Source organism: Paenibacillus sp. J31R120, assembly GCF_056269225.1.
On record NZ_JBWDNN010000014.1, the window covers coordinates 1 to 57,671 of the forward strand.

The window sequence follows — 57,671 nt, forward strand, 5'->3', positions numbered from 1 at the left end:
TCTTGCGCAGTGGCGCTTGTAAGCATGATCTGAAACTCAGGCTGTGAATGACAGCCGTGGACTGGATTATAATGTGGTTTGGATTTGGGGTTAAAATGACGCAAGCAAGAGTAACGGAGCAAGAAATATTCTGGAGAAGCGATAGCGCTCGCCTTTGTATCCGGATTCCAACCGCTGAGGTTAGTTGAGGGAATTTGGATACAACAGTGATCGGAAGAATGTATCTTGCGCAGTGGCGCTTGTAAGCATGATCTGAAACTCAGGCTGTGAATGACAGCCGTGGACTGGATTATAATGTGGTTTGGATTTGGGGTTAAAATGACGCAAGCAAGAGCAACGGAGCAAGAAATATTCTGGAGAAGCGAAAGCGTTCGCCTTTGTATCCGGATTCCAACCGCTGAGGTTAGTTGAGGGAATTTGGATACAACAGTGATCGGAAGAATGTTTCTTGCGCAGTGGCGGTTGTGAGCTAAGGCTTACCTTTGCGCAGTGGCGGATGAGAGCTAAGAGTTACTTACATACGCAGTGGCAATGGTAAGCTACGGTTTGTAACTATGGATTTTGAAACGCCACACACAATGAGGAATTCCTAATGAAAGCGCCGCATGCAGGAATTTCGACGCCGTATAGCGAATACATAATATCTTAAGCGACCTAAGCATCGTCGCCCTTCAAACATCCATATACGTTGTCCATACGGTAAGGAGCGTGACGAGATGAGCTTTTGCTGCGGAGCCAGCATGATTGGAACGAAAGGAACACTGAAGCATTTTCATACGCATATTCATAATGTGCCGATTACATTTTGTCCGGTGTGCCATCGCGTCGACGTTCATTATTTGGCGCAACAGGAGTTTGATATATTGGCTGAATATGCGCATGGCGATGGCAGCGCAGAGGTGGACTACGACGATTACGTCGACCGTGACGAGCGCGCTTTGCTGGAGAATTGCGTGAACCACGAAAGTGAAGAGCCAATTGATGTTGTACGAAGTCAGATTGATATGTCGCTTGACTTGCTCAGCTTTGCCAAAGCGATTGACGATAAGCTATGGCAAATGGAGCTCAAGAAGCGTTTGATCGTGCTGAACAACAGACGGAACCGTCTGCTAAGGCGCCAATCTTCGGTATAGGATACGGGAAATATTCAGATGCCTCCCTTGCGGAGGCATCTCTCTTTTTGAAACGGGAAAAAAATTAACTTTTTTTAATGATACCCCCGCAAAGTGCGGTGGCAGTCACGAAATGATGTAGTAGCGAGGTGGAGCGGTTGTTGCTGATCCTGTTCAAGCGCTTTTTGCGCAAATCGGTTCCCTCCCAAGCTGTAACATCCGAGCAGAAGCTGGGACCGGAGCAGTACGTAGAGAAAATCCGACAAGGTGATGAAGGGCTTAGAGATCAATTCATTGCTGAGTATTATCCATATATAGCGAAGCTAACAAGCAGATTTTGCAAACGGTATGTTGATCCGAATAGAGATGATGAGTTCAGCGTGGCATTGCTTGCATTCAATGAAGCGATCAATCAGTATGATGCCGAAGCGGGAGCATCGTTCCTCGGATTTGCAAAAACCGTCATCCAACGTCGGCTTATTGACCATGCGCGGAAAGAACAAAGGCATTTGAAAGCTATTCCTTACAGCACCTATGATTCGGAAGGCGACGACGGAGCCGTATACAACGTGCTTGACACGAAGCAGGCGCTGGACGAACATGAGAATAATAGAAATATTAAGGAGAGGCGCGAGGAGATCGAGGAACTTAGTCAGGAGCTTGAGCAGTTTGGCATTACGTTCCCTGAGCTCGTAGAGATATCGCCCAAACATGCCGATTCACGGCAAATGCTCATTGGTATCGCAGCTATGCTGGCACAGAATGGGCCGCTGATGGCTGCTCTGAGGCTGACACAGCGTATGCCGATCAAGGAATTGATGGAGCAAAGCGGTGTCTCTCGCAAAACCCTGGAGCGCAACCGCAAATATATTATTGCCATAGCCACGATCATGTCGGGATCTTATCCCTATATGAATGACTATTTGGACATACGAATGAATGACACAGCAGCAGGCAAGGAGGTGAGCAGATGAAGCGCGGGATCGTAATGAGCGTGCATGCCAAACATGCTGTTGTCATGACTGTGGAAGGCCAGTTTATCCGCGCTCCTCTGCAAGGCTCGCCTCAGATTGGCGAAGAAATTGTATTTGAGGAAGAGCAATCGGAACCTAGGCGAATGAAGTGGAACCGGATATCGATGCGCTATACAGCTATAGCGGCGATGCTTGGCATTATGCTGATCGCAGGGCTCGCTTACGCGTTCTCCGCGACACATCCTGTCGTGGCGTATTTGACGATGGATATCAACCCGAGCGTTGAGATCGGGGTTGACGGCGGCGAGAAGGTTCGCAAGCTTCGCGCATTGAATGAAGACGGCGAACAAATTATTGCAGGCATAGCCTACAAGGGCGTCGATGTAGAGACGGTTGCGGCTGCTATTCTGGAGCAAGCCAGCAATGCACATTATTTGGACGCGCCGCATAAGGATATTTTGATTACAAGCGTTCTGCTGAATGGGAAGAAGCAGCCGGGTTTGGAGTTCGAGTCTTTGCTTACAAGCAAGCTGGATGAGAAATTGCAAAAGTGGCTGGCCGAGCATACAGGTGCGAACCAGGCGGTGACCATTACAACATTGTCCGTGCCTGAATCGCTGCGCGTCGAAGCGGATGCTAACGGCATATCATCAGGCAAGATGGCGGTCTATTTGATGGCAAAATATGAAGGGTATCAGGTAGAGCTTAGCAAGCTGAAGGAAGAGTCTATTGATACCTGGTCGGAGCCAATCGGCGGCATGAAGAGCATAGTGGCTACGGAAGATGAAGCTGAAACCAAGAAAAAGCTGGAGAAGCTTTTGGCCAAGGAGAAAAAGGCTCAGCAGGCGAAAGGCGGGTCTTCCGGAGCTGGCAAAACGACGAAGCCTGCTTCGACGGCTACGCCTAAGCCTTCAGCTAAGCCGTCTTCCAAGCCGACCGTTAAACCATCCGTCAAGCCATCCGAGTCGAGCAAGCCTAATCGGCATGGCTGGTGGCATGATCGGGATGAGGATGACCGTGATGATGACGATGACGACGATTATCGCCCGACCTCAGGCAAATGGAACAACGGCAAAGATCATGATAAATGGAAGAATCACGATTGGAATAAGGATTGGAATAACCAATGGAATAACAGCAAGCACAACGGCTGGTATAACTCCAATGATAATAAGAATAGCAAGGACAAGAAGAGCGAAAAGGACAATAAAAACAGTAGTATTGCCGGGAAAACCGGCAAAACCGGGACTGACGAGAGCAAAAATGGCAACAAAAATAAGGGAGAAAGCGACAAAAACAGCACTAAAAATAATGGCAAAAACAGCAGTAAAACCGATCAAAAAGGGAATAAACAGAACGAGCGTGATAAAGATTCCTCTAAAAAAGGGAGCCGGAACGAGCAAGACAAGGATGAGAATGATGACCGGAGCAGCAGAAACCGCGGCAACTCGGATCGTGACCGGGACAAGGCTGATGATCGAAAGGGTTCTTCCCGTGACGGCCGCCAGCATAGCAGTCGCGACTAGCCGAATGCTGGCAAGCGGACAGACTGTTGCTTGAGCACTAAGTTAGAAGCGGAGGCAGCTCCGCCTGTTTTGCATCTAACAAAAAACGAGTCTTTACGACTATATAGCCTCCTGGTTTCGACAGGATTTCCGATTGACAGCCTTTGTAAAGTAAACCTATGATTAGTGGTAAGTTCATTCGTACAAATCCATAGCTTTGCCGGGGAGGAGTAGTAGATGCAAGCCATTCGAAAGCGTTATTTCCCGGCGCTTGCCGAGTATATCCGGGGTGGTAAGGAAGCATCGCTTCATCATGCATACGAGCTGGGCAAACAACTTCAGGGGTACAATCAGGAAGAAATTATAGCCGTACATGAGGAATGCATACAAGAACTCGCAGCCAATGTGGAATCCAAAGATGCCGTTCAACTCTATCATCGTTCCTTTGTGTTTTTGATGGAGCTGATGGTGGCATGCCGATTCAAGATGGAAGTAAGCGCCGACGGTGAATTGCACGAGCCGTCATCGGCACAAAAGTTTATGGACATGCGGGCGCTCATGCTCCATTCGGACCGTTCGTTCGAGAGGGTTAAAAATAAATACGAAAACGTGCTGCAGCATATGGACAGCGGTATTGCGCTATTTGACAGCGACGGTATCCTGTCTTTTATCAACGTCCAGATGGCCAAGCTGCTGGACATTCCCAGAAAGACGCTGGTCGGCTGCAACATTAGAGAGATTCTGCTGCATCCCAAGCTTGCGATTACCTCCAAACGGACGATCCTTCGGCTATACCGGGAGATGTTCCTGAAGCGAAGCCGCTATTACGAGTTCCAGCATAAGGACGGCAAGCATCTGCTTGCTACCGTCACTTACGGAGACCAGCTCGACGGGGACTTCCTGTTCAGTGTGAAAGACGTGTCGGAATACAAGCAAATCGAACAAAGCGCGCTGCAGAACGACAAGCTTGCCATGTTAGGCAAGATCGCAGCCGCCATCGCCCATGAAATCCGCAATCCGCTAACCAGCATAAGAGGATTCATCCAGTTGCTTCGGCCTTACTTGCTAGAGGTGGGAAAGGAAGAATACGCGCGCATTATTTTGACGGAAATCGACCGCGCCAATGACATCATCTATGAATTTCTAAATTCCTCCAAGCCCTCCGCTCCTATGAAACAAGCCGCATCCATTGATCATCTCATCCGTGAAGTTGTTATGCTGACCGAAAGCGAATCTTTACTTCGTAATTGTGAAATCTCCGTAGAATCCTATCATGCCGAGGCTTACGTTTCGATTGATATCAAGCAAGTGAAGCAAGTGGTACTGAACATCGTGAAAAACGCGCTCGATGCAGTGGAAGAAATGCAATCGGAGCGTAGAGGGAAGATCGACATCTCGCTCAGCAGCGACGGGCAATATGTGAAGATATTGATCAGAGATAACGGCAAAGGAATGGACAAGGCTACAATGAACAGGCTATTCGATCCTTTCTTTACAACGAAACAAGCAGGTACCGGGCTTGGCCTGTCGGTCAGCTACAGGATCATTCGCAATCACGGCGGTACGATCCGGGTGGACAGTCAAGTGGGAAGCGGGACAGAATTTATCGTATATTTGCCATTGGCGGAATAAAGGTTTAGAATCGAATCGGGGTTTCATACCCCGATTTTTTGCTATATTCGAGAAACGAGGGATGGAACAATGGCGATTTCAATTAGAGTAGGAAACAGACAGGCGGGCGAAGCGGCGCCTGATGCTCTCGTGCGTTTTATCATAGAAGATGAATTGAAAGGAACTTCCGAGCTTGTTCATCTACAGATCGACGGACAGCTTCGCGGCGGTTATGCAAAGGGATTGTTCCAGGCGAAGCCTGAGCAAGTAGAATGCATGCCTTCACTTGGATTGGTAGAGTCATCGCATATTCTGTTTGTCGGTTATGAGCCGGGCTCCGGCGCTGACGGCTTGCGTCATGCCGGCGCTGCGGCGGCCAAAGCGCTGAAGAAAGTTCGTGCCTCCAGTGCAGAATTCCTGCTAACCTCTTCAGCTCTGGAACAGGAGCTAGGCGCTATCGGCGCGGAAGCCGCTGCACAGGCGTTGACGGAAGGCATTCAGCTGGCTCTGCATGACAGACAGCCGCTGAAGAAGGAAGAGCAGGTCCGCTTTGGTCTAGGAGAGATTGCGTATCGCTTCGAGGACGGCTTTGCCGGATCGCAGGCTGACAGCGGCATATGGAAGAAAGGCGCGGACAAAGGACAGATTCTTGCTGGCAGCGTCGCGTATGCCCGTGATTTGACCAATCTTCCGGGCAATGATTTGACTCCGGAGCGCCTGGCGTTCCATGCGGAGGAGCTTGCCTCGCAGTACGGTCTGGAGATCGAGGTTATCGACGAGTGGACGGCAGCCGAGCAAGGGATGGGCGGCTTGCTGGGAGTCGGTCAAGGCAGCGTCAATCCGCCAAGAATGATCGTCATCCACTATAAAGGAGCGCCGGAATCCTCTGAGGTATGGGGCTTGATCGGCAAAGGCATTACGTTCGATACAGGCGGCATTTCCTTGAAGAAGGCTGCGGGTATGGAAGAGATGATCTCCGATATGGGAGGCGCTGCGGCCGTGCTGGGTGCGCTGCGCGCCTTGGCGGAGCTGAAGGCGGAAGTGAATGCGCTTGTGGTTGTTCCCACAGCCGAAAACATGCCTTCCGATCGCGCCTTGAAGCCGGGTGATGTTATTCGAATGATGAGCGGGCATACGGTGGAGGTCGTGAATACGGATGCGGAGGGCAGACTTGTCCTGGCTGACGCCCTCACTACGGCTATTCGCCGAGGGGCTACGAAGCTTGTTGACGTTGCGACGCTTACGGGAGCCGTTATGGTTACTTTAGGTTATGAAGCGACAGGGGCTGTAACGAATAATGACGCGTTAATGACGAATGTGCTTCGCGCTTCGGAGCGCGCGGGAGAGCGCGTATGGCAGCTGCCTGCGTATCCGGAATTTTTGAAAGGATTGAAGAGCGATGCGGCTGACCTGAAAAATAGCGGTTCCCAGTACGGCGGAGCGAGCAAAGGCGGCATGTTCATCGGTTACTTCGCGGAAGGACTGCCTTGGGTGCATCTGGACATCGGCGGCACCGCATGGCTGGAAGCAGCTAGAGGCTGGGAACCGAAGGGCGGCACTGGAGTTATGGTGCGTACGCTTGTGGAATTAACGGCAGGAGAGCAAACCTAAGGCATATTTGAATCGGAGGTTCTATGACGTACGAGGAATTGATGCAACAACTGGAGAAGCTGGGCAGCGAGCAGACGAAGGGGACCTTTCTCAGGCACGGCGCCATGGAGCCGTTCTTTGGCGTCAAGGTCGGCGATTTGAAGAAGCTGGTTAAGTACGTGAAGAAGGACCAGAAGCTTGCGGAGCAATTGTACGCTTCGGGCATTTCGGATGCGATGTATCTCGCGGGGTTGTCCATTGATCCTAAGCAGGTATCAAAGGAATTGCTGCAGCAATGGGCGAACGAAGCGTATTGGTCCATGCTGGCGGAATATACGGTTGCCGGAGTTGCAGCGGAAAGCGCCTATGCCAGGGAGCTTGCGCTGGAGTGGATCGATTCGCCGGAAGAGATGAAGGCGGCTTGCGGGTGGAACACCTATGCCGGATATGTGTCTATTACGCCTGACAGCGAGCTGCCGATCGGAGAAATCCGCGAATTGCTGACTAGAGTGCGCAAAGATATTCACAGTGAGAAGAATAGAGCGCGTTATACGATGAATGGCTTCGTAATCGCTGTCGGCACCTATGTCTGGGAGCTTCATGAAGAGGCGATCGACATAGGAAGGGCCATCGGAAAGGTTCATGTGGACGTTGGCAATACCGCTTGCAAAGTGCCTTTGGCTGAGGAATACATTGCTAAATCATCCAGCAGAGGCAAGATTGGCGTGAAGAAAAAAACCTGCATTTGCTAACCAATCACGTCTTATGATGCATGGACTGGGCATTGATGCTTTAAATGCATGAAACCGATGCCAATATGGTTATGGAAGGCAAGCGGTTATTGTACTAAAATATGAAGAGGCCACAAAACTGCAAGTGATGCAGCGGGTAGGCTTCTCTTCCTATGTCTCGGCAAGGAAGGGTCAGGCGGCCATGTATGGAATGGTTCGCCATAGAAAATAATAGGATGGTTATGAATAGAGAGGGTGGAATTTTCTGCAATGAGCATCCATGATGAGCGCAACTCTTCGCCTTGGAAAAGCTACTATGGTCCCAATCTTGGTTATGTTCAGGAGCAATACGAACTGTTCCTGGCCGATCCGAATGCCGTTGAAGCATCGGTTCGCGAAATGTTTCTCGTATGGGGGGCGCCGCCTTCCACAGCAGCTGCGATTTCGTCGGCTGCGCCGGTTTCCACTACTGGAACCGTACAGTCGGGGACACCGCTAGCAGGCGGTCCGCTTGACAGCAATATGCTCAAGAAGGTCGTTGCCGCGCATCAGCTAATGCTGAATATTCGCAGGTACGGCCATTTAGGTGCGGATATTAACCCGCTGGGCATTAGCCAATCGGCTGACACGAAGCTGCTAGACCCTGAGACCTTCGGATTGACGAAAGAGGATCTGCTATCCATTCCTGCGTCCCTGATCTGGGACAACGCGCCGGAGTCCATTGGCAATGGTTGGGATGCCATCGTGCGGCTCAGAGAAATTTACACCCGTTCGGCTGCGTATGAATTTACACATATCCACGATGAGACTGAACGCTCCTGGCTTCACAAGCAAGCGGAGTCCGGTTCGTTCCCTGCTCCTTTGTCTACAAGGGAGAAGGAAGCGCTGCTTGAGCGCCTCATGCAAGTGGAGCAATTCGAGAGCTTCATCCACAAAACGTTCGTCGGCCAGAAGCGCTTTTCTATCGAGGGCGTCGACATGCTCGTTCCGGTGCTGGACGAAATCGTCCGCGCTACGGCGCATGACGGAGCTCAGCATATCCTGATCGGCATGGCGCATCGCGGCCGTCTGAACGTGCTGACGCATGTGCTTGGCAAGCCGTATGAGAAAATCTTCTCCGAATTCCATCACTCCCCTAACAAGGAGCTGGTTCCTTCCGAGGGATCGATGGGCATTAACTATGGATGGTCCGGCGACGTGAAATATCACTTGGGAGCAGACCGCGCCTTCACAGAAGGCGAGACGGTTCGCGCCAAAGTGACACTTGCGAACAACCCGAGTCACTTGGAATTCGTCAACCCTGTTGTAGAGGGCTACACGCGTGCTGCACAGGAAGACCGCAGCAAGCCTGGCTTCCCTGAACAGGATTTGCATAGCGCCGTAACCGTATGCGTACACGGCGACGCAGCGTTCATCGGCGAGGGCATCGTAGCCGAGACGCTTAACTTCAACAATCTTCAAGGCTACCGCAATGGCGGTACGCTTCATATTATTGCAAACAACCGTCTGGGCTTTACGACGAACAGCGTGGACTCCCGTTCCACTCATTACGCAAGCGACCTTGCGAAAGGCTTCGATCTGCCGATCATGCACGTGAACGCAGACGATCCTGAGGCATGTCTTGCGGCTGTGCGTCTGGCATGCGAATATCGCCTGCGCTTCCAGAAAGGCTTCGTTATTGACTTGATCGGCTACCGTCGTTTCGGCCATAACGAGATGGACGATCCGGAAGCAACTCAACCGCTGGTTTACTCCAAGGTTCGCAAACATCCGACAGTAGCAACGCTGTACGCAGAATTGCTGAAGTCGGAGAAAACGATTTCCGAAGAGCTGGCGACTCAGCTTCGCGAGAAGACGCTAAGCGCCCTTCAAGCCGGTTATGACGCCATGAAGGCGAATGAAGGCAAGGCGCATGTGCAAGTTACACAAGAGAACGGCGTAGTTGTACCGGAGGACGTCCGTACGGCTGTACCGATGGAGACGCTTAAGGAAATCAACCTGGAGCTGCTGAACCGTCCGGAAGGCTTCACGGAGTATTCCAAGTTGCAGCGTATTCTGCAACGCCGCGCGACCAGTCTGAATGATGGCGAGAAGCTGGATTGGGCGCATGCCGAAGCATTGGCTTTCGCTACTATTCTGGCGGATGGTACGCCAATCCGTCTGAGCGGTCAGGATTCCGAGCGCGGAACGTTCGCTCATCGTCACATCATGCTGAACGACAATGCAACGGCTCAGAAGTTCACGCCGCTGCATATGTTCCCGCAGGCGAAAGCTTCGTTCGCAGTTCATAACAGCCCGCTCTCTGAGACGGCTGTACTGGCATTTGAATATGGCTACAATGTATTTGCACCGGAATCATTCGTTATCTGGGAAGCACAATTCGGCGACTTCGCGAACGTTGCCCAAGTCATATTCGACCAATTCATGGCTGCCGGCCGTGCGAAGTGGTCGCAGAAATCCGGTCTTGCAATCTTGCTGCCGCATGGCTATGAAGGCCAAGGCCCTGAGCATTCCAGCGCACGTCTGGAGCGCTTCCTGCAATTGTCTGCTGACAACAACTGGACTGTTGCGAACCTGACGACTTCGGCGCAATACTTCCACCTGCTGCGCAAGCAAGCAGCGATGCTGGGCAGCGACAGTGTGCGTCCGCTCGTATTGATGGCACCGAAGAGCTTGCTGCGCAACCCGCGCGTTGCGTCGCATGGCGTTGAATTCAGCGAGGGCTCCTTCAAGCCGGTGCTTCCGCAGTTCAGCCTGACGGAAACAAAAGCGGCCAAAGATAAAGTAAAACGTCTGATTCTTGGAACGGGCAAAGTGATGGTTGATCTGGAGGAAGCGATGTCCTCCGGCAGCGAAGGCGATTATGCTTGGCTGCGTGTAGCACGCGTCGAACAGCTGTATCCATTGCCGCAAGCCGAGCTTGAGCGCATCTTTGGTCAATTCAGCAAGCTTGAAGAGATCGTATGGGTTCAAGAAGAGCCTAAGAACCAAGGTTCCTGGTCCTACATGGAGCCTCGCCTGCGCGATCTGGCGCCGGGCAAGGTGCAGGTCCGCTATATTGGACGTCCGGATCGTGCAAGTACAGCAACCGGTCATCAGGAAATCCACGTTGCAGAACAGAACATGATTATTTCTTCCGCTTTGAATGGTCAACCATTCGAATCGAGTTTGGTAAGGGGGTAGCAACAAATGGCAGATATTATTGTACCTGAACTGGGAGAATCGATTTCCGAAGGAACGATTACAAAATGGTTCGTGAAGGAAGGTGACAACGTCAATCAAGGCGATGTCCTTCTGGAACTTGAGACGGATAAAGTCAACATTGAAATTAGCGCGGACAGCAGCGGTGTTGTATCGAGCATCGCGAAACAAGAAGGCGATGTAGTCCTTGTTGGCGAAGCGATCGGTTCGATCGGCGCGTCCACCGGCGCACCGGCTGCAACACCTGCACCAGTGGCTCCGAAAGCGGCAGAAGCGCCAGCTCCAGCGGCTGCCGCAGCTGCACCTGCAGCAACAGCTGTGTCGACAGCTGCATCGGTGAATGCATCGCCTGCAGCTCGCAAGCTGGCTCGCGAACAAGGCGTCGACCTGACGCAAGTGCAAGGCAAAGACAGCATCGGCCGTATCTATCCGGATGATGTTCGCTCGCATAACGGACAAGCTCCTGCTCCTGCAGCGGCACCTGCGCCTGCAGCTCCGGCTCCAGCGCCAGCTGCGGCAGCAATTGCCGGCGGCAAGCCGGTAGAGCGCAAGCGCATGTCCCGCCGCCGCGCGACGATTGCGAATCGTCTCGTGGAAGCACAGCGCACTGCAGCTATGCTGACAACATTCAACGAAGTGGATATGACGGCGATCCTTGATCTTCGCAAGCGCCGCAAGCAATCCTTCTTCGATAAGAACGAGGTTAACCTGGGCTTCATGTCCTTCTTCACGAAGGCGGTTGTCGGCGCGCTGAAGCAGTTCCCGCTGCTTAACGCGGAGATTGACGGCGAAGATATCGTTGTGAAGAAATTCTACGATATCGGTATTGCCGTATCGGCCAAAGAAGGTCTTGTCGTTCCTGTCGTTCGCGATGCGGATCGTCTGGGTTTTGCTGAGATCGAAAGAAACATCATTGAATTGGCTAAGAAAGCACGTGCTAATACACTATCCATTGGCGATCTGCAAGGCGGCAGCTTTACGATCACGAATGGCGGCGTATTCGGCTCCTTGCTGTCGACGCCAATCTTGAACACACCTCAGGTTGGTATCCTGGGCATGCACAAAATCCAAATTCGTCCGGTTGCTATCGACAATGAGCGTATGGAAAACCGTCCGATGATGTATATCGCACTTTCCTACGACCACCGTATCGTTGACGGCAGCGAAGCTGTCCGCTTCCTTGTAGCGGTGAAGGAAATGCTGGAAGATCCGGAGCAGCTTCTGCTGCAAGGCTAAGCTTTAACGATCTCTACTACAAAGCTATTGGTTATCGTACGACGATAACCAATAGCTTTTTTTGTCATTTTATAGAGAGTGAAGCAGGAAGGAAGCGGGGGTTCGTGGAACATAAACTACCATGGATGATATCGGATGATTCCTTCAAGGGGTGTTACGGACATGACGAAGAGAAGCAACGAAAATTTGCTGCGTGAAAGCAAAGAAAGATATGATGCTCTCGTTCAATATTTGCCGGATGGAATCCTGGTCCATTCCGATTGCCGAATTGTATTCGCGAATGATGCCGCTGTAAGACTGCTAGGCGCAACCGTCGTTGATGAGCTTTTGGGACAACCGATTTTTTTGTTCATTCATCCCGATTACGCGCATCAGCTAGAGGAGAGGATTGAACAATTTCTGAAGGCAGGTCGCCCTCATCGATCAGCATTCAGGAAGTTCGTACGCTTAGATGGCGAAATCGTCAAGACTGAGGTCCATGCTGTACCGATAACATTCGACGGCAAGCCGGCTGTGCAGCTCATCATACGTGATATGTCCGAGTGGATTCGGATGGAGGAGACGCTACACGAGAAGGATGATCTATACAAGACGCTGGTGGAGCATGTGGTCGCCGGTGTGTTTGTTGAGCAGAACGGCGTATTTGTTTATTTGAATCCGTATTTGGTTAAGATGCTGGGCTACCAATCCGAGGAGATGATTGGCCGCAAGCTGGAGGAGTTCGTAGACGAAGGGGAGCTACATACGCTCAGAAACAGCGATTTTTCTGTCCATGATCATGGACAGAAGCAGTTTCCGTTTCGAATCAAAGGCAAGCATAAGGACGGCAGCACGATCTACCTGGAGGGCAACAGCTCGATGATTACATTTGACGGCCAGGAAGCGCTGCTCGGTACGGTACAGGATGTTACGATGAAGCACGAGCGGGAGCAGATGCTCCTGCAAAACGCCAAGCTGTATCAGCGAATTATGATGTGCATGCCGGAGCCGATCGTCATTACGCATAGTGAGAGAGTGCTCTATGTGAACCGCCATGCGATGGAGCTAGTTGGCGTTACAGATGATTCCTGTATTGTAGGCCGAAATCTATTTGAATACATTCACGAGAATGATCGTGAGAATGTGAAAGAAAAGCTGTCTTGGACCATCTCCGTAGATGAGCCGACCTCGTTCGCGGAAGCCAAAATCGTATTGACCAGCGGACGTGTATTGGAGGTTGAGGCATCCAATATTAGCATCGATAATTATATGGGCAAAAGGGTTGTGCTGAGCGTAATCCGCGATTTGACTGAGCGCAAGCGGTCAGAGGAGCGGATGCTCCGCTCGGAGAAGCTGTCGGTGATCGGACAGCTAGCAGCAGGCGTAGCCCATGAAATTCGCAATCCGTTAACCGCGCTGAAGGGCTTCACCCAGTTGCTGCGGACCAAATACCGGGATGAAACGACGTATTTTGGGATCATGGAAGGCGAATTAGACCGTATTAATTTGATCGTTAACGAGTTCATGACGCTGTCGAAGCCCCATCTTTCTCCTTTCCAGCCAGGCCATATGGACGATATTCTACAGAGTGTTGTCTCGATTCTGGATACGCAGGCTATCCTGATGAACGTAGAGATCATCTATCGACCTCTGGGGGAGCTGCCGCTTATGAACTGCAATGAGAATCAATTAAAGCAGGTGTTCGTCAATGTGATCAAAAATGCGGTTGAATCGATGCCAAATGGCGGCAAGGTGGAGATTACAGCTCGCACGGTGGAGACGCATAACGGACAAAGCATCCATATTCAGGTCAAGGATGAGGGGCAGGGGATTCCGCAGGAGCTGATCAGACGGCTGGGTGAACCCTTTGTCACGACCAAGGAAAAGGGAACGGGTCTTGGCCTTATGGTGAGTACACGCATTATTGAAGCGCATCATGGCACATTGCATATCCAGAGCGCGCCGAATAAAGGAACGACTGTAGATATTTCGCTGCCTGTTCTTTGATCCTGAATTCATCTACCGATGATTATAGTAGAGCAAAAAATGATGGAGGAGCGTGAACGATGATGACAACGCAAAAGGGAAAACTGGGGACAAGCACGATTACGCAAATTGGCTTGCTGGTGCATGATATCGAAGCAACTTCGCAGGCCTACGCCGATTTCTTCGGACTGGAGAAGCCCGAATGGTTTTGGACGGATACCGTGGATAAAGCGCAGACGGAGTATAGCGGGAAACAAAGCGAGGCGCGGGCGAAGCTGGCTTTTTTCGATATGGGTTCGCTTCAGCTGGAATTGATTGAACCGGATCGGCATCCCAGCACATGGCGCGAGCATCTCGACGCGCATGGGGAAGGCGTCCATCATATTGCGTTGATCATCGAAGGCATGAAGGAGAAAGTAACGCTCATGGAGGGACAGGGAATGAAGCTGGTCCAGAAGGGTGAATATACAGGCGGACGGTATGCCTATATGGATACGTTCCCGCAGCTAAAGGTGATGCTGGAGCTGCTGGAGAATGATCCTTCGTAAGATCTGAATTTCTAATTTGCTCATACAGAAACGCCATTCCAGGATGAGTCGATCATCGAGGAAATGGCGTTTTTTATGATGGCTTCAGTCTGACATGGCAGACGAATGTTCGCTATACAGCTCAATCGGAAGTGGCCGTATTCATGCTCTCATTATGCTAATGTCCGCAAAGCAGCATACGTATTTTTTAGCATTTGAGGGCCCGCCATGTTGGCAGCTACAGAAAACCACTCGGAATGCGTCAAGATTTTGCCAATTAGATAAAAAGCGATCCCGCCGATCAATTCAAAGGCGAGGAATTCCTTCCACTTCCACGCAGGAACAACATAGACGATAAAAACGTCCTTACTTCCAGCCCCAAAGCGTCCCTTCAACCGTAAACCCTCCTGCCGCAATCCTACAGAGTTCCATACTCATTAGCGTATGCGCGGCAGCTTTTCCAACATTCGCATCAACTTGTTTGCAGAGCTTCCTGCAATATTTCCAGCATGGCATCGATATGAGAGTGCTCCACAATGAGCGCCGGCATGAGGCGAATGGTATGGGCATTAGGCGCATTCACCAGAAGTCCCTTCTCTCTGCACTTCTCAACCAGTGAAGGAGCGTCCGGCACATCAAAGGCGAGCAGAAGGCCCAAGCCCCGAACATTCGTAATCGGCATGGTAGCGGACAAGCGCTTCAGCCCTTCCATCAAGTAGTGGCCTTGCTTATACGCTTGATCGGCAAGGTCAAGACGGAGCAGCTCGCCCAATACCGCCAACCCTGCTGCCATAGCAAGCGGCTGGCCGATATAAGTGCCGCCTTGATCGCCGGGCTGGAACAGATCGTATTGCTCTTTCGTAAGCATGGCCGACAATGGGAAGCCGCCGCCGATTCCTTTGCCCAGCGTGAGAATATCCGGTTGAATGCCATAATGCTGGTAGGCGAACATTTTGCCCGTACGGCCTAGGCCGGTCTGGATTTCGTCGAAAATAAGCAGAATACCGTACATGTCGCATATTTTGCGAAGTCCGTACAGGTAGGCTTCACTAACCGCATGAACTCCGCCTTCTCCTTGCACAAGCTCTACCATAATGGCGCAAGTCTGGTTCGTGACTGCGGCGAAGCAAGCGTCCAGATCATTTATAGGCACATGTACGAATCCGTCCACTTTCGGTGCGAAGAGAGGCTTCCATTGCGCTTTGCCTGTTGCAGACATCATGGCCAGCGTGCGGCCGTGGAAGCTGTTCGTTAACGTGATGACCTCATAAGCGCCGTTGAGGTTCAGTGCTCCATGCTTGCGGGCAAGCTTAACCGCGCTTTCGTTCGCTTCCGCACCCGTGCTGGTGAAAAACACTTTATCCATGCCGCTGACGCTAGTAAGCTGCTCGGCGAATTGGATCTGCGGCTCATTATAAAAGGCAGGGCTGGCATGAACCAGCTTGGATGCCTGCTCGGCAAGCGCTTGTTGCAGGACGACAGGCGAGTGGCCAAGACTATTGACGGCCCAGCCGCCGATAAAGTCCAGATAGCTATTGCCCTCCGTATCGTATAGCATCATGCCTTCGCCGCGCGCCATGACGATATCCGGACGAATGGCTGTATTCAGCACATGCTTTTTGGCCAGGTCAATGGGAGCTGGTATATGGGTAATCGTGTGAGTGTCTTTTTCCAAAGATGAAACATGCATGAGATTGGACATGCTTTCCCTCCGTTCAAACTTAATACTGTATAAATATACATCAAAACGAATTAATATTCAATAAACAATTGAAGGATTTATGCTTTGTAGATCGCCCGTTGTTTTGAAAAATAAAGCTATACTTTTATGGGAATATAGGGTATTATCTTTATACCATAAAAGAGCGCTTAAACTCCTTATATATCAAGGGTTTAGCGCTCTTTTCATCTTAAATGGTCACATTTTGATCACGAAATTCTGATTTTCCACTGTTTTTAGCAAATCTCCGAACTTTTTCGAGGTGTCTTTTTTCACTGTTCTGGTCACATGCAAGTAGACTGATTTTGTTGTTGAATCATCAACATGACCTAGACGATCCATAATGTCATGTAGATTTGCGCCGGCCTCAGCCAGGAGACTTGTATGAGTATGTCTTAGCGAATGGGGGGATAGGTTTTCATTCAGTCCAGCGATTTTTAAAAGTCGTTTCATTCTTGTCTGATAATGCAGGAGTGTCATAGGATAACCTGGATGTTTGTTCTTGTTGGGCATTATGTAACCCTTATTGTAGTAACGGTCACGATGAAGCATCATAAATTCTTTGTTCTTATGAATGTAACTTTTTAATACTGCAGTGATCATAGGATCTACATCAATCACTCGAACAGAAGTTTTAGTTTTAGGGGTATACAGTTCATACTTTAACATGTTGTTATTAGGACTGTAATAAGTCTTGGTAATGCTAATGGTGTTTTCAGCGAAATCTATGTCTGATTCTCTTAAAGGTATAAATTCCCCGATTCTCATTCCCGTGTATGCCAAGGTCAAGAATGTCTCATAATCTCCGTCAAGACCATGTTTGAGGGCGGTATTCAGAAATAGAGTTAATTCTTCCTTTTCTAAATATCCCGGAAGTTCAACTTTGTTTTCAAGATCATCTACAGTCAATACCTCTTTAGGGACTGAGGCGAATTCTGTTGGATCAGTTTTAATAACTTCCAATTCAATGGCACGTCTAAATATCATTTGTGCGACACTGTGTGTTGAAGTAATCGTATTATCGGCGTTTTCGTCTTCTTCTTTCATATTAATTAAAGCCTCTTGATACATGAATGTCGTTATATTATTAATCTGAATAGCATCAAAGTATTTTTTTAACCTCTTTATCGACTTTCTCCTAGAATCGACAGTGTTACCCTTTACACCTGATACTTTTGCATAGTGTCCTAGCCAAACGTCACAGAACTCCCCAAAACTGACTTTGCTATTAACAATGAATGTTCCTGTGGTTAGCTGATGGTAAAGCTCGTTAGCCGCCGCCAGAGCCTCTTTCTTGTTCTTATAACCCCTACGCCTCGCCTGTTTACGTTTGCCCGTCACAGGGTCGCGTGGGAGGTCTAGCACGAAGTAATAAGTACCCGTCTTATCGTCTTTTTTAATTGATGCCATAGTATACCTCCTACTATGATCTAATACGTCCATTATGACGGCATAAGGAGAAATAGAAAAGCCAATACGTGCACTGTAAGATAATAATTTTGGACAAAATAGCTAATTTTTTTCCGGGATATCACTATGATACTCTTCAGAAGTGTGTAATAATGTGAGTACAATACCGAACAAATATACGTAAAAGGAGGGGTATCTAATGAGCAGCAGGGCACTAGATATAGCCCACTACGTTGTCACATATGCTTTAAAGAATTCTAAAACGATCACCCACTTACAATTGCAAAAGGTCCTTTATTATTTAGAAGCCTATTCCTTGCACATATATGGCAAGCCGCTTTTCAATGAGGATATTGAAAAATGGAAACTTGGACCTGTAGTGCCTGAGGTATACCACGAATATAAAGGTTTTGGTCCTCGTAAGATTACATTCGTTCCAACTGAAACAGTATTTGACACTGACAGCTTCGAGATGAAGGTGGTTGAATTCGACCATACTAAACTTAACAAAGAACTGCGAAACGAAATTAGGCCGCTAATAAGAAAGCTCCTAAGGTATGATGGCCTTAAACTGGTTGAATTAACTCATCTCCATTCAATTTGGCTAGAGGATAAGGAAAGGATTCTTCGAGGAGAAAAAGAAATTCAATATGATAAAAATGAAATGGAAAGCTTTTTTGATAAAAACCCTCATTACTTAGAGGAGTTGGGACTTCTAGATGATGGGCGATGAAATTGTAACAATTTTAGGAGAAGGATCTATAGTTGCCTTCTCAAATGAAGATGACATTGATTTGCTTTCCATGAAACTTTTTTTATTCTATGAAAAATATGATCGTCATCAGTATTCAGAAGCAAGCCAATATATATTCGATCTATCTGATGAGAAAATTGAGTTTTTAGATCTAAATCTTGCTGCAGTATTTAATTCTATTTTTAGACTTAACCTGGAAGTTGAATATTTTAATAAGTATAAAAAAAGGCTATCTAAACTAATTGATCATATCAGCCTAGCAAGAAATCAAAAGCAATATGTAGATGCAGCTTTATTCAGATTATTTAGGGAAAGCCAGGTAATGCTTAAAAATACTAAAATTTCGACAGTGAAAATAGAGAATTTAAGGAAGGACATTTTGGGTTTTAAAACCGAAATCGAACAACACCGGGATGAAGTAAGGTCCATAGCTGGAGTGGTCGAGGACACTAAGGAAAAATTCACAGAAATTATTGATGTGAAAAATCAGATTTTTACTCAGTTTGTTACCGTACTTGGAATATTTACAACAATAATATTTGCTGCGTTTGGTGGTTTGGATGTTCTTAGATCATTATTTGGAAACATAGATGCACCTATTGGTAAGGTATTAACCTTTTCGAGTATTGTGATAGCTACAATAATCACTCTAACCTTTGTTCTTATGAGCGGTATTGCTCGTCTTTCAGGGAAATATATTAAGTCGTGTGGCTGTAAAGAACATTGTCATCACAATCATGTTAAAAAGTATCCAGCGTTAGTTGTAAGCTTGATGATGTGCTTCTTAGGTGCATCAGTAGGGACATCTGCTATTTTTGTAGATTATAGAGGAGCCTACAGAGTATTTACGGATAACTGGGATTCAGTTAGAAGAGCCTTTACAGCCGCAGGGGTAGTTGGTGTATTAGCTTTAATTTTAATTGGAGTTTTTCTTTGGTTACTTTACAAAAAGCCAATGGGAAAAAGGTCAATAAATAATGATTTGGATAATCCAGTGATTCCAAATGTTAATCAAACTCAAGAGTCAATCAAAGCTTAAGAAAATTGAAGGCCTGTCAATCATATGATTGACAGGCCTTCAATTGATTTATGGTTAATTATACGTCGTTTAACGTACCTTATTAAGTCAAAGCCTCTATGCGTGGGGGAGTGGGACAATTAGATAGACAAAACGTAAAGAAGATGGATTAGAATTGTAAGTTTTGGTTGTTTCATATATATGGTAAAATAGTAACGTGATATCAAAGTTGAGAGATGTAGAGTTGCCCGAACATAAACTACAAACTTAGGGGGATTGAAGATGGATAACACTACATTAACATTATTAACAGCAATTATCGTTCCAATTGCAACTTCAATAATTACTTATTTGGGAGCACGTCATCAATCAAGTTCAGAAATTAAAAAAATGATAAACTTACAAAATCTCGAAATGGAAAAGCTAAAATCACAACAAGACTCAGAATTAAATAAATTAAAAGAGCTTCATGGTCAAGAAATCGAAAAATTAAAAATTGCAATGGAGACACAAGCTGGACTATATGAAAAGACTACACAAACTGATCTATTAAAAGATGTATTTACACAAGTTATTAACGGAAATACAACTGGTATTGACTCTTTAATAAATCTCAGTAAACGAATACCAGGAAATAATGGTCCAACAAAGCAAAGGAGATAGATTTATTAATGATATGAGATAGAATGTTGTATTGTGAGACTTAGTTATGATGATATGAAAGAAAGTATACCACAAATTGTTGCCATAATTGTGGCTGGAATTACTTCAATCGCTGCTGTGTTTTCTGCAATTTTCACCAAGTTTATCGAAACTAAATCTCAAAGAAGAAACCTTGAATTGGATATCTTATTGAGGAAACGGATCGACTTATATGAAAATTTTATTACAACAGCTTCGAATTATGTCTATGTATCAGGTAGAGTTGGTTTGGAGTATCAAGAATATCTAAAAGCATACAACTCTGCTAGATTAATTGCTTCAAGTAGCACACAAGAAGCTCTGAAAAAGGTATCTGTCTCGACTAATAAGCTAAGGACATTAGAGGGTATTGATAAATCAATACATTCTCAAACTGAATGGAATGATAATTTTGAAAATGCATGTAAGGCAATGAGTAATGATATAAAAAGACTAACTAAAAGAATTAATAATTAAAAAAATAAGTAGATAATGAGGAGAAGCCTTTATGACGATCCCTTCAAAATCTAAAGTTTTTGAGCATTGGATGGAGTGGCTAGACCGCAGAGGATTTGATTGGACAGAGCCTTGTTGTTGGGCGTGTGGTCGTCATTGGGGCCAGAAGTATTGCCTAGAAAATCTCGATGCCAGCAAGAAGGAGATCATCGATAATTGGAACAATGTTCCCCTACAAATATGCCACATCATCCCAAAACAGTTCGGCGGGGAAGATGATCCAATAAATTTGTTTCTAATGTGTAGCGACTGCCATGATCGAGCTCCGAATACAAGATCCAGAGAGGCATTCCTAGAATGGGTTGAGAAACAAGATCATTCATATGATCAAAGTCTGCTCATCATGAGAGAACTCAAGAATTTTGGTCTGGATGTTCGATTAAAGGAAATCGATGCATTGTTAAAAGATGAGCAAAGCTACAAAGAGCTATTTAGTAAAGTCGGATTACATATGAACCAGGCTAGAGGTGGGGCGGAAATAACCCTCTCGAGTATTGTAGCGGTAATAGCTGAGAGGTTGAAAGGAGGACCTTTATGATTGAAGATGAAGCATTTGAATTAAACGCCAGGATCAAAATTAATCGGGCTATAGATGTTGAATTAGTAAGTGTTCAGGCGACAGTCACGTACAGTTTTAAAAAGACCTGTACTGTCGCCTAAACAAGAAATCCATTGATCTCATTTATACGGAGTTTCTTTTACGAAATTTTGTAAAGTCGAGCGAATTGACTAATTTCAGGAATGTACATTTATCATAATATCTCGATTGAAAGGTATGTTAATATTATCATTCGATTCTAGTATTCCTTCGACACAAGCGATTGATGTTCCGATAAACCTTCCATTAGTATCCTTTGCTTCACCGTAATAAGCTGTTGATAGAATTTTTGTTACGGTAACATTCTCTCCACTAACAGTTAAATACATATTTTCTAAAGATATTTCTTGACCAATAACTATAAAGCAAGGATTATCACTTTTGTATATGTTTAAGAATTTAGTTACTTGCCGTTCATTCATTTCTATAAGTTCTCTTTCTTCATCAAAATCCGTAATATAATGCTCGAGGTCTGATAAGTAGCTCCGTTCAGAAAGATTGCAAAGTTGATTTATAGATAAATTCATATCAGGTCTGTCCATAAATTTATATCTATTAGTAATAATCTCATCTTTATAAACTTTTAATTGTTGCCCAACATGAATTCTTGCTTGCTCAGGGCTGAATTCTTCCCATATTTTGAATGCAATTAATACGTTCCTTTCATATAATTTTGTAAAAAAACTGAACTTTGAAATTCCAAATGGTAGATCTTCAATTGATTCAATAATATTAGATTCAATAGTTTGAAAATTTGATACCCCTTCTCTTAACTCTTTGGCGATTCTTTCAATAAGATCATATTCTTCGACTTCTATCCCCTGATCAATCGCCTCATCGATAAGCTTTCTCATTCTTTTAATTATATAGATTTTTGGCGTTATGTATATCATTTTGCTCTCTCTCCTAACGAATCTGTATTTTTTATTATTTATCATAGACATTTGTTCCATGGGATTGATGGCCGGGATAGAATAGTGCTTTGTGCTTAGACCAAGATTTAATTCCTACAAAATACGGCTGCCACATATTGTTGGTTTCTTATTGTAATTATCATATTTTTATTAATCTTTATAAGTTAACTGTACGTTCCACATGATTCAACAGCATGTATTGAGCTTCAGCCCTCATCTTTTGTATCCGTTTGATGTGCCGATCCGCAGCTCCTGTGTTTAGTTCATGTAGAACCTCTATGTAGGCATCAATTTTAACTATTAATTGTTCAGGATTATTTATTGCAGTGTACGTACGGCATATTTTTTCATCCTCGAATCTTATTTGAGGGTAATCATATATCCCTCGGTAATCGTCTAAGATGACGAATTCGGTGTCCCGTTTAATCCTTTTCAGAATACTTTCCTGTATTTCAAGGGGAGAAGAGGAATGGTGACCTATCGGTATGATGCTGGCGATTACGTAAACCACTATAATTATGAAAGCAGCACCAAACGCTTCAAGAATCTCGGATCCGATGTCAAATTCACGTTCATTGAATATCAGTATACAAAACCGCACAACCAAGTAAATGAGAAACATTTTTAAGGGGAAAACCCGAGGTTCCCGGAAAAATATCATTTCCACACTCTCCCATGATTAGATATAAGTTTGTAATCGGCAGGTATGTGGAAATTGTGTATGTCTATAGAATCAAAATATAAGTCTTTCTTCTCAAACTTTAAAAAGCTATAACTAAGGACGAGAAAGCTCAGATCGGATATAATCCAATACTATAGAGAGTGATAATATTTTTCCATTGCTGATTCTAAAAGTACATGAAATCTTAGGGTGAGACTGAAATTATTTTAGTGGGGGGTTCATTTTGCAAAGGATATCTTTATGGGAAAATGCCTATGACTCAATTGAGCATGGTTTGGAACATCTATCAAATGCAGTATTAACAAATGATCATTTTGAGTATAAGAGAGTTGTTCTAGACTTCTGTCACGCATCAGAACTATTACTGAAAGAGATTCTTTACAGAGTCAACCCGATATACGCCTTTGACAAAAATGATTTATTTAAAAAATGCTTAAATCCTTTAGAGCCTACTCTTGATGAGCTGTATTCTTGTAGATCTTTGGAGATTAGTCCTCTATGTGATGCAGTTAAAAAGTATGCTCCAGACTTTAGCCAAGCTAATCTAAATGTATTTTCAAAAGAAGCTTCTCGTTTAAGAAATAAAATTCAGCATTTCTGTTATAAAGCGACTACGGACGAAATAAGAGGTATCTTGTTACGATTGAGTTACCAGTTGTTAGCGCCGGCTTTCAGCTACCTCGTTGTTGAAAATAGATATGATTCATTACAAAAAAGATTATCAGATGCATTTCAAATGGAACATGTGATTGCGTATCAAAAAGACATTCTAAAAAAAGAAGGTATTGAGGACTATACAATTGGTAGTTGCTTTGCATGTGGCTCATATGGTTTGTTTATTATTTATGACAGTTTTGGTTACCCAAAGTCGTTTAATTGTGCGGCATGCTCATTCAGTCAATTGAATATTTCTTTGGAAGAATACCGGGAATGTCCTGAATGTGGAGCAAATTCTTTAATTTATTCAGATGAACTGGATAGTGGTATATGCCTTTGGTATAGGTGTGCAAACCACAAAGATGGTGGTGTAGTAACGGCAATGGAGATGTGTTATACATGTAATGATTACAGAATCGAAGACCAGTGTCATTGTACAGTGGCAGAAGAAGAAAAAGAAGAAAAAGATGAAGAAGAAAATATTAATTGACCTTAAAAAAAGCGACAGTTCAGGGAAATTTCTTGGCTGCCGCTTTTTTTTGCTCTGCTTTTCTACATTTAATATCCACGATGGACACTTTATATAATCTCAGACCTAATTAGAGTTTAGTTATTAAGTTCCTCGGCCAATCTTTGATTCTCATAAGCTAGTCTAAGCAATGTTTTCTCATATTCATCAGAAGATTTAATGTAAGGATGTTTCTTTGAGATTTCGACTACTTGAACAATCAGAGATAAACAGATATTTCCTATCCATCTCAATCTTTCTTTTGTCCTGTTGATATCTTCATTGTCAAAGAAACTGGTTACAAATGCTTCTCTACCTTTTAGGGAAAAGCTATTAACAACTTGGCTTAAGTTGGCATGCGCCATATGGTTACTTAATTGGGTTTTTAGATTTTTAACGTTATCAGAAAACTCTTTATAATTTTCTTCAAGCCAAATGTTTGCAGCTTTTTTTACTTTTTTTAGTTCTTCAGCCGAACCATCCTCTTTAAAATAATCCTTAATAACAGGGTTCTTTAATGAATACATAGCCAATACAGCTGTTTCTAATGCATAACGGATGTTCATTCCAGCCTGCGCATCGTGTCTTCTAACAATAGATAATAAAGCAAGTTTTAAGGAAATATTCATTTGCGAGTAAAACATAAAAAATAAATAAGCTTCTGATTCATTTGAATGCTGGTCTAAGAAATTGTCGGTAAACTCAACTATTTCCTTTGCATTGATATAAAAATTGCTGTATGTGATCCTCGCATGTGCTATTTCATTTTGCTCAGCTAATGATAATTCTTCAAATGTAAGCATCTTGGATCCCTCTCAATTCACTATTTATTTTGATCTGCTTGTGACATTTGTACCAAGCCTACAGACACATTGTACAAATTGTTCCATTTGATTGCAAACACTTGTAAATTAAATGGTACAAGATCAGAACTATAGCTATTTGAAGTATATGGTGCTGAATGGGTGGTACGTCGAGTCATCTCTGACCAACAAAAAAGCACAACACGGGGTTGCGCTATACTTCTAATCTCCATTTTTAATTTTTAATCTTAGTCATTTTCTAGAAATGATACGATTTCAGCCAACTTACGATTGTTAATATGAGGAATAGTTTGTAGTTTTTTAAGAAGATCTAACTTGTTTATTTGAAGAAGCCGTTGGCTTAGCTCTATTTTCTCTTTCGCTAATTTATGGAACTCCATGGTTAATTCAGGATCATCACTGTGTGTCCCAAGAAACCCCTTAGCTTCATCGATGCCTTCTTTTAACTTCTTAATCTCGGTGTAAAGGGCTTTTGATTCAGAATCTAAATCCTCAGCACCAAGTAAAAAGTCAGCAGTTTCACCTAAAACTTGAGGTAATTGAACCAGAAGTTCTAAGTTCGGTTGCCTAGAACCGTTTTCAACTTTACTATATCCCGATTGAGACATTCCAACTAATTCGGCCATATCCTTTTGTGATATACCTTTTTTTTCGCGGCAATATCTTAGCCTATCAGAAAATGCGAACACAAAAACAACTCCTGCGCTTGACGTAAGTCCGAAATGGAATTATTATTTAATAACAAGTCCAATATGTCATAAAACATGGACATAAAAGGCCGAATAAGAATTCATTCAGAGTCTAGTCTTATGAATTAAACAACAGTGGCAAATAAATTAGATTTGCCAGCCGTTAATAAGACCGAAGATCTCTTATGTCTAAATAGTCAATAAGTAGGTTAATTCCATTATGGACTATTTTAACGTTTGATATTCAATATGACAAGAAGAACAGTAACATATTCCTTATACTATATGTTCGTCTGTAAATAAGGAAAGTAAAAAAAAAAGCGTACCAGTAAGTTACGCCTTAATTGATTTATTAAATGGACCGGTAATTACCCTAAGCTGTACTTAACGCTAGCCAAGGAACCAAAAAAATGATGTATTATTAACTGTTTTCACTTAATAAATCTAGCATACTTTTATAGTTTGTAATGGAGTCAATTGTTTTATTTTTTACATGTGGTATTTGCTTAAGCATCTTAATTGTTTTTTCACCAGCAAGTTCATATCTTTGTTTCCACAATGGGATGTTTTTTTTAAGGCTAGCAAGCTTTTTATTGACTTCAGATATGTTATTAGGATCGTAATCTTTATACAGAATTTCTGGATCGTTAGGATCAATCTCGATTTTTTCCAAATCCATTAGCAATATATCGTAATTATCCCTAGCCCTACAGAATTCATTGTACACACTCTGTGCATTTCTGGTGAAGTCGGTTACTCCAATTAGGAAATCGGTGCTTTCTCCAAGATGTTGTGGGAATTTAGCGAGTGTTTCCAAATTAGGTTCTCTGAGATTATATTCATATTTTGAGTAACTGGACTGGGTCATTCCTATCTTTTCGGCCATCTGTTTTTGCGTAAAACCCTTTGATTCTCGGATCCACTTTAAGCGGGCAGAAAAAATTTCCACGAAAAATCCTCCTAAATGATTGACTAGGTTCAAAATGTGCTATATATTTATCTCAAAACGAACTAATAACTTGTTCGGAAAGGAGATTTGATTTATGGCTAAACCAAGAAATAAACTTGAGTACTTGAGAAAGATAAATTTTCTTACTCAATCTGAAGTGGCAAACCAACTAGGGATCACGTTATCGCATTACAATAAAATTGAGCGTGGAATGCGTGGATTGTCCCTAAATATGGCATTGAAACTAAAACCTTTGTACAAAGTTAATTGTATCGATGAATTAATTGAAGATGCAGGATAGAAACATAGAAACATTATAAGCACAAATTGAACCAATAACAAGGTGGTGTGAAATGACTTTGACAAGTGTTAGCGTAAGAGCGAATGAACTTCATGAGCAAGCAATTGCTGACTTTAAAGTGTCTGAACGATTTGCTTACTCATTCATAATTAAAATAAAACAGATTCGCGACGAACGTTTATACAAGAAACTTGGGTTTTCTAATTTTGAGTCCTATTGTGAGCAATCTTGGAATGTAAAACGTGGATATATGGACGATCGAATACTGGTGGCGGATTCTTTTGGCACAGATTTTGACCGCACGTGCGGTCAATTGGGGCATAAAAAGTCGTTGCTTCTTGCAAGAATGGAACCCGAAGTCAGGTCACAAGTACAATCAGAAATTATTATTGGAGATACAACTATTAAGCAAATAAAAGAAGCAGAACAAAGGATAATGGAGGCTGAACTTCGCGCTGCCCAAGCAGAAGCAGCAGCCTCAGCAGAGTCAAGCAGCGCCAAACACTTCGAGAAATTGTGGCAACAAGCTAAGAGCCAGCTCCCCAAGGTAGAGACGAAGACAGTAGAAGTTGTTCCTGACCATGTACAACGTGAACTGGAGAGAAGCAAAGCCAAAATCAATGAACTAGAGCAGCGGCTTACCGATACGAAAAAGCATCTAGAGGCCACAAAAAGTCTTAAAAACTCATATGAAAAGGATTCGAAGGAGTACGAGGAACTCAAGAAGAAAATATCCTTCCTTCATCGAGAGAAAGATGACCTCGCAAGGCAATTCGAATCCGCAACAGCGCTATCCGGCTTCTCAGTTGAGATCGACAATTTCCTGAAAACGAAGCTCGCTCCTGTCCGGTATTCGAGGGCGTTGGAACGGCTAGACAGCGAGATCGTCATTAAGAATCTCAGCGATATGATCTCTTCTGTTGAGAACTGGTGTGAGGACATGCGGCGTTATTTACCGAATGGCAATCGGATTATCGTAAAGGAGGCACAATATGATGATGTTAGCTAGTGTTGATAGCATGACGCCGGAACAACTCGATCTCCTGCAGCAGCAGATCATGATTCGGAAGACGCGAATGCTCGAGAAGGAAGTTGAGCTGCTGAAGGATGAAAGCGAGAAGATGAAGGCGATTATACAGATACAGTCGCAAGAGTTGGAGACTGTTACCCACCGTATCGACAACATCGATTGCACGAACATCCAAGGCGACCTGAGAGACCGCTTTAACAAGATGATACGTCTTTACGCTACTAAGAAGGGGATCTACTTCAATAAAGGCTACCGCGACTTCATACAAGCCTATAACACAGCCTACCGCACGAACCTGGAACTTCGAATGACGAACTACTGCAAGAGTAATGACATCAAGGAGATTTCAACGCCAGTTTATTTGGAGGTGTCAGGTCAGTTAGAAGACGCTATCCGTGTGGCAGACAAAATGCTTAACCAAAAAAGTGCATAAGAGGTGAATACATGAGTTTAAAACTGGTTCCCCCAGTTACGAGGAAGAAGCCTGACCTCTACAGTTTATACTTAAATGCTTACATCCGATGCATGGACCGGACAATTGAATCTGACAAGCTTATTGTTGACTTGGATCTCATCGAGAGGCAGCGCCTCGTATATTACGGAGTTAAGATGATAAATCACCAGCCCGAAGAGAATATGAGCTATGAAAATCTTGAACTTAGATTCCAAACAATGGACTTCATACATGCTGTAATGTCGACGCTAACGCCTAATGACTTCGAGAGGGTTTTCCCGATTGACAAGCAATACGACGGGGCTCGATACGAAAGGAAGGACTACTTCTATACTAAAAAAATGATAGAGGGACTGGGTGCCGATAAGAAAATTGGCAATACTGTTGATAGGTTTCTCTGGGATTATCAGAATATTGCGATTACTTTGTTTGAAGTTCATTTCTTGTCTACTGCAAGTAACTTAAGGAGGTGTCAAGGCGAAAAGGGGATCATGGAGGAGTTTCTGGAAGACAAGGGCATCACGACGTACATCCTTGAAGAGCGAGAAGGTAAGAGTTTTATCCGCAATAACGACACTGGAGAAGTATCCAGAGTCAAGCGTCCCGTCCCAAGGCATATGAAGGTTGTTAAATGAAAATCGCCTCTAAAAAAGAGGCGACAAGCTCACCTACCACTCCGACCAAGAAGAATAGGTGAAGCAAACATTACAGGGCTAGCACCCTTCCTAGCATTATAGCTTATAACAATGTCTCAGAGAAGGGGCAGCCCTCCCAGGAGGGTTTTATGAAGAACACACTCGATATATCTAATCCAAAGTTATGGGAAAGTCTGTTGACAGAGGAAGAGCTTAAGAAGGTAGAATATATTATTTCACTTATGAAAATAGAGCCAAGGCCAACGGTTAACCAGTTTATTGCCGATATGAACCGAATTATCTCGAACATACCGAAACCACAAACAGCAGCTAATGAAATGGAAGTAGGGGTGTTTAGTAGCGAGGAGCCTTACTTCATGGGACTTCAAAAAGGGATCAGTTAAATACTGCAGGCATAGATAAGCAGGGGTGTGCGCACCAGCATACCCCTTACTAATCCAGGAGGTCTTAATATGCGACCAGTTGGAACAGACGGAAAGCCAATGAGTGAAAAAGCGTGGAAGAAATTAATACAACTAGTAGTGCGCTTTAATCAGAAGTTAGCAGCGAAGAAAAAGGAGGATCAGAAGTGAAAGAATACCCTATTCTACTCGGAGCAGTGCACATAGCTGAGATTTGTGGCTGCAGTCGGTCATCGGCTTATGAAATCATGCGTGAACCAGGGCGTCCAAGATGGGTGAATGGCAAGAAGGTAAGGCTCCACCGTGACCTATTCTTCGCTCAGTTGGAACAAGAGTCTAGGTCGTTTATGGGTGCGTAATATCCGTTGATTCCTGTACGTTGCAATGATATATATCAGCAATTCATTTCATAGTTGAAGACAATAATTTGAGGCGGTGTGGAGAATGGCAAAAAAGATTAAGCATAAACGAGGGTTTTACAGAGAGTTGAAGCTCGAAATGAAAGCAGCAAAAATGTCGAGAATCAGGGTGTTTAAGTCCGTTGAGTTCTGGGTGAAGCATATTAATAATCCAGCTAAAGATGTTCATTTTTACGTAAATTGGACTCATGGATCGGAGCTTCTGGAAGGTTGGGATTTCATTGGTGAATTGGATAAAGAACAATATGAGGAACACGTCCTGACTCGAACACATGACACGCCAAGAACTAGAAAAGACAAGGCGATTTATCAGTCTGTTATGCACGGGATCCCCCATTTAAGTGAAATTAGTTAGGCGGTGGAGGCGTGGCTAGAAAAGTATTCATATCAAGTGCTATGTCTTATGACGAGACATTGAGTGAGATAGCAGAAGCAGAACCGCTAGCAGCGTTATTATGGCCTTGGTTTCTGACGTATTTCGATGACTGGGGGAGAGCTAAAGCTTCTCCCCGTGAAATTAAAAACAGTGTGTTTCAAGCGAACGAACTCATAACAATTGATTTTATAACAAAGGCGATTACTCTATATGACGGTAAATTGCTCGAAGTTTATGAGGTAGAAGGAAAGAGTTATATGAGTGTGGCTGCAGACAAGTGGTTCAAACACCAGACGCATATCAGAAGAGAGAAGCGAGAAAATGACGGGAGCAAATACCCTCCGCCAACTGCGCGAGATGACGCGCAAGTGCGCGCAGATGCGCGAAATCACGCGGAGTCACGCGCAAATCTCACGAACTGCATACCTTCACCTTCACCTTCACCTTCACCTTCAAAAGATATAAAAGATAATGTGGACGCTGACGCATCCACCGCGCCTGAGAAATTTATTAAACCTTCACTAGAAGAGGTAATTGCATACTGTGCAGAACGAAATAATGGCGTTGATCCTGTACATTGGTATGATCATTACACTTCAAAGGACTGGAAGGTAGGAAAGACAGCTATGAGGAACTGGAAGGCTGCTGTACGGACTTGGGAGCGAAACAATATTAATGGCTTCCCAAAGGGTCCGAAAGAGACTGTAGCCCGTCACAAGTCCTTACACGAGCTTATAGATAGTATTTAGGAGGATGACATGGAAAGGGAGCAGGCAAAGGACTTAGTAAAACGAGTTGTTTCGTACTTTCCAAACTGGAGGCCAGATAAAGATGTTATTACGTCTTGGGTGGATCGGTTAGAGAAAGAGTCATATGAACGAGTGGTTCTTAATCTTGAAGACTATTTGAGATTAGGAAAAGAGTTCGCACCCTCAATATCCGTTCTTATCCGAAAGGGATCAATTGCAAGCCAATTGCCCTTATACACTCCAAGCAAGGAGGATTTGTCATCTAATGAGCGTTACTTGGAGTCACTCAGACGAGCTGCTGGGGAGCATACTAGCCTTCCCTAAGACATGGGATGAATACCAGAGACATTTAAAGCCGGAATTGTTTAAGGATCTTTTATGGTTGTGGGACATCATGCTTCAGACCAGTGAAGAGGAGGGTTTGTCTTACCGTGGTGTAGTGAATCGAACACCAACTGAACATCTTCAAACAGTGGCAAGTCTTCGAAACATCGCTTATAGCGAAGAACGTATTCCTTTTTTGATCAAGAGAGCCAAGCAAGAGCACTTATCCATGAAGCTTAAAAATGCTGCGTTCAAGATCAGTCATTCACTAACTGAAGGTGATGATGTTGATGAGGTGCTACGACTCGCCAAAAAAGAAATAGATCCTCTTGCGAACACTGATTTGGAAGATGACTCGGATATAAGTGATGACCTCGATCAGTTTGCGGCACATGTCCTTCAGATTTACGAAAATCCTGAACTGGCTTATGGAATGAGAACAGGACTGCCTGAGATCGACAGTTTGACAATGGGATGGCAGCGAGGCGATTTCTCGGTAGTAGGTGCAAGGACGAGCATGGGTAAGTCTGCTTTTATGATTGAAAATGTTTTGAGATTACACATCGCCGGCTATAAAGTCGGCGTGTATTCTCTCGAGATGAGCAAGACACAAATTTTCTATCGTATGATGGCGAATCTTTGTCAGGCGAATTTGAAGATGTTCCGGACGGGAAGATTGGACAAGTCCTTTTATGATCTGATGCTGCAGAAGAAGCCTTTGCTCGTTGGACTACATATAGACGATCATCGAGGTGTAGATTCGGAATATATCGCAGATTCAATGCGACGAAGGAAAAGGGATTTTGGATTGGATTTCGTAGTGGTCGACTATCTCCAAGACGTGAAAGAAAAAGGAGAAGTTAACGATAATCAAGGGAGTGCTCTTGGGAGGGTTTGTAGAAAACTAAGAGCTGCTGCAAAGGAGTTCGATTGTCATGTAATGGGTCTATCTCAAGTGTCACGATCGGTCGAAGAGCGAACGGACAAACGACCAGGTAACTCTGACCTCTCGGGGTCGACTGGAATTGAGACAAGCGCGGATGTTATCGCACTTCTATACCGTGATGATTACTACAATCCAGATAGTGATAAGAAGGGAATATTGGAAGTTAACTTCACCAAGCAGCGTAATGGGGAGGTGGGCCGTGCAGAACTTTATTATCAACGAGAGACCCAACGAATTAGTTCGGTTATCCGCTGATGAAATGAACTTTGAATATGTCACTCTTCAAGAATATAACAATGAGCAACGTGAGCGATGCACCAGCATCATTATGACAGCATTTAAAAATAAACAAGTCACTGAAGGTATAGTACGATCGTTGCTGGCTCGTATGGATGAGCCATATACCTGGGATGAGTCCTTCGATCTTCATGAACAAATATTGTCCAACCTTCTACATGCAATGGAGAATCATGATTATTACGACACAATTGAGCGAATAGAAAAGGGCGAGGCACTTTACGAGAAAGAGACTGACCCAGACAAGCGTAGGAGATACCTGGAAAGGCTGAATGATTTGAAGGTCAAATTAAATGCGTTAGAGATGAGGAGGGACGCTGCGTGAATACATTAGACAGAATATTGCGACTTGTCAACGTGGTAGATCAAGAAGAGAATCGTCATAAGCGGAAAGCGATAGCCAAAGAATTAAAAATGCTGGAAGAGAGATTGCGCGGTTGAATAACTCTTGAATAATTGAAAGGAGTTAAAAGCTGAAAACATCAACATATTGATTGAATATAAGCTTCTAAATAAAGTTGTATAAACTCCGATAAAACCTTGATAATACAGGGATTATACTGGTTTTATTCGTGTGAAAATAGTATAATAATACTATCAACATATTGATTATCGGAGGGTGCTAAATGAGCCAAAGGGAGCAGCTTCAAACGGAGATAGAAGAGCTGAATAATCGCCGCCAAAACTTGGTGGACAGAAAGAATCAATCATACCCAGGCACACAAGAATACGCACAGGCAGACAATGAACTGGCGAGCGTGAATGAACGTATTCGGACGAAGCAAACAGAGTTGGAACAATTGGCGGCAACGTCTGAAACGGTAAGCATGACAATCTATGAATCGCTTGAGTCTCTGCCATTGCCGGGTACGGACCAAACAATGCCGCTATCGTGGGTGTTGGCTACTGAATCTTTTGATATCGAGCAGAAGATTGAGATTATCGCCAGCGCATTCGAGAAAGAGTTACTTAACGCTTTGACCGTCAAAGCCAGCTATGAACGAGAGATCCAGAATCGCGACGATCTGATTGCGGAAGTCAGAAGTGAACGAGACCAGGCTAATACGGAAGTGGCAGACCTTCGCGCTAAGCTGCGGAACGCCACTGAGCAATTGGACGAGGAACGCGAAAACAGCAAGCGGAAAGACGCTGAGATTAGCAGCCTACGCGAACATATCAGCAAGTCGACGGTAACAAGCTCTGGAATCACATATGAAGAGTCTAAAGAGCAGATCAAGAAAGACTTGGAGAGCCGTCCAGCAATATACGATCTGCAATGGACTGATGGACTTAAAAGGACGCACTACACCGCTAAACGAGCTGGTACAGGCGAACAAATGGAACCGTTTAGCCGCTTAACACTCGGCCTATATAGAGTACTGGAGACAGAAGCAGAGGTACAACGATTTCGCGAAGAATATGCGCAGAGAGAAATGGAAGAACTGGCTAACCAGCCTATTGATTTCGCCCCAGAAGCACCGGAGTTAACTTTTCAAAGTGAAGAGACCACAGCCTACGGATTGGATCAACACGAGGCTATACAGTCGGATGATGCGCCAGTTACAAGGTCGGAGTACACACTAAGAATGAAAATTATCGAACAAACTTTGATCGCACTAGCAAACAGGACGGGCGGCGTTCTGACGCAAGAAGAGATGGAAGGTGCGGCTTAATGAATGGTCGCGAGAGGGATGTATCAGGGTATCCAAGAGTAGAGATGTTTAAGGGTGAATTGGCGCCATCATCGATACTCACCATTATGGGTGATGAAGAGATACTTCGATTCGAGCAAAACGGAGATATCTACGTAAAAGGGAAACTTGTCACAAATGACATGGAAGTAGTCGAGGGATTAAGAGAGTTTCTAAGAGCACAGAGATTTATGAAATAGAATGCAGTCCATAGCACCACCAATAAGGGGAACCACAACACTCAAGTAGTGAAAAATGTGGTTCCCTTTGAATTAGCAAAAGGAGGTATGCGACATACTTTTCTTCGGTAAGCATCACATGAAAGAGAAGCATATCAACTTCTTCTACTGTCGGTTAAGCGGTAAGAAGCAACATACAATAGCCATCGGATGGGCATTAAAGAAGGGCGACTGGTGGTATGAGTCAGATCCCGAGAGTATGAAGTTTTTCGCATTGGGTAGAGTCATCCAGGATGGAATAAAGCGTTATACATTGCGCGGCTTGGTATCGTGCATATGAACAAAGTTTAGGAGGGGTACGATGAAGTATCGGAAGAAGCCAGTAGTGATAGAGGCTGAGCAATATACAGAGTACGGAAAGCTTGTAAAAGGCATGTGCAATTCGGGCATCTGTTTTGCTACAGGAAACGATCAACCTCATGTTCACACAATACATGCAGGGCAAATGGTACTACTCGAAATAGGGGATTATGTAGTACCTGAGCCAGATGGAGAGCACTATTACCCCGTTAAGCCTGACATATTCGAACAGACCTATGAGCCAGTAACAGAAGGTCCGAGCAAAGCAAGCCTTTGTTTGGATCCAGAGAAAGGCTTATGGGGGAGCGTATCAAGCATAAGACTCATGGCAGACCACAACAGTTAAGGGGGAATCCAACATGAATCACGATCAGATCGTGCAGCTGCTTAAAGATTACCGAAGCTATAAATTCGCAGTCACGCAATATGAGAGACATAACCCATACCCTCAAGCTGGTATAGCCAATTATAGCGGCATGCATGGGGGATCAGGAGCGCCAGAGTTATTCTTCGCTACAGTCGGCAGGCTGGCTGATATGGGCAATCTAAGCATGCAGGACAGCATGGACTATCAGTCTTATAAGCGCGTTGTAGAGACCATTGACGGCGCTGTAATGGACGTTCTAACGGACGGAGAGCGCACAGTCATCATGAAGAAGTATCTGAACCGTGAGCCAAAGACGCTTACAGAGATCGCTGCAGATATCGAACGAGACGAAAGAACGGTTAGACGATATCACAAGGAGGCATGTCGGAAGCTGAGAAACGCACTGGTGCTATTCCGCATTCCAGAGGTGATCAATCTCGACGAATTACTCGACCAACCAGCCTAAAATGTCCGCTTTGATGTATGGTAAATGTCCGCTTTAACAGTATAAGATTGTAGTATAGGAAACTGGCGAATGGGCCACCGATAGCTGTATGCGCAGTCGTCGTCCACGCCGTTTCCTCAGTAGCGGTGACAAGCTCATGCGCCAGATAAACACAACGTTGCGAAAGCGCGGCAGCCAATGGCGGTCTAAGGTTGTGCTGGGGGAGCATCACATATAAGCTGCGTAGGATCGGGTTTCCCGGTCGTCATGGGCAACAGGGATGTAAAACAATAGTGCTGAACTGGTCTATGGGAAAGCGCGGTATATTTGCAGAGAGGGAGCCCGATGCCTAGGGGCTCCTTCATCTGTTTAGAGAGGAAGATATCATGGAGACTTTGTATTACGACAATACATGCGAAGACGGATTGACGATTGAACAGGTTGAGCAGATCCGAAATGCATCGTTAAGGCTGGTACGAAAGGATATGCATCCGCGGTATCAGTTAGCTGTAAATGATTTGTTTAAGGCGTCAAATGCGCTATTGAACGAAATGAAACTTGATGAGATGCGGAGTGCTCATTGTACTGCAGAATAAATTTGAGAGGGAGCCTATACACTTGGCTCTCTTTTTGTTTATGGGGGATGAAGTATGATAGATGATTTCATCAACATGACTCAAGGACAATTGCTTATAAAGTATTGGTGGGTATGGCTCATTATAGTGACAAATGCGGTATCGTACATGATTTGGGATATGAAGAAGCGAAAGAAATGAGGTGATAGCATGGCAGACTTGAGGCCACAAAAAATGATATTCGTAACAGAATATCTGAAGAACGGCAACAATGCCACTCTAGCTGCCATAGCAGCAGGATATAGTGAGAAAACAGCAGCGAGTCAGGGCAGTAGGTTGTTGAAGTCTGTTGATGTTCAACAGTTTCTTAACAAGACTGAACAGAATCTTAACAAGGACTTGCGCATGATGTTCACGGAGAACGCTGTTAATGCCTTCAACGTGCTGCTTGAGGTGATGAATGACCCATTGGCACAACACAAGGATCGTCTTGTGGCGGCGCGTGATTTATTAGATCGAGCAGGGTATAAGCCGGTTGATAAGATTATGAGCGATGTATCCGCAGTAGTGGAGGCTAAGCACGATTTGAAAAAGCTCAGCATGAAGGAGTTGGCCGACCTTGAGCGTATCATTGAAAAGACTGCCGACACTGGATGATGTAAGACAAGCAAGGTCGTATCAAGACTTCTCCTATTTCGTTGACTATGATAGCGAGTACCGGGATAGAGAAGGAAAACATTTAGATTTGCTGGATCAGACGCTTATGAAGGTATCGAGCGGAGATCTGAAGCGTGTCATAGTTACTATGCCTCCTCGACACGGTAAAAGCGAACGGGTGAGCAAGAAATTCCCTGCCTGGCACGTTGGGCGCCATCCAACAGATGAAATTATATTAGCCTCGTACTCAATTGACTTGAGTCGGGGCTTTTCTCGTATTGCGAGAGACACGCTTACAACCAACTGTGACGTGTTTGAAGTCAAGGTAGACCCAGCTAACCAGTCTGCTGAATCATGGGGCATAGATGGATACAGAGGCGGCGTTACTGCTGCTGGTGTTGGCGGTGCAATCACTGGTAAGGGCGCAAAGATCGCTATCGTCGATGATCCAGTGAAAAATGCAGAAGAAGCAAACTCTGAGGTCATGCGCGAGAAAGTATGGGACTGGTATCAATCCACACTCTATACACGCTTAACGCCTGACGGTCGTATCATCGTCGTCATGACGCGCTGGCATGAGGATGACCTTGTAGGTCGGTTACTTAAGAAAGAGCGAGAGGAGATCGAACAGGGGACTCATAAAGGCGAACGATGGACGGTCATAAACTTTCCAGCTATAGCAGAGGACAACGACTACCTTGGACGCAAAGAGGGCGAACCACTATGGCCTGAGTTTGGATTTGATGCGAATAGGCTGGAGCAGATCAAAAGTGATGTAGGGTCTTACGTATTCAATGCGCTGTATCAGCAAAGACCAAGTGCGGCAGGAGGGACTATTTTCAAAAGAGAACATTTCAAATATTTCCGAGAAGAGATCATTCATAACATCGCTTACTTTATCGTTGGTAGCAAACGTTACGACAAGATGGAATGCTGGGCCTTTCAAACGGTGGATACAGCGAACAGTGAGAAAACAATAAATGACTATTTCGTTGTAAGTACATGGTACGTAACGCCAGACCACGACTTGTTGTTGTATGACGTATACCGAACTCATGTAACAGGCCCGGATCAAAAGCCGCTCATGAAAGAGATGTCATATCGATATAGACCGCGGTTCCAGGCGATTGAAGATAAAACGTTTGGCACGAATCTGATACAGGAATGCAAGCGAGAGGGAATGTCCATTAGAGCAATTAAGGTGGACAAGGATAAGGTTACCCGATCGTTGGTCATCGCAGCTCGTTACGAAGTCAAAAAGGTATACCACCGTGAAGGGGCGCCGTGGCTGACGGATTTCGAGGATGAATTGTTAAGCTTCCCAAGAGGAAGAAATGACGACCAAGTTGATACGGCTTCGATTGCCGGTGAAGTGGTGCATGTACTATTCCATCACGTTGAATCAGAACAGCAGAGATCAAGGGGAGAACGCTTTGACTCAGATGATGACGATTACAATCATGACGAAGAATCATTCTATTGAGGTGATGATATGGAGCAATTTATAGAACAATATTTTGGTTTGTCTGTTGTGTCAGCCATTCTTGCTTGTATTATAGGGGTTTTGATAGGCGTGGGAAGGATTATCATTCTTAACCAACAGAAGACTATAGAACGTCTGACTGACAAGTTGATGGCTAAGGACTATAAAGAGTATAGGTTGTTACAAACTCCTATTGAATCAACAAAACCAATGAAAGAACCGCTATCGTGGTATGACGATCCTACTGAGGATACCACGAACTAGCGGTTCTTTTAGTTAAGGGGGTGATTGAGTGGCGAAAGTGGTAGACAAGCTAAAAGGTATTTTTACAGGCACAGAACCGGATGGGAATCCGAAGCAAATAAATACGCCAGAGCATCAGACGTTATATGACAACATCATGCATGATTACGATGTGTTCAAGACAGCACGCCAGAGTATGGATCCCATATGGCAAGAAGAGATGCGTTTCTATGATGGGGATCATTGGCATGGGTTGCGGTCTGTAGAGACGAGCAAGAGGCGCCCTAACAGCGTAGACAATGTCACATGGGCGCAATGCGAGGCTATTATAGGCAAGTTAGGAGGATGGGACCCGTGGCCAGACTTCCAGGCGCAGGAACCGAATGACGAGGAAAAGGCGCGAGACCTCAACGCTTTCCTACCTTACGAGCTGAGCAAGATTAAATTCAAACAGAAGTATATTAAAGCTATACGCCAATGCGTTGTTCATGGCCCGTTAATATTCAAAACCATATTTGATCCTGACGTTGAGGGTGGGCGTGGGATGAATCGCTTCACTGGACGCAATGATATTGTTCCAGTTGAATTGGGAAGCTTCTACACTGACCCACGAATCACTGACTTTATCTATCTGCAAGAGATGTCAGCTATCATCATTGACACCATTAAGACGCTTGAGTATTTTGAACGGAAATGGCCTGAGAATGGAAAGAAGGTCATGCCTGACAATCAAGCGCAGAGTCTACAAAACAATGGTGGTCAAAGCAGTTTCAATTTTACAGATTCGTCGAGTTCGACCACGCAAACCAAGACAGCGGGACTTCTTGAGTACTGGTATCGTGGGTTGCCTAAACTCATGAGCAACGATGACAAAGAATTGTTCAAGGAGGAAGCTGATACGCTTTTAGCGGAAGGAAAAGATCCATCTGAGGCGTTGGCAAAGGCAGGAGGAACCATGGAGGGCGTGCATTGTGTATACGTCTCCACTAGTGGCGTATTCCTTGAGCATAAATCCTATGTATACAACCATGGTATGTATCCATTTACGGCTAGGACGCTATTCCCTAACGGTAAAAACGTATGGGGAAAAGGGTTTATGCGAGACATGATTCGTCCTCAGATCATGCTTAACAAGTTCGCTGAGATCGCAGTCACTACCATGGCTAAATCAGGGAATAGCGCTATCGTTTACGAAGAGGGCGCCATAACAAAATTAGCAACGTGGAAAGAACAACGTTCGCAAGAAGGTGCTATGCTTCCGGTTGCTCCTGGTCGTAAGGACGATTGGAAAGAGCTACAAGGTGTCAATACGCCGCAGACTGTATTCAACATGCTTAACTACTACCGGGAGATATTGCAGGTCATACCGGGGCAATTTGACAGCTCAAATGGACAGGCTAGCTCTAATGTGACGAGTGGTGAACAGGCTAAAGCATTAATAGCAGCAGCATCGACGAGATTAAATACCGTGTCTGACCTGATTTCTGAAGCCATGGCAGATGTGTTCAGTCAGTATGTGGAGTTGATAGCTCAATTCTATACTGACGAACGAATTGCAAGGGTGACAGGAAGAGACGTTTCTATGAGTCGCCAGAAGCTTGTATCCCAAGTCCCTACGACATTCGAGCAATCCGTAGATGGTCAGACAGAAGAGCTGCCGGTTATCGAGGAGTACTTACCTGAGTTCGACATATTGGTAAATATCACAGCTGAAAAACCTATGGACAATCAATACTGGGTGCAGATGGCGTTCAATCTTTTAGGGATGCAAGATCCTCTCACACAATTGCCAATGATCGACGCTGAAGCTGTTCGATATACTATTCAAAATGGTCGTATGGAGCCGATGGAGGTCATTCAGGAAAGGATCTCCGAGAAGGCCGGCATTCAACAACAGATGCAACAAATGGGACAGATGATGGAACAATTGCAGATGGAGAATCAAGGAATGAAGCAGCAGATGGAGCAAGTATTCGGACAGCTTCAACAGGCGAATAGTCAGGAACGACAATTCGCTCAGAATGCCCAAACACGTAAATTGGACATTGAGGAAGCGAAGGTTGCAAACCAAATGATGAAAGACCAAAGCATGACAATAGGTGCTTAACGCAGGGCATGAGCTGATACGCTTATGCCCTTTACTATTTCAGCCGCCAGCCATAGCGGATACGAGGAGGCAATACCAATGGATCAAGTCGACAACCATATCGATAACGATCAGGAAACACCGCTTGATGATCGTATAAGCGGAGCAATGGAATTGTTTGGTCTATCAGAAAAGAAAGAAGAGCCACATGCCAACCAAGATGATGACCATAACGAGGACAAGGAAGAAGGATCAATAGAGGGTGCTCCTGCCATAGAGGGCTCAAAGAAGATCACTGTAAAGTATAACAAAAAAGAAATTGAGATTGACGAGGACCAGGTTCCTGAGTATGTGCAAAAGGGTATGGCCTTGGACAAGGAACGCGAGAAGAAAACGGAATACGAAGCAGCCTTGAAACGAGCAGCCAAACTCGCAGGGTTTGCAAAAGTAGACGAATACCTCGCGAACCTAGATAAGATCGAGAACGAATCTGTCCAGAAGCAGAAGGATCACTTCGAAGATATGCGCAAGCAGTTGAGAGAGGATGCCGAGAACGCTGGACTGGACCCTGAGCGAGTAGAAGAATTTATTGATAACCACCCTTTGCTCAGACAAGCAAAAGATATTCTCTCCAAGCAAGGGGAAGAGAAGTCCAATATCAAAGCTAAAGAGGTTGAGGATACCCGGATAGCTGGTTGGAATGCGCTATTCGAGAAGTACCCTCATCTCGCAGATGAGACTAGCGAAGATGGGAGTGACGCTCCTTGGCTAACTGAGGAGATGCAAGCGCGGATTAATCGAGGTTATGACCCTGTAGACGCTTATGAGTTGGTCCATCAACAAAAGATTCGTGAAGACGAACGTAAACGCGGAGAACAAGCCGCAAAAAAACAGAGCAGACTTAACAAACGCGCCAAAGTTGAGGGTAGCGTTGAAGTCGAAAAAGACGAGGGTGTTCCTGACAATGTCAAGAACGCTTTTTCTATGTTCGGCTTAGATCCGAAATCAGCCAAAAAATTCATGAGGAAATGAGGAATAACGAATGGCACTAGCCCTTTACGGTCCAGGTTTTAGCTGGACACATAGTGATATGCACCAAGACGAGACGCGAGTCACTGACATTCTTTACACCAATTCACAAGCCGGTAAAAAAGGACAGGCTGTGAAGCTTGTATCTGGCAGATGGACGCTTGCTTCAGCTACCGACGTACCAGGAGGAATTCTGACAGGTAATGTAGCAGCAGGTACAAACCAACCGTGCAGCGTCATGTTAATTCGGCCTGGTGATCTGTTTGTTGTTAAGTATACTGGCACTCCAGACGCTGGGTTTGTTCCCGGCGCCAATGCTGTTGCTATTTCTGCTGACGGTCTATCCGTAAACTCTGCCACGGTAGCTGGTGGAGCTGTTGCAATTCTACGTGTTAACACAACTAATCAAACGGCGTCGGTTTATTTTAAACTGCGTCAGTTCAGCTAGGAGGAATATAGATGTCCGTACAATCTTATTTAGAGTGGGACCCGCGAGTTCTAGAGCCGGTTTTCCGTGGTATTTATCAAGAAGAAATGAATAAAAAGTTGAAGCGTGACTTTATTCCAATCCTCTACAACACAGAGAGCTCGACAAAATCTATTGAATCTTTCGACGGTGCTGGTGGACAAGGTCTCATGAAGCCATGGGATCGCTCGAACAACCAAGTGGCATACAGCAAGGTAGAGGAATTATGGCCAAAGCAATTCAAGCATCGGAAATATTCAGACGGTCGCGAGATTGACCGCGACTTTATCGATGATTTAAAGGTTCCACAGCTTAAGCAAATAATCACAGGAATGGCAGATTCGGTATACAAAACCCAACAGTACCAAGCGGTTGAGGTTTTTAATAACTTCAACACAATTGCAGGAACGGATTATATGGGATATGCAATGAACTCTGCAGGACCTGACGGAAAGGCATTATGTGCCGTTGACCATCCGTTCTCGCCTAACAATTCTACTGACGTACAGTCTAACCTAAGTACAAAGAAATTGACGATCGATACTTGGGAAGAGGTATACGTTGCTATGCAAGGATGGGTGGACGATAGAGGAGTTCTTCAAGCTGCTCTGCCTGACACGCTGCTAGTGCATCCTAATAACGCTCGTGTTGCGAAGCAAATCGCCGGTATCCCAGGGTTGGGACAAGGATACGAGCCTGGTAACGACATGCACAATATCAACGTTTACCAAGGCGACATTACGGTCATTGTAAATCCATTCCTTAAAAATCCAAACGCATGGTTTGCAATCGACGATTCGCGCAAAAATAAGTACAACCTCTGGTTCTGGCGTCGACGTGCAGAAGACGGCAATATCGAGGACTTCGATACTGAGATTATGAAATATAAAGTAGTCGGACGGTGGAGTTATGGATTCTTAAGCCCTTGGTTTGTCTATGGTTCCACTGGTGCCGATACACCATAAGGGGGTCATTAGATGCCCGGGCATCCTCGCAAACAAAAGCTAGACGAACACAAAGAAAAAGTAGAGTACATCCCGTTGTTGAGAGCTAAACAGGATGCAACTGCAGGTGAAAAAGAAAGTGTCCGCAAATGGAACATCATGGTTGAAGCATTACGCAAACATGAACTAATGGAGGATAAGGGAGGTTAATCCTCCCTTTTTCTATTTTTGGAGGTGGGTACATGTTTAAAATCGAGATGGATGCATTGAATGCGATCTACATTGAACAGAAGCGCACAAATGAATTACTAGAACAATTGTTAAGAACGTCAAGCGCTCCAAATGAAAATAATGCTAAGCGCCAATATACAAGAAGAAATGCTAAAAACGTCAGCTAATGAATGCTTGGAAAGCTAGGGGGTAAACAAATGATTGTTCAAGAGGTGGTAGAAGAAATCACCGAACGAATGAATTGGGCGAATTCTAACTATGGCCTGTCCATGGAGTCGATTCTTCGAAAAGTCACACAGGTGAGAGATGATCTGATTCGCAACTACGGCCCCGCACAGCGTCAATCAGAGACTGTTGTTACTGAGTTTGACTTATTGCAGGGGCAATCACTATATCCTCTCCCTTGCCCTCCTGGCAGCGTTATAAACGTCGATGTTAAGGGATTGTGGCGTGGGAACTACGGTGGATATTATTGCGGAGACTGTAACGATGGGTGGGTTGAGCCAATGACGTATAACACCGGCACACTCACATCTCAACTGCCGATGACCAATTCAAACAATTGTTGGTTCAAACTCCCTTATAGGCAGTTTGACGAGAGCTATTATGGACCGTACTACTATTTTTTAAGCGGATCTATCGGACTCATCCCCATGCCTTGTAATGATGTAACCAGGGGATTGAAGATATTCCATATCCCTGTTTTATCTGCACTAACCGTAGAGAGTTTAAATGGGCCTACAGGCTTCGATCCAAACTTTGACATGGTATTAGTATATGGGGTTCTCAGAGACGTTCTAAGCGGCCCACAAGCCGTAGAGAATAACGAGAAGTACCAACAATGGTTATATGATTACAAGGCAGCAAATAGCGGTTGGGAACGTTTTACCGTTAACGAAAGATGGTGATGTGATGAACTATAATCCGTATCCATGGTACACACATGTATATACGAGTCCGCAAATTGCACAACAAACGGAATCTACTTATCTAAACTATAAGAAAATCAAAGGATTCGAGGACGTTGGCTACTTATTACAGGCGTATGTCGTCGCTGGCGGCGAGGTAACAAAGAACGTTAAGCGAAGCGATATGATAGACGTTTCGGACATCTCCGTATCTCTTAATAATGACATCATGGCTCGTGAAGGAACCTCCTTTCAAACAACAATTTCGAATACCGTCTATTACCTGGACTTTGCAAAGGACGGTGATTGGAAATGGGGTACGTCCCATCCAACGGGATTGGTGGGAACTGATTATCTTGCTATAGCCGTTGTGTCTACAAATATACATGGTGTTGTGGATGTCATTACGGATGCTCGTGGTCATGTGGGGGGATTTCGTCTTAAAAGTGAGTATGGCTTGGAAGATTACGCGACTACTCTTCAATTGGACCAAATTGCAATTAACTTAAAGACACAAGGAGCAAAAGGAGACGGATTAACGGATGATACAGATACAATTCAAGGTGTAATTGATTTTGTCTCCTCTAATGGAGGAGGTGCGATTTCTGTGCCTGATGGTATCTACATGATTGATGCAGTTAAGCAATTAAAGCTTAAGAGCAACGTTAGAATGGAATGGTCACAAAACGCCAAGTTTAAGGCGATTAACAAGAATAGTGAGGGCATATCCTACGTGCTAAACATCCTAGATTGCGATAATGTAACATTAATAAAACCGCAGATCGAAGGAGAAAAGGAAGAACATACAGGAACAGAGGGCGAATGGAGTCACGGTATTAACATCAACAATAGCGAGAATGTGTTGATTGAAGACCCAAAAATCACAAATTGCTGGGGCGATGGGATATACATTGGAGTTCAGTTCTTTGTTGTTAATCCGAAACGAAACAAAGGAATTAGGATTGTAAGACCATATATCAATAATGTTAGACGTAATGGAATATCGATTTGCTCTGGCGAAGATATCTTGATTGAGTATCCAGTGATTGAGAATGTAAAAGGTGTCTTACCTGAAAGCGGCATAGGAATTGAGCCTGAAAGCGATTCTAATGTTCCATACTTAAAAAATGTGCGAGTTGTTGGGGCATCAACAAAGAATTGCAATCAGACGGGAGGCTATATCGACCTATCACACATTGCTAATCGTGGCGACGAAGTGTCCTTGGAGATCGATAACTTTGCGGATGAAGCCAGCAATAGCGGATTTGCAGTCTATGGAGGGACCGGGACGCTGAAAGGTACAGTCAAAATTAATAGGCCGTCTTTCACCAAAAATAAATTTGCTGGGGTCGTAGTCCATACTTATGGCCTAGGTCTTCCGACTATCCAATTCAACGATCCAACCGTGATCGATTGCAATTCAGTTAATTCGTCACAAGAACAGTTCGGAAGCGCCTATGCGATCCTTCGGGAGGCGTCGCATCCAACAACGCATGAGTTTGGTAATGTGGAATTTAACAGACCGCGTTCCATCGATACAAGAGCGGTGAAACAAATAAGACGAATGTTCTATATAAATGACCTAAAACTTGGTGTCACATATATCAAAAATGTGAAGATCATTGATCCACCAAAAGGCGATGCGCTAAACCTTAACCCCTATATGGGTGGCGTTTTTGAGGTCAGGGATAGATTCAATATCTTTTCTGTCGAGGACACATTCTCTGGCGGTTTGCCGATTCAACGTTCTAGCTTTGCAAGTTACCGCAAAAATACTAACTCTGTTGATTTTATCACATATAACTTAACGGACTTCGGTGGATTCGACACAGAAATAACCATAGAAATGAGCGGCAACTATCGGGTGGATATACTACCGGCAACAGGGAAGAACATTTTACCGCTAGCTACCTCTGCACAGCGTATAAGGACGACAGTAAAGGGCAGCAGCGTAACGTTAAAACCATTACCGGGCGGCGATTGGATCGTTAAGAACCTAGTCGGCACGTGGACAACCGTATAAGGAGGATGACAATGGGCTTTATACTTCCATTTGAAGTGCCAAAGGGTACAAATGTGGCAAGCTTGTATACCGATCTAAATGCAGACTTAGTGGTACTAAATACTAGTAAGCAGATCCCTAACGGATATTGTTGCATCGACAGAATCGCTGGCGATAAGGGAGAGCTTCACTTTGATATCGTATACAGCCTGCAGAGAGGTACCGATCCATTAGATCGGGAAAACTTTAAATTTGTACCAGATACGAGTGATAATGCATTGAATTTTGTAAAGCAAATGTACAACTACCTCAAGACGCTGCCGAAATTTGAGCAAGCCAGAGACGTTCTGGAACCAGGTCAATCCGCATGAGAGGAGAATTTTTGATGGAATTCAATGATGAAGAAAAGGATGAATTGATCAGTGTTATTTGCTGGGCAATTTCCGAGGGGTATAACACTAACGAGGTCACTAAAGCATTGGCTACTAAACTAATGATTGAAGAATATGTATTGCGAGACTTAGATGAGAATTGCAACATAGGAATGAAATTTTTTGAGTCAGATTCGTAATATTTGGAGGTGCGGAATGAAATTCATTATGTATCATTACCACCTGATTATGAAACGAATACACCGACGAGGGGGCGTGTGGCAAACACGCTCTTTTATGTACCATCGAAATAAAATGAAGCAATATCAAGAAAGCATTGATATTAAAGTGAATTTAAGAAAGGAGGATCGTCATGTTAACATTACAGCAAATCATAAGTGAGGCAGATCTGCTGGTTCCGAATACAGTTACCACATCCGACAAAGTGACACAACTCAACGCGATCAACGGAGACTTCTTCAACGTTGTGAAGATTCCCAAACTCGTAAGGTTCAGTGGCGTTCTCGGACAGCCAGAGTATACAATGCCGGCTGACGTGCGAGAAAAGAACATTGACCTGGTAGAAGTGGGATTACTAAAGTATCTTGACCTCATGAGTGACAATGTAAACCCAACACAAAACAACTGGAGTTATGATGACAGTAATAATAAGATTATGCTATCCCCGGCGCCGTATAAAAACGGTTTACCGGGGATTGTTCGTTATCACCGAATAGCAACTTCAACTTTCACAACGGGTAACCTATCGGCACAACCAGACGCGCCAGCGGAATATCACTGGACATACGTTCTCGCCTTGTCTGCCTGGCTTGCTATCACTATGGACGATCCATCAAAGTTTAGCTTATTTGACGCCCAGTATAAGGCCGCCTGGAACGTAGCAGCTCAACACTACACTAGGGAGTGATCCAATGAATCGTATTCAATATTCGATTGCTCCTCCTGCTGAATTGTCAGGACTTGAACCACCTAATCCCATACGTGAGTTTAGAGGGATAAACGGATTCGATCCATACAGCATTGAAGACAGCTTCTTTACAGACGCTTCGAATATCGTGACTGATGATTTCCCGGCATTCTCGACATGCCCAGGATACGAGGTGCTTGGTGCAGCCGTAGGAACGAAGGTACTGGGCCTTGGCGTATGGAAGGATACTGAGCTGCATGCAGTATTTAACGATGGCACATGGCGTAAGTGGACAGGCACAGCGTGGAGCGACCCTCTTATCAGCAGCCTAGACACATCTGCTATGTGGACGTTTACTCACTTTCAAGGGAATTGGCCCGAAATGAACCTAGTGGGGAGCAACGGAGTCAACGGTTTGAAGAGATACAACGGTACAACGGTGCAATCATTCGGAGACGCGCCAACGAATATAAACTATGTCACAACGTATCAGAACCGGTTGTGGGGCGCATTTGGTAAGGAGATACGAGCCTGTAAACTGGACGATGCCACCCAATGGAACTCTTTTCTGGTGACGGAAGAGGACTCTTACGGTAAGACCATTGAAAGCGAACGAGGCGAGAACGTGAACATGCTCAGTGGTGGCCTCGCTAAACTCGTTATTGGCATGCCTAACGCGTTCCAAGAGCTATACGGAGCAATACCCTCTGACTTCACCACGAGGCCTGTATCCGAAAATATGGGCGTCACAAACAACAATAGTGTAATAGTCATGGACTCCATACTGAGGGGAATACATCGAGATTCTATATACGAGTACATTAGCGGTGGCGTAAGCCCTGATCGTACCTTTTCAGATATCGTAAGAAGATACATCTCAAATGTCTCTGGCGCCTCGGCTGGCACAGATGGCAGGAAGATGTATTTTTTTATGAACGACAAGATCCTCGTCTATGACACAGTGTTCCAAACATGGACGATTCGAAAGAATATTTCCGCTACTTGCTTTGTGATGTTTAAAGGTGAGATGTACGTAGGGGACGCTACAGGCCGTGTATTGAAGCTTGGAGGTACGACAGACGCTGGGCAGCCTATTAACTGGTACGCCGTAACCAAGATCTTCACGAACGGCACAACGGCTCAAAAGTCACGATGGCTCAAAATGTATATCATGGCTGAACTGGCGGTCGGAAGCACAATGAACATTTACCTTTCCGAGTCACCAAACGGGAACGATTGGGAGCTTGTTCAGACGGTTACGGGCAGTGGGACAAAGATCGAGAAGATACTTATTCCCGTTCAAAAGTTCACACTATCCAACATGTTACGAGTCAAATTAGAAGGTACGGGATGGGCGCGAGTGCATGAACTAACCACTCAGAAGCGCCAATTGCCGCTATAGGAGGTATATATGAGTACATGGAATAGCCCACCTCAGATCCCGCCGTTCAAGACGCCACCATTCGGTTCAACACAAGACCAACAAATGCAGGCCACTATTGCGTACTTGAAGCAACTGGCGAACATTGTATCCGCGCTGAAGAACGATTTGGAATGGATGCTCAATGGTAACCTTGATGTGAACAACATCAGAGCGAAAGGCATTAAGGCGCAGAACATAGAAGTTGATGAGTTATCGGCCATCTCAGCCAATCTAGGTCACATTATGGCCGGTATTATCGAATCTGTACAAATATTTGGTTCATACATCGCTACAGCGAATGGGACGTATCCGCGATCGGAAATGTCGATAGTTGATAATCTGTTTGCAGCATGGCTTGCGGAAGGTAATGGAATCAAAGTAAGTCCCGATGGATGGAATGGAAGGCCATCATTGGTTTTTGAAAACGGCGAGTTGGAATCATCTGCGATCTCAAATCCTGACGGACTACTAATTGAAAGCAATAAAGGCGTTCAGATTAATGGCAAAACTGAGGCTGTCTATATTTCCTCTCAGAGCAATTCGGGAGTTAGAACAGAAAGCTTTGCTAAATTCTTCAACAACGCAACAGGACAAAGTTTGCAACAAGCTCTTAATAGCAAGGTAAATTCCTTCTCTGGAGAGTCTACAGCTGTAACCATTGATGGAACAACGCTAAACTTTTCAAATGGAGTCTTTACGGGCGTAACTTAATCAAAATTATTGCGTATACATTTTCAACCTAAAACTTGGAGGATAATGTATATGAAAAAGTTCATTTCTGGCGTGATTGTTGGTGCAGTACTGTTTACAGGAGTACAAGTTTTTGCTGATGGTGTATCGATGATTGGCAAAAAAGTAGGTTCTGAGGCTGAATTGTACCTTGATGGCAAAAGAATGAGCGATGTAATTATCATTGAAGGAAAAAGTTATGCCCCAGTACGTGAGATAGCTGAAGGAGTAGGGCGTTCTGTACAATTTAAACCAGCCACAAAAACGGGGAAATCTGTTGTTACTTTAAGTGCAACGTTATTTGTTAAGGAACAACGTATAAAAACTATTAAGGAAAATATTAAAGAACTCGAAAGAGAACGTGACTATATACCATCAGTAGTTCAACAAGAGAAAGAGAGTTATGAAAATTCACTAAAAACCATGCCTCAACTAGAGGATTTTCTGACTGAGAATTACGAAGAAAAAATGAAGTATTTTGAGAGTAGGCTTCTTGAAATCGAGGAGGAGTTGAAAGGTTTAAAAATTGAACTCGAAGCTTTAGAATCTGCAAAATAACTGAGCGCAAATTTGCGCGTAGCAAAATAATAAAAAGACACTCAAAAATGGGTGTCTTTTTCAAATGCATTTTGTGTTTGAAAAACGTGATTTTAAATGTTTGAAGTTATAAATTTTGTGTATTATACTTACAATAAGAAAAGGAGACGGTTGCAGCCGACTCCTCGAAAACAAGTCAGAGAATAACCCGGTCCTTGCGCAACTTGGGCGGGTTATTTTCTTTTATAAATACAGTACTTTGAGAGTTTGCCACAAGGCAGGCTCTTTTTTGTTTATATAATCTGTGATATAAAAGGAGAGTGAGGACAGTGAAAGAAGTTAAAAGGTTACAGAAAGAACTAGTTCGAAGCGGAGATGGAATTACTGATTGCACCGAAATCATACAAAAACTTGTATCGATGCAATCGAGTAGTATCAATCCAATGCCGCTGGAGATTTCGGAAAAAGTACATTCGGTGAATCAACTGTGAGTACGATTAAATCACTAACATTTCGGATAACGTAATTATCTAGACGATAACCTCTTCCTTCAATCGCCACTGTACCTGGTTCACCAACAACAACAATGACATTACAATCGTTTTTACAGTTGTAGAAGGTCTCGCCGTCTTTGAGATACGGTTTGCATTCAATAAGCAGTTGAGTTTCTCCGCAAGTGTGGCATGAAGTTTGGAATACCTTGTCCGTAATAATCGGGATGTTGAGGGATTGGATTTTTGCTTCTCGGAACACTTCCGCAACACGCACAACCTTTTTCAATATATAACACCTCCTCTCGTAAAATGATAAGCTTCGACAACTTTCATTCTATCAGAGAGGATATATTTTACAATAATTGAGTTTGCCATAGGCAGGCTCTTTTTTTATTCCCGAGAGGAGGATAACGATGCTTTCTAATAACGGATTAGGTGCTTTTATGCAGAATAGAAAGGCTGGAACGCTAGGTAAATTCAAGCAACCCAGTCCAAAGGCTGTCGGCCTAGCTCAAAACTTTTCACCGAACAATCAGAATCAGAACACCATGAAATCAACCTTAGATAACATGAGCCAATCGGTGAACAACGATCCGTTTCAGTTTAATATGCCTGATCAGTTCGAATATAAACCTCAGAATGACCAAGCATTTCAGTCTTACATCGCCCAATCCATGCAGCAACTAGGTACAAATCAAGCGAATACCAACGCTAGATTGAGGGCCAACGGTCAGGGTAAGTCATCCTATTCTGAATCGGTGGAACGCCAGCTTGCTAATCAGGCCACCTTAGACATACAAAATCAAATGATCCAGAACTATATGCCGATGGCCTATCAGCAGTATTCCGACAATGCGAACCGAAACTTGCAGGTCCAACAGCTTAATTATGGCGCCGGGCAAGACCGTATTAACAATCTATCCAAGTTGTTCGCTAATCAGTATCAGAACGAAGTGACAAAACCGATTGAAATATCTAGGGAAACAGGCTACTACAGACCTGATGAAGCAACAAACCTATATAATTCCCTAGCTGATTATAAAGCAACTACTGAGCAAAACTGGTCATCCATGACGCCGGAACAACAAGCGTCTGCACGAGCGGAGGGCGACAGGATGCGTGCGCAACTTCAAGGGATGGGCATGGACACATCTTTCATCGGAGCTAACAACACAGCGAATAGCGCAAGGTCGAATATGGGATCAGCGGGAATGCGGACTCTAGGAGGAAAGGCATCTGATCTAGCTAACAAACAAGCCAATTGGGGCGCTTATATGGACATGGTTGGACAGACTCAGAACCTGGGACAAGGACCTCAGAATAATTGGGGTAACCTCACTAACAATGCCGGCACAGGTCAGAACACCTTCTCAGGAAACGTCACTATGTCGCAGCTTACTGGTTATCTGCCGGATGGTTCACCAACCTCTGCTCAACAGCAGCAATTGCTTGCTAACGAATGGACCGTTGCAGATCAGACGGGCAAAATCACTCCGACTCTGGCTCAGATGTATGGAATACCTGAAGGGACGCCTACAAGGGCTGCTATGGAGTTTGCACAGCAGATCGCGATTAGCAAACAGAACGCCAACACTTCGGCATATAGCGCATCCACAAGTCGCATGAACGCTAATAACTCGCAGCTTATGGATATTTGGAAAGCTACGGGATACGCTCCTGAGGGAATTAATGGAGTGGCGGCTGGAACTCCATATGCTTCAGGTAGTAACAATTCTAGTGCTGTGCCTTATCATCAGAACCCAGATTTTGCAGATGATATAGCAAGCATCAATTCCGATCCAATCAAAGCATTAGAAGATATTAAAAAGTATTCGACAAATATAATTAATGAGTATGGTTATGAGGGATATCAAGCTCTCTTAAAAGCTGCTGAACAAGCACAACCTAAAAAAGAGCCATTATCATTTTTGAATAAATAGGCGGTGAGGAATCATGGGCGTCTTGGACAGAAGCAGAAAAAATGAACAGTCCTCTTCAAGTGGTGGGGGGGTAATTAAACGTTCAAGAGAAGAATTTAAAAAGTCAGAAGGGGAGCGTTACGCGAATCAATTGCGTAACGCTCCTGACATTTTCAATCCAATGCAATTTCAAAAGAACGTACAGGAACGTATATCTCCACCAACTGTAGGGAATCCTGCACAACCAGTAATGACAGGGATTGGACGAACACCTTTCTCAACTCCTGAAGCTCAGAGATATAATCAAGTTCTCCCAGCGCTTCCTACATCGTCAGATATAACTAATACGGTTCGACCTAATCAAACTAAGACAGATAAGAAATCCACAGCGGCGGCAGAAGAAAAGAGGCAGCAAGATGCATCAAACTCGCCTTTAAGTAAAATAGCCCAAAAATTCAGCAACGTAATGATCGGAGCTGCCGATAAAGTAGCAGATGTACTTCCAGAGAATGCGAAATATGATGGGAAAGCAGAGATTGATTTAGCTAAAAAAGTAATGGATTACCGTTCAAAAGTTCAGAAGGCACAAGCGGATACGACTGTCGGAGCATTTGTTGGAGGTATGGGGGATTCTGCCACATTAGGGCTTACATCATACGGAGAACGAATGCTTGGTAATGGTGACGTAGCGGATCGGTTTACAGAAAGCGCGCCTGGTAAAGCAGGGCAAATAGCTGGACAAGTACTTTTACCAGCAGGAAAAATTAAAGCTGGTGCATCCATCGCATCTAATATTGGACGTGGTGTACTGGCTGGATTGGGCTTAGGAGCCGGTATTGAGACGGGGGAATATCTCACAGGACGTAACGATCAATCATTAGGTCAGAGAGCGTTAGACATTGGCATAAGCGGCGCTTTAGGTGGGGCAGGCGCAGGTGTCATTGATGGGATCGGTAAGGGACTACGGGCAACTAGAGGCGTTGCAAGAGATGCCGTTGGCAAACAACTGGCCACTGCTAACGAAATCATGCAAGCAGGAACTCCAAATAGATCAAGTGGAATACTTAAATCACTAAATGAACTTGGTGAAATTGCTACAGGTGGCATGTCCTCTGGCATTAAAAGAGGTCGAACTAATGACGTGATCTATTCTCCAACGTTAAATCATATCGTCTCGAGTACAAAGAAACCAGGAACTTCATTGGGAACTAAAGCAGATCAAGCATACATTGATCTAGTTGACGATATCTTTTCACTCAGTCGATTCGATCAAGCCGCTCAAAAGACGCTAGGCCGCGAATTAAAGCCAAGCGAATCAGTATATCAATTGGCTATGGCAAGCCGGGGTTCAGACCAAATTACAAAACAGGTTTTAACAAACAAATTGGTCGATATCGAAGGAAATGTTGTAGGCGATAGTTTGAAGGATTCCATGAAGCTCATTAATAGTAAGGATAGACGAAGTTTTATGGATTATCTTTTGAATAAGCACGCTATGACAAGGTTTGAGCGTGGCGAAAAAGTTTTCGATAAACTGCCAGACGGATCAAAGTGGACGCCGCAAAGGGGACAAGAAATTGTTGATCGATATCTTGCAGAACGTCCTAATTTTGCTGAAGCAGAAAAGGCATTCCGAGATTTTAATGATAGCTTCAATGATACATGGCTTGTACAAACGGGACTTCTTCCTAAGAATGTCGTAGATTCTTGGAAGTTAGAGAATCCTACCTACATTGATATGCAGCGACAATTCTCAGACTTGGAAAAGTTGAGTGGTGCAGGGTATAAATCAAAAGACGGATTCGGAGGACAGAAAGCACCGTCAAAAAAATATAATAAATACGGCTCCACTCGTAAGGTAATCGACCCAATGGAGTCAATGATTGCTAGATATGATGCAACGATAAAAGCTTCTAAACGGAACACTCCGATGCAAGTAATGTACAATACGATCCGTAATAGTCCAGATGAATTCAAGGGCTTTGTCAGTATCGTAAATGATCCACCTCCATCATTGAATGTGAAAGACGTTAACTTGTCTGATCCAGACGGACTAGATCAAGTACTTGCAATATTTGATGATGCATACGAAAAAGCCTTGCGATCAAGCCGAAAAGATTTGAACAATGTAGTCCCTGTAATTGTGGATGGTGCTCCTGTTTATCTTAAGTTTGAAAACAAACAATTATTGGACGCTGTACTAAATGTTAACCCCCAAGTTTTAAAAGGATTTATGGCAGGGGCTTCAAAATTGGCTAACATACAGAAGGGGATTTATACATCGGTTAACCCTATATTCACGTTTACCAGGTCTATATTCCGCGACCCAATAAGCGCATTCGTTAACAGTAAAACAACGAATAACCCTTTCAGGTTTGTCAAGGATTTGGCGACTGCTACAAATGATGTGTTCCGCAATAAGGAGCTATACCAGGAGTTCATGAATATTGGAGGAGGATATACATCTCCAAACGTTGGGACTCCAAGATTAATTAACAGGACGCAAAGGATGCTTGTGCCAAACGAAAATAAACTTAATGGCATGGTTCAGCGATTTGGCGACAATCTATTGGAGAAGTTGGATAAGGTTGAATCTGTTGTGAGGGTAGCGGAATATAAACGCGCTAGGGGTTCGGGTCAATCTGTTGATGATAAGTTAAGGGGGCTGTATGAGTCTCAGGAGGTAGCGACCAACTTTAAAAGAAGAGGCGCAAAAACCAAGGAGTTGGAACCTTTATGGCTTTACCTTAACGCCTCTATACAGAGCCTAGATAAGGTTGCTAGAGCGTTCAAGGATCAGCCAGGAACCACATTCGGAAAGATTGCCCTTGCGCTAACAGGGCCATCTCTCGCGCTGTATGCTGTTAATCGCAATGACCCTAATTATCAGAAACTAAGAGATACTGAGAAAGACAGATTCCTCCACATTCCTATTGGTGATGGCAAGTTCTTCAGGTTTCCAATACCGCCCGAACTTGCACCGTTTGCTAATATACCTAGACGGTTACTTGATCAGTATATAGGAGGAAACGACGACGCTTGGAATGATGTTGGTAAGACAATTGTTGAAACAGTCGTACCTCCTGGAATTGGCGGTGCTATATCTGGCGCTGCTGAGGATGGCGTTCCGGGGGCAATATTCGGGACGTTTAGAGGAACACCAATCGTCGGTCCGAGTGTGGAAGCTTTCTCTAATCAATCGTGGACTGGAAGTCCTATCGTACCGGGGTATCTGGAGAATGCTAGCCCGTCTAACCAATACAATGAGACCACCAGCCCTTTGTCAGTCGGTGCAGGAAAGTTAACCAACACCTCTCCTATGAAGTTGGATTATATGCTTACGTCAATTGGTGGAGACTACGGAAAGATTATTCAAGAGATATCGTCAAAGGGTCGATCAGATGGTATTAAAAGCGTGGGTAAAGGACTGTTTAAACGACTCGTTGTCGATAGTGGTGAATCAAACAAGTTATTAGAGCAGTTTTACGGTCTTAAAGACAAGTACGACACTATGTATGCAGATATCAAGGCAAGCGGCAAACTTCCAAAGAATTACGATGATGATACCCGTAAGGCGATTAACCAAGTTTCAGATTATATGTCTGAAATAAGTAAGGGTGTACGCGAGGTTCAAGCATCAGAGTTATCAAGATCAGAAAAGGATCGCATAATTAGTGAACTTAAACAGATGCGCATGGATGTTGCTCAGAGAGCATACGCACAATTCAAATCCTAATTGGAGTTGATGCCAATTGATTGTCTTAGACGAATCCGAACACTATAACTCAGCGGTGAGCGATGATACCTTGCGTATTGTCGCTCTTTTATTTGGCAAGGAAACGGCTGACAAACTGTTATATAGAGGGAATGCCCATGCTAGATTGGATTCTTCACGCATCAGAGATATTCGTCCGGTATGGACTGCAGCCTACTACACTGATATTGTTATGCATTTACTCGATCCGAATGACGCTGAAGAATCGGAAGATAAAACGGCGGTTGCGCAAGTATCTGCCCTGGCTAATAGCGGATGATGAGTCAGAAGTAAAAAGTTATGTAAACAACCAGCAGCGTATTGAAATGAAAGTGGACTTACTACTAAGAGAGCGAGGGATAGAATGGTCTGTGATTACTTTGAACGAAAGTTCTCCGCGTTTAGCTCTGAAAAAAGGAAGGTCGTCGGACTCGCACTCAGAAACGAATATTATTGTCCATCATGTAGGAAGATCCACAAAATTAAGGAGGGTAAAACTCATGAAGAAGCTTAAAAGCAGAAAGTTCATTTTGGCGGTTGTTGGTGCAATCCTAATCATCCTCAATGACGGATTAGACCTTGGCATCGACTCTGACACAGTTCTGGCCTTTGCTGGTCTACTTGCTGTATGGATCGGCGGTGAATCTGTAGTAGACGCGAAAAGAGCAGGGAAGGAGAAGACAAACAATGACGACTTCGAAACCCCAATTGAGCTTAGACTCTAACTTTTCGGATGTAACCTTTTTAGATATTCGCAGCCGGTTGCCCGTTAACCCTAACTATACTTGGGCGCAGTTGGCTGGAGTGAGGGACATAAACGCTCTTAATACGATCGTATGTCATCATGACGCGATCCCTAAATTCAAGTCACATCAGTATGGAGACGTTGAGCTTGCATCCAGGATCGCAACAGACCATATTCGATCAACAAAGAATCATCCAAGAGGAGATGCAGGGTTCCCTTATGATCTATGGATTCGTAACGGGATCATATACTGGTGCAATGATATTGAAGCTAGAGAATATGGGGTAGCATCAAATAACGGTTATACGGTCAATATATGCGTATCAGGAGATTACCACAATTACGATACGTTGACTTCTGAAGATAGACGCGCCTTATATGCTGCCGTTATTTCAATGAAGAATTACCTCCCCAATGACCAGCATTTGAAAGGGCATGGTGAAATCGTTCCAACAAATTGTCCCGGATATAAGATGAAGCAAGTGAGAGAGGATGTGTTTAGCCTGGAGCAAGAAATTGAGTTAATGAGTTCGCAGCCGAAGAAGGAAGAGGTCGCATTTAGGATGGCGAACCAATTTCTCTACCTATATAACATGTTTCATAAGGGTGTAACCTCCACAGGCCAGCCAGCAAGCGATGGGCAGAAAGAATGGGCGCTCAATAAAATGATGCTGCTTGAACCTGAAATGAGAAAGCACGGATTGTTGAAGTAAATTGACAAACATACGTTCTCGTTTTATCATGTACTCATCAATAATATGAGGTGAGTCCATGGCGAAT

Annotated in this window: 61 protein-coding genes (1 of these 61 running past the window's edge); 53 read left to right on the plus strand and 8 right to left on the minus strand. The window is 44.4% G+C overall.

What is annotated here, in order from left to right; genetic code table 11:
• Positions 1 to 716: 716 nt before the first annotated feature.
• The 10 genes from AC0YNW_RS27895 (at position 717) to AC0YNW_RS27940 (ending at position 14,473) form a co-directional block, all read left to right on the plus strand.
• Positions 717 to 1,133, plus strand: a complete 417-nt coding sequence (locus AC0YNW_RS27895) for a hypothetical protein (RefSeq protein ID WP_475834656.1) — start codon at positions 717 to 719, stop codon at positions 1,131 to 1,133.
• Positions 1,134 to 1,270: 137 nt separating this feature from the next.
• Complete coding sequence (gene sigI / locus AC0YNW_RS27900; protein WP_475834657.1) at positions 1,271 to 2,086, plus strand: RNA polymerase sigma factor SigI; 816 nt, start codon at positions 1,271 to 1,273, stop codon at positions 2,084 to 2,086.
• Positions 2,083 to 3,612, plus strand: coding sequence for an anti-sigma factor domain-containing protein (locus AC0YNW_RS27905; protein ID WP_475834658.1), 1,530 nt, complete (start codon positions 2,083 to 2,085; stop codon positions 3,610 to 3,612). The genes sigI and AC0YNW_RS27905 overlap by 4 nt, the downstream gene beginning before the upstream one ends.
• A gap of 216 nt (positions 3,613 to 3,828) precedes the next feature.
• Positions 3,829 to 5,223: an ATP-binding protein gene (locus AC0YNW_RS27910; RefSeq protein ID WP_475834659.1), complete on the plus strand. Its 1,395-nt coding sequence runs from the start codon at positions 3,829 to 3,831 to the stop codon at positions 5,221 to 5,223.
• Between the two features lie 69 nt (positions 5,224 to 5,292).
• A complete protein-coding gene (locus AC0YNW_RS27915; protein WP_475834660.1) occupies positions 5,293 to 6,813 on the plus strand; it encodes a leucyl aminopeptidase in 1,521 nt (506 codons plus the stop codon).
• 23 nt (positions 6,814 to 6,836) lie between these two features.
• Positions 6,837 to 7,544, plus strand: coding sequence for a DNA alkylation repair protein (locus tag AC0YNW_RS27920; RefSeq protein ID WP_475834661.1), 708 nt, complete (start codon positions 6,837 to 6,839; stop codon positions 7,542 to 7,544).
• Positions 7,545 to 7,793: 249 nt separating this feature from the next.
• Positions 7,794 to 10,706, plus strand: coding sequence for a 2-oxoglutarate dehydrogenase E1 component (locus AC0YNW_RS27925; protein ID WP_475834662.1), 2,913 nt, complete (start codon positions 7,794 to 7,796; stop codon positions 10,704 to 10,706).
• Between the two features lie 6 nt (positions 10,707 to 10,712).
• On the plus strand, positions 10,713 to 11,960 hold the full coding sequence (gene odhB, locus AC0YNW_RS27930; protein ID WP_475834663.1) for a 2-oxoglutarate dehydrogenase complex dihydrolipoyllysine-residue succinyltransferase: 1,248 nt from the start codon (positions 10,713 to 10,715) through the stop codon (positions 11,958 to 11,960).
• A gap of 162 nt (positions 11,961 to 12,122) precedes the next feature.
• Positions 12,123 to 13,946 carry a PAS domain S-box protein gene (locus tag AC0YNW_RS27935; RefSeq protein WP_475834664.1) on the plus strand — a complete coding sequence of 608 codons (1,824 nt, stop codon included), beginning with the start codon at positions 12,123 to 12,125 and terminating at the stop codon, positions 13,944 to 13,946.
• Positions 13,947 to 14,005: 59 nt separating this feature from the next.
• A complete protein-coding gene (locus tag AC0YNW_RS27940) occupies positions 14,006 to 14,473 on the plus strand; it encodes a VOC family protein (protein WP_475834665.1) in 468 nt (155 codons plus the stop codon).
• A 152-nt stretch (positions 14,474 to 14,625) separates the two neighbouring features.
• Here the strand turns inward: AC0YNW_RS27940 and AC0YNW_RS27945 are convergent, their stop codons facing one another.
• The 3 genes from AC0YNW_RS27945 to AC0YNW_RS27955 form a co-directional block, all read right to left on the minus strand.
• A complete protein-coding gene (locus AC0YNW_RS27945) occupies positions 14,626 to 14,847 on the minus strand; it encodes a hypothetical protein (protein WP_387476504.1) in 222 nt (73 codons plus the stop codon).
• Positions 14,848 to 14,924: 77 nt separating this feature from the next.
• Positions 14,925 to 16,154 carry an aspartate aminotransferase family protein gene (locus tag AC0YNW_RS27950; RefSeq protein WP_475834666.1) on the minus strand — a complete coding sequence of 410 codons (1,230 nt, stop codon included), beginning with the start codon at positions 16,152 to 16,154 and terminating at the stop codon, positions 14,925 to 14,927.
• A 216-nt stretch (positions 16,155 to 16,370) separates the two neighbouring features.
• Entirely contained in the window at positions 16,371 to 17,582 is a 1,212-nt protein-coding gene (locus AC0YNW_RS27955) for a site-specific integrase (protein ID WP_475834667.1), read from the minus strand.
• Positions 17,583 to 17,781: 199 nt separating this feature from the next.
• Here AC0YNW_RS27955 and AC0YNW_RS27960 point away from each other — a divergent pair, with 199 nt between their 5' ends.
• From AC0YNW_RS27960 to AC0YNW_RS27985, 6 genes are all read left to right on the plus strand, one after another.
• A complete protein-coding gene (locus AC0YNW_RS27960; RefSeq protein ID WP_475834668.1) occupies positions 17,782 to 18,315 on the plus strand; it encodes a Panacea domain-containing protein in 534 nt (177 codons plus the stop codon).
• Positions 18,302 to 19,375, plus strand: a complete 1,074-nt coding sequence (locus AC0YNW_RS27965; RefSeq protein ID WP_475834669.1) for a hypothetical protein — start codon at positions 18,302 to 18,304, stop codon at positions 19,373 to 19,375. The genes AC0YNW_RS27960 and AC0YNW_RS27965 overlap by 14 nt, the downstream gene beginning before the upstream one ends.
• Positions 19,376 to 19,636: 261 nt before the next feature.
• Positions 19,637 to 20,017 (plus strand): hypothetical protein, encoded by a 381-nt coding sequence (locus AC0YNW_RS27970; protein WP_475834670.1) that lies wholly within the window; start codon positions 19,637 to 19,639, stop codon positions 20,015 to 20,017.
• Positions 20,018 to 20,050: 33 nt separating this feature from the next.
• A complete protein-coding gene (locus AC0YNW_RS27975) occupies positions 20,051 to 20,512 on the plus strand; it encodes a hypothetical protein (RefSeq protein WP_475834671.1) in 462 nt (153 codons plus the stop codon).
• Positions 20,513 to 20,543: 31 nt separating this feature from the next.
• Positions 20,544 to 21,089 (plus strand): HNH endonuclease, encoded by a 546-nt coding sequence (locus AC0YNW_RS27980; RefSeq protein WP_475834672.1) that lies wholly within the window; start codon positions 20,544 to 20,546, stop codon positions 21,087 to 21,089.
• Positions 21,086 to 21,211 (plus strand): hypothetical protein, encoded by a 126-nt coding sequence (locus AC0YNW_RS27985; RefSeq protein ID WP_475834673.1) that lies wholly within the window; start codon positions 21,086 to 21,088, stop codon positions 21,209 to 21,211. Before AC0YNW_RS27980 ends, AC0YNW_RS27985 begins: the two co-directional genes overlap by 4 nt.
• A 75-nt stretch (positions 21,212 to 21,286) precedes the next feature.
• On the opposite strand, the gene AC0YNW_RS27990 is transcribed toward AC0YNW_RS27985, so the two are convergent.
• Complete coding sequence (locus tag AC0YNW_RS27990) at positions 21,287 to 22,042, minus strand: hypothetical protein (protein ID WP_475834674.1); 756 nt, start codon at positions 22,040 to 22,042, stop codon at positions 21,287 to 21,289.
• Positions 22,043 to 22,968: 926 nt separating this feature from the next.
• On the opposite strand from AC0YNW_RS27990, the gene AC0YNW_RS27995 reads away from it, so the two are divergent.
• Entirely contained in the window at positions 22,969 to 23,892 is a 924-nt protein-coding gene (locus tag AC0YNW_RS27995) for a hypothetical protein (RefSeq protein WP_475834675.1), read from the plus strand.
• A gap of 116 nt (positions 23,893 to 24,008) precedes the next feature.
• On the opposite strand, the gene AC0YNW_RS28000 is transcribed toward AC0YNW_RS27995, so the two are convergent.
• From AC0YNW_RS28000 to AC0YNW_RS28010, 3 genes are all read right to left on the minus strand, one after another.
• Positions 24,009 to 24,713: a hypothetical protein gene (locus AC0YNW_RS28000; protein WP_475834676.1), complete on the minus strand. Its 705-nt coding sequence runs from the start codon at positions 24,711 to 24,713 to the stop codon at positions 24,009 to 24,011.
• Positions 24,714 to 24,961: 248 nt separating this feature from the next.
• Positions 24,962 to 25,423 (minus strand): helix-turn-helix domain-containing protein, encoded by a 462-nt coding sequence (locus AC0YNW_RS28005; protein WP_475834677.1) that lies wholly within the window; start codon positions 25,421 to 25,423, stop codon positions 24,962 to 24,964.
• Positions 25,424 to 25,844: 421 nt separating this feature from the next.
• Positions 25,845 to 26,372, minus strand: a complete 528-nt coding sequence (locus AC0YNW_RS28010; RefSeq protein WP_475834678.1) for a helix-turn-helix domain-containing protein — start codon at positions 26,370 to 26,372, stop codon at positions 25,845 to 25,847.
• 94 nt (positions 26,373 to 26,466) lie between these two features.
• Between AC0YNW_RS28010 and AC0YNW_RS28015 the strand changes: the two genes are divergently transcribed.
• The 30 genes from AC0YNW_RS28015 to AC0YNW_RS28160 all read left to right on the plus strand — a co-directional run bounded on the left by AC0YNW_RS28015 (position 26,467) and on the right by AC0YNW_RS28160 (position 50,000).
• Complete coding sequence (locus AC0YNW_RS28015; RefSeq protein ID WP_475834679.1) at positions 26,467 to 26,673, plus strand: helix-turn-helix transcriptional regulator; 207 nt, start codon at positions 26,467 to 26,469, stop codon at positions 26,671 to 26,673.
• Between the two features lie 52 nt (positions 26,674 to 26,725).
• A complete protein-coding gene (locus AC0YNW_RS28020; RefSeq protein ID WP_475834680.1) occupies positions 26,726 to 27,682 on the plus strand; it encodes a hypothetical protein in 957 nt (318 codons plus the stop codon).
• The gene (locus AC0YNW_RS28025; protein WP_475834681.1) at positions 27,666 to 28,136 is read left to right on the plus strand and encodes a hypothetical protein; all 471 of its coding nucleotides are present in this window, start codon (positions 27,666 to 27,668) and stop codon (positions 28,134 to 28,136) included. Before AC0YNW_RS28020 ends, AC0YNW_RS28025 begins: the two co-directional genes overlap by 17 nt.
• Before the next feature lie 11 nt (positions 28,137 to 28,147).
• Positions 28,148 to 28,792 (plus strand): hypothetical protein, encoded by a 645-nt coding sequence (locus tag AC0YNW_RS28030; protein WP_475834682.1) that lies wholly within the window; start codon positions 28,148 to 28,150, stop codon positions 28,790 to 28,792.
• Between the two features lie 149 nt (positions 28,793 to 28,941).
• Positions 28,942 to 29,196: a hypothetical protein gene (locus AC0YNW_RS28035; RefSeq protein ID WP_475834683.1), complete on the plus strand. Its 255-nt coding sequence runs from the start codon at positions 28,942 to 28,944 to the stop codon at positions 29,194 to 29,196.
• A 462-nt stretch (positions 29,197 to 29,658) separates the two neighbouring features.
• The gene (locus tag AC0YNW_RS28040; protein ID WP_475834684.1) at positions 29,659 to 29,988 is read left to right on the plus strand and encodes a hypothetical protein; all 330 of its coding nucleotides are present in this window, start codon (positions 29,659 to 29,661) and stop codon (positions 29,986 to 29,988) included.
• An 11-nt stretch (positions 29,989 to 29,999) separates the two neighbouring features.
• Positions 30,000 to 30,758, plus strand: coding sequence for a hypothetical protein (locus AC0YNW_RS28045; protein WP_475834685.1), 759 nt, complete (start codon positions 30,000 to 30,002; stop codon positions 30,756 to 30,758).
• Between the two features lie 265 nt (positions 30,759 to 31,023).
• The gene (locus AC0YNW_RS28050) at positions 31,024 to 32,283 is read left to right on the plus strand and encodes a replicative DNA helicase (protein ID WP_475834686.1); all 1,260 of its coding nucleotides are present in this window, start codon (positions 31,024 to 31,026) and stop codon (positions 32,281 to 32,283) included.
• The gene (locus AC0YNW_RS28055; protein WP_475834687.1) at positions 32,228 to 32,650 is read left to right on the plus strand and encodes a hypothetical protein; all 423 of its coding nucleotides are present in this window, start codon (positions 32,228 to 32,230) and stop codon (positions 32,648 to 32,650) included. Before AC0YNW_RS28050 ends, AC0YNW_RS28055 begins: the two co-directional genes overlap by 56 nt.
• Before the next feature lie 301 nt (positions 32,651 to 32,951).
• Positions 32,952 to 33,998 carry a hypothetical protein gene (locus tag AC0YNW_RS28060; RefSeq protein ID WP_475834688.1) on the plus strand — a complete coding sequence of 349 codons (1,047 nt, stop codon included), beginning with the start codon at positions 32,952 to 32,954 and terminating at the stop codon, positions 33,996 to 33,998.
• Complete coding sequence (locus AC0YNW_RS28065; RefSeq protein ID WP_475834689.1) at positions 33,998 to 34,216, plus strand: hypothetical protein; 219 nt, start codon at positions 33,998 to 34,000, stop codon at positions 34,214 to 34,216. Before AC0YNW_RS28060 ends, AC0YNW_RS28065 begins: the two co-directional genes overlap by 1 nt.
• Positions 34,217 to 34,556: 340 nt before the next feature.
• Positions 34,557 to 34,901 carry a hypothetical protein gene (locus tag AC0YNW_RS28070; protein WP_475834690.1) on the plus strand — a complete coding sequence of 115 codons (345 nt, stop codon included), beginning with the start codon at positions 34,557 to 34,559 and terminating at the stop codon, positions 34,899 to 34,901.
• A 13-nt stretch (positions 34,902 to 34,914) separates the two neighbouring features.
• Complete coding sequence (locus AC0YNW_RS28075) at positions 34,915 to 35,388, plus strand: sigma factor-like helix-turn-helix DNA-binding protein (protein WP_475834691.1); 474 nt, start codon at positions 34,915 to 34,917, stop codon at positions 35,386 to 35,388.
• A gap of 764 nt (positions 35,389 to 36,152) precedes the next feature.
• Positions 36,153 to 36,599: a terminase small subunit gene (locus AC0YNW_RS28080; RefSeq protein WP_475834692.1), complete on the plus strand. Its 447-nt coding sequence runs from the start codon at positions 36,153 to 36,155 to the stop codon at positions 36,597 to 36,599.
• Entirely contained in the window at positions 36,562 to 38,082 is a 1,521-nt protein-coding gene (gene terL / locus AC0YNW_RS28085; protein ID WP_475834693.1) for a phage terminase large subunit, read from the plus strand. Before AC0YNW_RS28080 ends, terL begins: the two co-directional genes overlap by 38 nt.
• Positions 38,083 to 38,091: 9 nt before the next feature.
• Positions 38,092 to 38,346, plus strand: coding sequence for a hypothetical protein (locus tag AC0YNW_RS28090; RefSeq protein ID WP_475834694.1), 255 nt, complete (start codon positions 38,092 to 38,094; stop codon positions 38,344 to 38,346).
• Positions 38,347 to 38,374: 28 nt separating this feature from the next.
• The gene (locus tag AC0YNW_RS28095; protein WP_475834695.1) at positions 38,375 to 40,432 is read left to right on the plus strand and encodes a portal protein; all 2,058 of its coding nucleotides are present in this window, start codon (positions 38,375 to 38,377) and stop codon (positions 40,430 to 40,432) included.
• Between the two features lie 78 nt (positions 40,433 to 40,510).
• On the plus strand, positions 40,511 to 41,443 hold the full coding sequence (locus AC0YNW_RS28100; protein ID WP_475834696.1) for a hypothetical protein: 933 nt from the start codon (positions 40,511 to 40,513) through the stop codon (positions 41,441 to 41,443).
• A 10-nt stretch (positions 41,444 to 41,453) separates the two neighbouring features.
• Positions 41,454 to 41,888: a hypothetical protein gene (locus AC0YNW_RS28105; protein WP_475834697.1), complete on the plus strand. Its 435-nt coding sequence runs from the start codon at positions 41,454 to 41,456 to the stop codon at positions 41,886 to 41,888.
• An 11-nt stretch (positions 41,889 to 41,899) separates the two neighbouring features.
• Positions 41,900 to 42,871, plus strand: a complete 972-nt coding sequence (locus AC0YNW_RS28110) for a Mu-like prophage major head subunit gpT family protein (protein WP_475834698.1) — start codon at positions 41,900 to 41,902, stop codon at positions 42,869 to 42,871.
• A gap of 12 nt (positions 42,872 to 42,883) precedes the next feature.
• Positions 42,884 to 43,060 carry a hypothetical protein gene (locus tag AC0YNW_RS28115; RefSeq protein ID WP_475834699.1) on the plus strand — a complete coding sequence of 59 codons (177 nt, stop codon included), beginning with the start codon at positions 42,884 to 42,886 and terminating at the stop codon, positions 43,058 to 43,060.
• Positions 43,061 to 43,092: 32 nt separating this feature from the next.
• Positions 43,093 to 43,248 (plus strand): hypothetical protein, encoded by a 156-nt coding sequence (locus tag AC0YNW_RS28120; protein WP_475834700.1) that lies wholly within the window; start codon positions 43,093 to 43,095, stop codon positions 43,246 to 43,248.
• A 30-nt stretch (positions 43,249 to 43,278) separates the two neighbouring features.
• The gene (locus AC0YNW_RS28125) at positions 43,279 to 43,989 is read left to right on the plus strand and encodes a phage adaptor protein (RefSeq protein ID WP_475834701.1); all 711 of its coding nucleotides are present in this window, start codon (positions 43,279 to 43,281) and stop codon (positions 43,987 to 43,989) included.
• A 4-nt stretch (positions 43,990 to 43,993) separates the two neighbouring features.
• Entirely contained in the window at positions 43,994 to 46,012 is a 2,019-nt protein-coding gene (locus AC0YNW_RS28130; protein ID WP_475834702.1) for a glycosyl hydrolase family 28-related protein, read from the plus strand.
• 11 nt (positions 46,013 to 46,023) lie between these two features.
• Complete coding sequence (locus tag AC0YNW_RS28135; RefSeq protein ID WP_475834703.1) at positions 46,024 to 46,362, plus strand: hypothetical protein; 339 nt, start codon at positions 46,024 to 46,026, stop codon at positions 46,360 to 46,362.
• 14 nt (positions 46,363 to 46,376) lie between these two features.
• Positions 46,377 to 46,562 (plus strand): hypothetical protein, encoded by a 186-nt coding sequence (locus tag AC0YNW_RS28140; RefSeq protein WP_475834704.1) that lies wholly within the window; start codon positions 46,377 to 46,379, stop codon positions 46,560 to 46,562.
• A 173-nt stretch (positions 46,563 to 46,735) separates the two neighbouring features.
• Positions 46,736 to 47,290, plus strand: coding sequence for a phage adaptor protein (locus AC0YNW_RS28145; protein ID WP_475834705.1), 555 nt, complete (start codon positions 46,736 to 46,738; stop codon positions 47,288 to 47,290).
• Positions 47,291 to 47,294: 4 nt separating this feature from the next.
• Positions 47,295 to 48,692, plus strand: coding sequence for a hypothetical protein (locus AC0YNW_RS28150; RefSeq protein ID WP_475834706.1), 1,398 nt, complete (start codon positions 47,295 to 47,297; stop codon positions 48,690 to 48,692).
• A 9-nt stretch (positions 48,693 to 48,701) separates the two neighbouring features.
• Positions 48,702 to 49,424 carry a hypothetical protein gene (locus tag AC0YNW_RS28155; RefSeq protein WP_475834707.1) on the plus strand — a complete coding sequence of 241 codons (723 nt, stop codon included), beginning with the start codon at positions 48,702 to 48,704 and terminating at the stop codon, positions 49,422 to 49,424.
• 51 nt (positions 49,425 to 49,475) lie between these two features.
• Positions 49,476 to 50,000 carry a hypothetical protein gene (locus AC0YNW_RS28160; RefSeq protein ID WP_475834708.1) on the plus strand — a complete coding sequence of 175 codons (525 nt, stop codon included), beginning with the start codon at positions 49,476 to 49,478 and terminating at the stop codon, positions 49,998 to 50,000.
• 414 nt (positions 50,001 to 50,414) lie between these two features.
• On the opposite strand, the gene AC0YNW_RS28165 is transcribed toward AC0YNW_RS28160, so the two are convergent.
• On the minus strand, positions 50,415 to 50,759 hold the full coding sequence (locus AC0YNW_RS28165) for a hypothetical protein (RefSeq protein ID WP_475834709.1): 345 nt from the start codon (positions 50,757 to 50,759) through the stop codon (positions 50,415 to 50,417).
• A 127-nt stretch (positions 50,760 to 50,886) separates the two neighbouring features.
• On the opposite strand from AC0YNW_RS28165, the gene AC0YNW_RS28170 reads away from it, so the two are divergent.
• The 6 genes from AC0YNW_RS28170 to AC0YNW_RS28195 form a co-directional block, all read left to right on the plus strand.
• A complete protein-coding gene (locus AC0YNW_RS28170) occupies positions 50,887 to 52,413 on the plus strand; it encodes a hypothetical protein (protein WP_475834710.1) in 1,527 nt (508 codons plus the stop codon).
• A gap of 13 nt (positions 52,414 to 52,426) precedes the next feature.
• Positions 52,427 to 56,128: an LPD38 domain-containing protein gene (locus tag AC0YNW_RS28175; protein ID WP_475834711.1), complete on the plus strand. Its 3,702-nt coding sequence runs from the start codon at positions 52,427 to 52,429 to the stop codon at positions 56,126 to 56,128.
• Between the two features lie 16 nt (positions 56,129 to 56,144).
• A complete protein-coding gene (locus AC0YNW_RS28180; protein WP_475834712.1) occupies positions 56,145 to 56,426 on the plus strand; it encodes a hypothetical protein in 282 nt (93 codons plus the stop codon).
• Between the two features lie 220 nt (positions 56,427 to 56,646).
• Positions 56,647 to 56,871, plus strand: coding sequence for a hypothetical protein (locus AC0YNW_RS28185; protein WP_475834713.1), 225 nt, complete (start codon positions 56,647 to 56,649; stop codon positions 56,869 to 56,871).
• Positions 56,834 to 57,604: a peptidoglycan recognition protein family protein gene (locus tag AC0YNW_RS28190; RefSeq protein WP_475834714.1), complete on the plus strand. Its 771-nt coding sequence runs from the start codon at positions 56,834 to 56,836 to the stop codon at positions 57,602 to 57,604. The genes AC0YNW_RS28185 and AC0YNW_RS28190 overlap by 38 nt, the downstream gene beginning before the upstream one ends.
• A gap of 58 nt (positions 57,605 to 57,662) precedes the next feature.
• Positions 57,663 to 57,671: the 5' end (the start) of a hypothetical protein gene (locus AC0YNW_RS28195; RefSeq protein ID WP_475834715.1), read on the plus strand. It continues 189 nt past the right edge of the window; the window shows 9 of its 198 coding nt (coding positions 1–9); the start codon lies at positions 57,663 to 57,665; the stop codon falls past the right edge of the window.

Bases quoted from the DNA above. Each gene is read 5' to 3' on its own strand.
- AC0YNW_RS27990 (WP_475834674.1), bottom strand. From the start codon at position 22,042: ATGATATACATAACGCCAAAAATCTATATAATTAAAAGAATGAGAAAG.
- AC0YNW_RS28015 (WP_475834679.1), top strand. From the start codon at position 26,467: ATGGCTAAACCAAGAAATAAACTTGAGTACTTGAGAAAGATAAATTTT.
- AC0YNW_RS28070 (WP_475834690.1), top strand. From the start codon at position 34,557: ATGAAGTATCGGAAGAAGCCAGTAGTGATAGAGGCTGAGCAATATACA.
- AC0YNW_RS28125 (WP_475834701.1), top strand. From the start codon at position 43,279: ATGATTGTTCAAGAGGTGGTAGAAGAAATCACCGAACGAATGAATTGG.
- AC0YNW_RS27935 (WP_475834664.1), top strand. From the start codon at position 12,123: ATGACGAAGAGAAGCAACGAAAATTTGCTGCGTGAAAGCAAAGAAAGA.
- AC0YNW_RS28030 (WP_475834682.1), top strand. From the start codon at position 28,148: ATGAGTTTAAAACTGGTTCCCCCAGTTACGAGGAAGAAGCCTGACCTC.
- AC0YNW_RS27940 (WP_475834665.1), top strand. From the start codon at position 14,006: ATGATGACAACGCAAAAGGGAAAACTGGGGACAAGCACGATTACGCAA.
- AC0YNW_RS27980 (WP_475834672.1), top strand. From the start codon at position 20,544: ATGACGATCCCTTCAAAATCTAAAGTTTTTGAGCATTGGATGGAGTGG.
- AC0YNW_RS28145 (WP_475834705.1), top strand. From the start codon at position 46,736: ATGTTAACATTACAGCAAATCATAAGTGAGGCAGATCTGCTGGTTCCG.
- AC0YNW_RS28075 (WP_475834691.1), top strand. From the start codon at position 34,915: ATGAATCACGATCAGATCGTGCAGCTGCTTAAAGATTACCGAAGCTAT.
- AC0YNW_RS27905 (WP_475834658.1), top strand. From the start codon at position 2,083: ATGAAGCGCGGGATCGTAATGAGCGTGCATGCCAAACATGCTGTTGTC.
- AC0YNW_RS28190 (WP_475834714.1), top strand. From the start codon at position 56,834: ATGACGACTTCGAAACCCCAATTGAGCTTAGACTCTAACTTTTCGGAT.
- AC0YNW_RS28105 (WP_475834697.1), top strand. From the start codon at position 41,454: ATGGCACTAGCCCTTTACGGTCCAGGTTTTAGCTGGACACATAGTGAT.
- AC0YNW_RS27920 (WP_475834661.1), top strand. From the start codon at position 6,837: ATGACGTACGAGGAATTGATGCAACAACTGGAGAAGCTGGGCAGCGAG.
- AC0YNW_RS28035 (WP_475834683.1), top strand. From the start codon at position 28,942: ATGAAGAACACACTCGATATATCTAATCCAAAGTTATGGGAAAGTCTG.
- AC0YNW_RS27955 (WP_475834667.1), bottom strand. From the start codon at position 17,582: ATGGCATCAATTAAAAAAGACGATAAGACGGGTACTTATTACTTCGTG.
- AC0YNW_RS28135 (WP_475834703.1), top strand. From the start codon at position 46,024: ATGGGCTTTATACTTCCATTTGAAGTGCCAAAGGGTACAAATGTGGCA.
- AC0YNW_RS27925 (WP_475834662.1), top strand. From the start codon at position 7,794: ATGAGCATCCATGATGAGCGCAACTCTTCGCCTTGGAAAAGCTACTAT.
- AC0YNW_RS28140 (WP_475834704.1), top strand. From the start codon at position 46,377: ATGGAATTCAATGATGAAGAAAAGGATGAATTGATCAGTGTTATTTGC.
- AC0YNW_RS28000 (WP_475834676.1), bottom strand. From the start codon at position 24,713: ATGCTTACATTTGAAGAATTATCATTAGCTGAGCAAAATGAAATAGCA.
- AC0YNW_RS27970 (WP_475834670.1), top strand. From the start codon at position 19,637: ATGGATAACACTACATTAACATTATTAACAGCAATTATCGTTCCAATT.
- AC0YNW_RS27910 (WP_475834659.1), top strand. From the start codon at position 3,829: ATGCAAGCCATTCGAAAGCGTTATTTCCCGGCGCTTGCCGAGTATATC.
- AC0YNW_RS28150 (WP_475834706.1), top strand. From the start codon at position 47,295: ATGAATCGTATTCAATATTCGATTGCTCCTCCTGCTGAATTGTCAGGA.
- AC0YNW_RS28110 (WP_475834698.1), top strand. From the start codon at position 41,900: ATGTCCGTACAATCTTATTTAGAGTGGGACCCGCGAGTTCTAGAGCCG.
- AC0YNW_RS28050 (WP_475834686.1), top strand. From the start codon at position 31,024: ATGAGCGTTACTTGGAGTCACTCAGACGAGCTGCTGGGGAGCATACTA.
- AC0YNW_RS28090 (WP_475834694.1), top strand. From the start codon at position 38,092: ATGGAGCAATTTATAGAACAATATTTTGGTTTGTCTGTTGTGTCAGCC.
- AC0YNW_RS28065 (WP_475834689.1), top strand. From the start codon at position 33,998: ATGAATGGTCGCGAGAGGGATGTATCAGGGTATCCAAGAGTAGAGATG.
- AC0YNW_RS28160 (WP_475834708.1), top strand. From the start codon at position 49,476: ATGAAAAAGTTCATTTCTGGCGTGATTGTTGGTGCAGTACTGTTTACA.
- AC0YNW_RS27895 (WP_475834656.1), top strand. From the start codon at position 717: ATGAGCTTTTGCTGCGGAGCCAGCATGATTGGAACGAAAGGAACACTG.
- AC0YNW_RS28080 (WP_475834692.1), top strand. From the start codon at position 36,153: ATGGCAGACTTGAGGCCACAAAAAATGATATTCGTAACAGAATATCTG.
- AC0YNW_RS27960 (WP_475834668.1), top strand. From the start codon at position 17,782: ATGAGCAGCAGGGCACTAGATATAGCCCACTACGTTGTCACATATGCT.
- AC0YNW_RS28175 (WP_475834711.1), top strand. From the start codon at position 52,427: ATGGGCGTCTTGGACAGAAGCAGAAAAAATGAACAGTCCTCTTCAAGT.
- AC0YNW_RS28155 (WP_475834707.1), top strand. From the start codon at position 48,702: ATGAGTACATGGAATAGCCCACCTCAGATCCCGCCGTTCAAGACGCCA.
- AC0YNW_RS28185 (WP_475834713.1), top strand. From the start codon at position 56,647: ATGAAGAAGCTTAAAAGCAGAAAGTTCATTTTGGCGGTTGTTGGTGCA.
- AC0YNW_RS28115 (WP_475834699.1), top strand. From the start codon at position 42,884: ATGCCCGGGCATCCTCGCAAACAAAAGCTAGACGAACACAAAGAAAAA.
- AC0YNW_RS28170 (WP_475834710.1), top strand. From the start codon at position 50,887: ATGCTTTCTAATAACGGATTAGGTGCTTTTATGCAGAATAGAAAGGCT.
- AC0YNW_RS27965 (WP_475834669.1), top strand. From the start codon at position 18,302: ATGATGGGCGATGAAATTGTAACAATTTTAGGAGAAGGATCTATAGTT.
- AC0YNW_RS28120 (WP_475834700.1), top strand. From the start codon at position 43,093: ATGTTTAAAATCGAGATGGATGCATTGAATGCGATCTACATTGAACAG.
- AC0YNW_RS28025 (WP_475834681.1), top strand. From the start codon at position 27,666: ATGATGATGTTAGCTAGTGTTGATAGCATGACGCCGGAACAACTCGAT.
- odhB (WP_475834663.1), top strand. From the start codon at position 10,713: ATGGCAGATATTATTGTACCTGAACTGGGAGAATCGATTTCCGAAGGA.
- AC0YNW_RS28040 (WP_475834684.1), top strand. From the start codon at position 29,659: ATGGCAAAAAAGATTAAGCATAAACGAGGGTTTTACAGAGAGTTGAAG.
- AC0YNW_RS28130 (WP_475834702.1), top strand. From the start codon at position 43,994: ATGAACTATAATCCGTATCCATGGTACACACATGTATATACGAGTCCG.
- AC0YNW_RS28100 (WP_475834696.1), top strand. From the start codon at position 40,511: ATGGATCAAGTCGACAACCATATCGATAACGATCAGGAAACACCGCTT.
- AC0YNW_RS27950 (WP_475834666.1), bottom strand. From the start codon at position 16,154: ATGTCCAATCTCATGCATGTTTCATCTTTGGAAAAAGACACTCACACG.
- AC0YNW_RS27985 (WP_475834673.1), top strand. From the start codon at position 21,086: ATGATTGAAGATGAAGCATTTGAATTAAACGCCAGGATCAAAATTAAT.
- AC0YNW_RS27915 (WP_475834660.1), top strand. From the start codon at position 5,293: ATGGCGATTTCAATTAGAGTAGGAAACAGACAGGCGGGCGAAGCGGCG.
- AC0YNW_RS28060 (WP_475834688.1), top strand. From the start codon at position 32,952: ATGAGCCAAAGGGAGCAGCTTCAAACGGAGATAGAAGAGCTGAATAAT.
- AC0YNW_RS28020 (WP_475834680.1), top strand. From the start codon at position 26,726: ATGACTTTGACAAGTGTTAGCGTAAGAGCGAATGAACTTCATGAGCAA.